Below are 57470 nucleotides of genomic sequence, written 5' to 3'. Positions count from 1 at the left end.
GTTATCCAGGTCGGCGTCGCTTTGCGGCGTATAGGTATCAAAATGTGCCACGATCAGGATTTGCTGCGGATTGCTGCCATTTTTAGCGGCGATCACTGAACTGGCGGTGACGTTATTCCAGTTCTTTTTCCCGTCCTTGCTGGTGTAGATATAGCGGGTATTGAAACTGCGGATATCGCTCTGATAGCCCATTTTGCTGAACTGTTGTTTCAGATAGTCTGCGGTGAGCAATTCCGCCGGGCTGCCCGCCATTCGACCGGGAAAATAGGTGGCAATGTGACGGATCTGGTCAGCGGCAAATTTGCCTATCGGGGCTTCCTTCGCAGACTGAGCTACAGCCGAAACGCTGAAAACACCGCCGAGCACCGCTACCAGCAGGCCGGTTTTCAGATTAAAACGGGAAAACATACCGAAAAATCCTTCTTTGATATCGGCGAGACCGATTATTTTTTGCGGTGTCCAGTATGAGACGCTACGCGAGATTAAACAATTTCTCCCGCTCTTAAATTTGGGGCGAATGTGCAAACTTCCAACAGGGTTATCACCGCTTAAGCCCTACGCTGCGGCCTATATTCCATAAAGGAACTAGTCATTCCTTTTCGTCATTTCAGAGGCTAAATCTCAGCCCGTATAGTCACACTATCTTTCTGCATATATGAAAAGGCTGTTGTGGACTATCTACCTATATTTGCCGACCTGAAACAGCGCCCTGTGTTGGTCGTTGGCGGCGGTGAAGTGGCTGCGCGCAAAGTTGATCTTCTCCTGCGCGCCGGGGCTGAAATACGGATAGTTGCGCAGTCACTCTCGCCAATACTCGAACAATTGCGTCAGCAAGGGCATATCCACTGGCTGGGGCAGGCTTTTGCCGCACAGCAACTGGATGAGGTTTTTCTGGTGATCGCTGCGACTGACGACAGCGTGCTGAATGCGGAGGTATTTGCCGAAGCGGATAAACGCCGGGTGCTGGCAAACGTGGTGGACGATCAGCCGCGTTGCTCGTTTATTTTCCCGTCGATTATTGACCGTTCGCCGCTGGTGGTAGCCGTCTCTTCCAGCGGTCAGGCACCCGTACTGGCGCGTATGTTGCGTGAAAAGCTTGAAGCTTTGTTGCCCGCTAGCTTGGGGCAGATGGCTGACGTGGCTGGGCGCTGGCGCGGCCAAGTGAAACAAAGGCTGAATGCGATCGGCGAACGCCGTCGTTTTTGGGAGAAAACCTTCAACGGCCGATTCTCAACGTTGGTGGCCAATGGTCAAACCGTAGAGGCTGAGCGGCAGTTGGAGCAGGACTTGCAGCAGTTTGCGCAGAGCAACGAAGGTTCCCAGGGCGAAATTGCGTTGGTGGGGGCAGGTCCAGGCGATGTGGGGTTACTCACCCTGCGTGGATTACAGGTGATGCAGCAAGCTGACGTGGTGCTGTATGACCATTTGGTCAGCGATGAGATTCTGGACTTGATTCGGCGTGACGCGGAGCGCATCTGTGTGGGCAAACGTGCTGGCGCGCATTCTGTAATTCAGGAAGAAACCAACCGTCTGCTGGTGGAACTGGCGCAGCAGGGCAAGCGTGTAGTACGGCTGAAGGGGGGCGATCCCTTTATCTTCGGCCGCGGTGGTGAAGAATTACAGGTGGCTGCGGCAGCGGGTATCCCGTTCCAGGTGGTGCCGGGCGTGACGGCGGCTGCCGGTGCAACGGCTTATGCCGGTATCCCACTGACGCACCGCGATCATGCACAGAGCGTCACTTTTATTACCGGCCACTGCCGTCCCGACGGCGATGGTATGGATTGGGCCGATTTGGCGCGTGCGCGCCAGACTCTGGCTATCTACATGGGCACCATGAAGGCGGCGGATATCAGCCAACGCCTCATCGCCCACGGCCGCGCAGCGACGACGCCAGTGGCGGTGATCAGCCGCGGTACGCGCGCGGATCAACGGGTGCAAACCGGCACGCTGCAACAGCTTGAAGAATTAGCTCAACAGGCACCGTTACCGGCGCTGCTGGTGATCGGCGAAGTGGTGGAGTTGCATCACCAAATCGCCTGGTTTGGGCATCAACCGAAGACGGAAGGGGTATCACGCCCAGCCGTCGTGAATTTGGCTTAAGGATCTGTTATGGACGAAAAACGACTCACTCATTTGCGGCAATTGGAGGCGGAGAGTATCCATATCATCCGTGAAGTCGCCGCTGAATTCGGCAACCCGGTGATGCTCTATTCCATCGGCAAAGACTCTTCCGTGATGCTGCACTTGGCGCGTAAAGCCTTTTACCCAGGCACGCTGCCGTTCCCGCTGCTGCATGTGGATACCGGTTGGAAATTCAGCGAAATGTACCAATTTCGCGACCGCACGGCCAAAGAATACGGTTTCGAGCTGTTGATCCACAAAAACCCGGAAGGCGTGGCGATGGGCATTAACCCGTTCGTTCACGGCAGTGCCAAGCACACCGATATCATGAAGACCGAAGGCCTGAAGCAGGCGCTGAACAAATACGGTTTTGATGCCGCTTTTGGCGGGGCTCGCCGCGATGAAGAGAAGTCACGTGCCAAAGAGCGTATCTATTCTTTCCGTGACCGTTTCCACCGTTGGGACCCGAAGAACCAGCGTCCGGAGCTGTGGCACAATTATAACGGTCAGATCAACAAGGGGGAGAGCATCCGTGTGTTCCCGTTGTCGAATTGGACCGAGCTAGATATCTGGCAATATATCTTCCTGGAAAAGATCGACATTATCCCTTTGTATCTGGCGAAACCACGTCCGGTGGTAGAGCGTGATGGCATGCTGCTGATGGTGGACGACGATCGCATCGATCTGCAGCCAGGTGAAGTGATCAGTCAGCGTATGGTGCGTTTCCGCACGCTGGGTTGCTGGCCACTGACCGGTGCGGTGGAGTCGGAGGCGGAAACGTTGCCGGAAATCATCGAAGAGATGCTGGTATCCACCACCAGTGAACGTCAGGGACGGATGATCGACCGCGATCAATCCGGCTCGATGGAGCTGAAAAAGCGTCAAGGGTATTTCTAAGGAGCCGCCGGATGAACAACGCAATTGCACAACAAATCGCTGAACAGGGCGGTGTCGAATCCTACCTGCACGCGCAGCAACATAAAAGTCTGTTACGGTTCCTGACCTGCGGCAGCGTCGACGACGGCAAAAGTACACTGATCGGTCGTCTGCTGCACGATACTCGCCAGATCTACGAAGATCAGCTGTCAACGTTGCACAGTGACAGTAAGCGTATCGGTACTCAGGGTGAAAAACTCGATTTGGCACTGCTGGTCGATGGCTTGCAGGCTGAACGCGAGCAAGGCATCACCATTGATGTGGCTTATCGCTATTTCTCGACCGAAAAGCGTAAGTTTATTATCGCGGATACGCCAGGACACGAGCAGTACACCCGTAATATGGCTACAGGGGCTTCTACCTGCGATCTGGCGATCCTGTTGATCGACGCCCGTAAAGGGGTGCTGGATCAAACTCGCCGGCACAGTTTTATCGCGACGTTGTTGGGTATCCGCCATCTGGTGGTTGCGGTTAACAAGATGGACCTGGTGGATTACCAAGAATCGGTATTCGAGCAATTTAAACAGGATTATCTGAGCTTCGCTGAACAGTTGCCGAACGATCTGGACATCAAGTTTGTCCCGCTGTCGGCACTGGACGGCGATAACGTGGCCAGTGAAAGCACCCATATGCCTTGGTACAGTGGTCCAACACTGTTACAGGTGCTGGAAAGCGTGGATGTGATCAGTGAACGTGAGGCGCAACCTCTGCGCTTCCCGGTGCAATATGTTAACCGACCGAATCTGGATTTCCGTGGCTACGCGGGGACGTTATCGGCCGGTGTCGTGCGTGTAGGCCAACGTGTGAAGGTGCTGCCTTCTGGCGTTGAATCCACCGTTGCGCGTATTGTCACCTTTGACGGTGACTTGCAGGAGGCAGTGCCGGGTGAGGCGATTACTCTGGTGCTGAAGGATGAAGTGGACATCAGCCGTGGCGATTTACTGGTGGATGCCGGGGAAACACTGCAAGCAGTGCAAAGTGCATTGGTGGACGTAGTGTGGATGGCTGAGAAACCGCTGTTGCCAGGACAAAGCTACGACATCAAAGTAGCCGGTAAGAAGACTCGCGCACGCGTGGAAGGTATTCGCCACCAGGTAGAAATCAACTCGCTGGCACAGCATCAGGCAGACACATTGCCGCTGAATGGCATTGGCCTGGTGGAACTGATCTTTGATGAACCGCTGGTGCTGGACAGTTATCAACGTAACCATGTGACTGGCGGACTGATCTTTATCGATCGCCTGAGCAATGTCACGGTCGGTGCCGGGTTGATCCGCGAAGCCTTGCAGGATGTTCAGGCGTCAGCCGGAGACTTCAGCGCATTTGAGCTGGAACTGAATGCGCTGGTGCGTAAGCATTTCCCGCATTGGGGCGCACGCGACCTGATCGGGGGCAAGTAACGTGACCGACGTAGAGCAACGGCCAACCGGGCCGGATGATGACAATCTGGTCTGGCATCCGCATGCGGTAGCGCGTGCGGATCGCGAAGCCCGTAACGGCCATAAAGGCGTGGTGTTATGGTTTACCGGGTTATCCGGTTCGGGTAAATCGACTGTCGCTGGCGCATTGGAACAGGCGCTGCATACCCTTGGCATCAACACCTATCTCCTGGATGGGGACAATGTGCGTCACGGCCTGTGCCGCGATCTGGGCTTCTCCGACGATGACCGGCGTGAGAATATTCGCCGCGTGGGCGAAGTGTCCAAGTTGATGGTAGATGCAGGTCTGGTGGTACTCACCGCCTTTATTTCACCACACCGTACCGAAAGACAGATGGTACGTGAACTGCTTGATGAAAATCGCTTTATCGAGGTGTTTGTTGACACGCCGCTGGCGGTTTGTGAGGCACGCGATCCAAAAGGATTGTACAAAAAAGCCCGTGCCGGTGAACTGCGAAATTTCACCGGAATTGACGCGGTTTATGAGGCGCCGGAACGGCCGGATATTCATCTTGATGGCCAACAATTGGTAACAAATTTGATTGCGCAATTGTTAGACGTACTGCGTGGTCGGGCTATTATCAAACCCTGAATTCAGAAAAGCGTGTGGCGTTTTTGCGTCATACGCTTTTTACGCTAAGCCCGCCGAAGAGCGTGCCGAATAACCAGGGATCACTATGCAAAATGTCTCGCCAATATTGATTGATTCAAACCAGGAGAAAGAGGAACCCTCTTATTCTTTCCTGGGCGGCGTCTGCGGCTTTGTTTTCTACTGGCTGGCGTTCGCTGTGCCGTTTTTGGTCTACGGCTCCAACACACTCTTCTTCCTGCTCTACACCTGGCCGTTCTTCCTGGCTTTGATGCCGGTTTCGGTACTGATCGGTATTACATTGAGTATGCTGTTGCGTGGTCGCTTGATCCTGACGCTGCTGCTGACAGGGACTATTGTGCTTTGTCTGTTCTGGCTGGTATTCAGTTTTCTGACTGGCTGGTGACATGGCGGGCGCAGTTGCCTGCGCCCGACGCATTGCAAAGCCGTGCTGAAGGTTACAAAACTTTGCTTAGAAAAGCCTGAGTTCGCGGATTGGTCGGATTGCTGAAAATCTGCTGTGGTGTCCCTTCTTCCTGAATGATCCCCTGATCAATAAACAACACCCGATCGGCCACTTCACGGGCGAAGCCCATTTCATGAGTGACCACCACCATGGTCATACCTTCATGCGCCAATGATTTCATTACCGCCAGCACTTCGCCAACCAGCTCGGGATCGAGTGCTGATGTGGGCTCGTCGAACAGCATGATTTTCGGCTCCATCGCCAGCGCACGAGCAATGGCCACACGTTGTTGCTGACCACCTGACAGGCTATTGGGATAGGCGTCAATTTTGTCCAGCAGGCCGACCTTGCGGAGCAATGCTTCTGCACGCAAAGTGGCGTCGCTGCGCGAGAGCTTTTTCACCCCCATCGGCGCCATAATGATGTTTTCCAACACCGTCATATGCGGGAACAGATTAAAACGCTGAAACACCATGCCCACGCTCTCGCGCATTTTGTTGAGATCGGTTTTCTGGCTGTGTATAGCAAAACCATTGACCAGAATCTCGCCGCCGGACAGGGTCTCCAGTGCATTGATGCAGCGCAGGAAAGTGCTTTTACCCGATCCGGACGGGCCGATGACGCAGATCACTTCATTTGCCGCGATCTCGCAGGAGATTCCTCGCAGCACATGGCTGTCGCCAAATTGTTTTTGCAGGTTATGTACGCGAATCACTTTTCCCAAACCTCTTTTCCATGTGTTGCACCATCAGCGAAAGCAGGAAGGTGAGGACCCAATAGACCAATGAAATGGTCAGGTAGGGTTCCCAGTAGGTGGCATAAGCCCCTGAAACGGTACGGGCCGCATAGGCCAGGTCTGCAAGGCCGATGGCGGAGGCCAATGAGGAATCCTTGACGATGGCAATGGCGTTATTGCCCAGCGGTGGCAACATGCGGCGGAATGCTTGTGGCAAGATCACCTTACGCATGGTTTTGCCGTAGCTCATGCCCAGCGAGCGCGACGCTTCCATCTGACCACGATCGATTGACTGAATGCCTGCGCGGAAGATTTCCGAGACGTAAGCGCCAGCGTTGAGCGTAATCGCCACGACGCAGGACAGAAACGCGCCGTAGTCTGAGCGGAGTGCGCGGGCGAAGTCGCTGCTCATCAGACCGTTGGTGACCAGCAGGCCGTCACGCGGGTTGATAAATAGCGGCACCAACGCGAAGTGCACAACCATAATCTGCACAAACAGTGGCGTACCGCGAAAGGCGCTGATGTAAATGCGCACCGGCCATTGTACGCCGTAATGCAGTATCGGTTTCCAGATGCCGTGCGGCGCTTGTGCCAGACGACCTAGCCCGAGGAGCAAACCCCAGGTGGTGCCCAGTATCACGCAGATAATGGTGCATTTGATGGTCATCCAGGCGCCTTCCATAAACAATGGGGCGTACTCCTGGATGATCTCCCAACGAAAATTCAAGGTCGGATCCTTTTTAAAAAATGTTCAGGCTACAGCGTGTCGATTATTCAGCTGGCAGCGTCGGCACGTTGCTGTCAAACCAGGTCTGGTAGATTTTGGCATAGGTCCCGTCAGCAACGATCTTCTTCAGACCGGCGTTGATCTTACCGCGCAGCTCGTCGTTGCCTTTGGCGACGGCGATGCCGAAATATTGGCGCTCGAACTTGGCGTCGGATACCAATTTGAATTCTTTATCCGGGTGGGTCTTGATGTAGAACTTGGCTACCCCGACGTCGCCAACTGCGGCGCCAATACCGTCTTCATACAACTCCTGCAACATTAGCGGCGTATTGTCGAAGCGCTTGATGGCGGTGCTGTTCTTGCCCAGAGTATCGGACACCACAATGTCGCCGGTGCTGGAGTTTACGACGCCGACCTTCAATGCTTTAAGTGCAGCGATAGAATCCACGGTGGAATCTTTGGGTACGACGATAGCCTGCTCGGCCGGGAAGTAAGGTGCGGAGAAGTCGACCATTTGCTTACGTTTGTCGGTAATGGTGATACCCGAAATAATGATGTCACGATCGCCGGAGTTTAGTGTGGCAAAGATACCTTCCCATGGCGTATTAACCAGCTTGACCTGAAAGCCCTCAGCGTTGGCTACGGCTTTGATAATATCAATATCAAAACCTTCCAGCTGTTTACTGCTGTTTTCAAACTCGAATGGACGATAGGTGCCGCCGGAGCCGACGACATAAGTTGGTTCAGCCGCCAAGACTGACGCCGACAGGGTGGCGGCCAGGCAGGCGCCAATCAGAACTAGGTGTTTTAACATCGTTATCCCCGGTAATTAAATGTCGTGTGTTGAGTTTATTTATGCACTATTGATGCATAAAAATAATCTTTAATGAATAAAAACACAACTCATACATGATGATGAATTTTTTAATAGTGTTAAATATGCAATTTTTGTATGTACTTGGAGTAAGTGTTGGTCAAATGCGAAGGCAGCCAGTTTTTCTTACTGCATAACAGAGAAATTGCTGAATGAGAGCATGCTGCTTTATCTGGCAGGTTTCTGAACGGGCGAAAGTGGTTTTTTTTGCCGCTTTCAGCTCGAATTTAGGTTATAAACTGAGGAAATTCTCATCCTACTCTGAATTTGGCGGTGAAATGCCGTTCTCAGTGTGGAGTCCAACGAAAAGTTGTGGGATGATTAGGCGGTTTTTCAGGGGGCGGAGATGGGAAAACTTACGCTGTTATTGCTGGCATTGCTCGGTTGGTTACAGTATTCACTGTGGCTGGGCAAAAATGGTGTTCACGATTATGTGCGGGTCAATGATGACGTTGCGCTCCAACAGGGCAGCAATGCAAAATTGAAAGCGCGTAACGATCAGCTGTTCGCCGAAATCGACGATTTGAACGGCGGTCAGGAAGCGATCGAAGAGCGTGCGCGCAATGAACTGAGCATGATTAAGCCCGGTGAGACTTTCTATCGTCTGGTTCCTGATCAATCCAGACGCAACGCGGCGTCATCCTCGCAAAATAACCTACAAAAGTAACGCATGAATCACTCCGCAGGAACCTTTCCATCGGTGATTGCCGTCCTGCCCGCTGCTGGTATCGGCAGCCGTATGCAGGCGGATTGCCCGAAGCAGTATTTAACCATCGGCCACCAAACTATTCTCGAACACGCGATCCATGCGTTGCTGCGTCATCCGCGTATTCCGCAGGTGATTGTGGCAATCGGTCCTGATGACCAGCAGTTCCACCAGTTACCCATAGCAAAAGATCCTCGTGTGCGTGTGACCGTCGGCGGTCAGCAACGCGCTGATTCGGTGATGGCTGGGCTACAACTGGCCGGTGAGGCCAAATGGGTGCTGGTGCACGACGCGGCACGGCCGTGTCTGCATGCCGACGATCTCGAACGTCTGCTGGCGATTACCGAACACAGCGAGGTGGGGGGCATTTTGGCCGCGCCGGTGCGTGATACCATGAAACGTGCCGAACCGGGTCGCAACGCGATCTCACATACTGTTGAACGCCAGGATCTGTGGCATGCATTGACACCACAGCTATTTCCATTGGCGTTGCTTAAGCTCTGTTTGCAGCGTGCGCTGGATGACGGTGCGACAGTCACTGATGAAGCCTCTGCCCTGGAGCATTGCGGCTATCATCCGTTGTTGGTTACCGGACGTTCGGACAATATTAAGGTCACGCGACCAGAAGATTTGGCGCTGGCAGCATTCTATTTAACTCAGTTGGACAATTAAGGAGCGCATCATGCGTATCGGTCACGGTTTTGACGTACATAAATTTGGTGGCGAAGGGCCGCTGGTGATCGGTGGTGTTCGTATCCCTTATGAGAAAGGTTTGCTGGCCCATTCCGACGGTGATGTAGCGCTGCATGCAGCGACGGATGCCTTGTTGGGTGCGGCAGCGCTGGGGGATATCGGCAAACTGTTCCCGGATACCGATCCCGCTTTCAAAGGCGCCGACAGCCGTGAACTGCTGCGCGAAGCCTGGAAACGTATCCGTGCGAAAGGCTATCGTCTGGGGAATTTGGATATCACCATTATCGCCCAGGCACCTAAAATGGCGCCACATATCCCGCAAATGCGTATTTTCCTGGCGGAAGACCTGCAATGCCATATGGACGACGTCAACGTTAAAGCCACCACCACCGAACAGCTCGGTTTTACCGGCCGTGGTGAGGGCATTGCCTGCGAAGCGGTTGCCTTGTTGATCAAGGAATAACGGCATGGACATGGCTAACTTGACCTGGTTGCATGGCCAGCCACAAAGCACTGGCGTGTTGAAAGCCAACCCGGAAGATTTCGTGGTGGTGGAAGATCTGGGTTTTGAGCCGGACGGCGAGGGTGAACATGTGTTGGTGAACATCCGCAAAAACGGCTGTAACACTCAGTTTGTCGCCGATTATTTGGCACGCTTTGCCGGTATTCATGCCCGCTCCGTGAGCTATGCCGGCCTGAAAGATCGCCATGCGGTGACCGAACAGTGGTTCTGTTTGCATCTGCCAGGCAAAGAAACCCCCGATTTTACTCAATTCTCACTGGAAGGTTGTGAAGTACTGGCCAGCGCCCGTCATCTACGCAAAATGCGCATCGGTACGCTAAAAGGCAATGCCTTCACGTTGGTATTGCGTCATATCTCTGATCGTCAGGATGTTGAGTCGCGCCTGCAGGCGATTACAACCGGTGGCGTACCCAATTACTTTGGTAGCCAGCGTTTTGGCCGCGGTGGCAATAACCTGGTGATGGCACGGCGTTGGGCGAATGATGAGATCCGGGTTAAAGAGCGGAGTAAGCGCAGTTTTTATCTTTCCGCCAGCCGTAGTGCCTTGTTTAACCTGATCACGAGTCGACGTTTGGCCAATCAGCAGCAACAGACTGTGCTTGAAGGTGATGCCTTGCAGCTCAGTGGCCGTGGTAGCTGGTTTGTTGCTAAAGCGGACGAACTGGATACGTTGCAACAACGACTTGATGCCGGTGAATTGCTGATTACGGCTCCTTTGCCGGGTGACGGTGAACCAGGTACAGCAGGGGAAGCACTGAGTTTTGAACAACAGTGCTTGCTGGAACACCCTGAGCTGATGGCGCTTTTAACGCGCGAGCGCGTTGATCCAGCACGTCGAGCACTGTTGCTACAGCCAAAAAATATGCAGTGGGACTGGTGGGATGATGCCACCGTCGAACTGCGTTTTTGGTTGCCCGCCGGCAGTTTTGCCACCAGTGTGGTGCGTGAAATTATGCGGCAGGACAACAGTGATGCGGATATTAGTGAGTAATAAAAAACCTGCGTAAGCAGGTTTTTTATCTGATGTCTTAGCGTTGATTGGCAAATTTCTTTTCGGCCTTTAATTTTATCTCATTCACACTAGCAGGCGTTTGATCGGAGAAACGATTTTTTAACCATTCATAACAGGGCTTCTCAAAGAAGCGATGAGTGAGTTGTGATAGGAACAACGTCAAAGCAACAAAGACCACGAGTTTTATTCCGAATGGTAAGCTTAGTGGAGCGAGCGCCGCCCCCATAATCAAAATAATGGGGGTATGTATAAGGTAAACAGAGTAGCTGATATCACCGAGCCAGGCGGGAATCCGGCTGCTGATAATCTGATGGAACCATGAACTTAGTGTTGCCAAACTTAAAATGAGTAATGCGATAAGTGGGATTGGCAAGAAGCTGAATTTTCCAATCGGATTTTTTTGATAAACCAAGTATACAACAATTGCGAAAAGAGTGACGTCAAGGCAACCTATGCCAAATTTCTGTATGTGGTTAAGCTCTACCTGCTTCATTCCTTGCGCCATTCGACAAACTGCGATCCCCAGAGTGACTCCAGCGATGCATCTAACAAAGCCTGAGGTGACAATACCGTACATCATTTCATGAGCGACCATCAGTGAACCGTATGATGTGTATAAAACGGTGTAACACATTAAAGAGATCAATAGCAGCATATTGGTTTTTACGCGACGGATACACCAGGGAACCAAAAAAACGGAAACCCAAAACTCGACCGAGATTGACCAACTGGGATCATTCCAGTTCCAGTTGTTGACAAACCCCATATTCTGCAGAAGAAAGATATTAGCAATGCCAGAAATAAATGGTTCGTCAAAGGGAAAACCGCGTTGCGTCAGCAGATAAATAACACCCACGACGACCATAGTGACAATGTGCAATGGGTACATACGTGCGAAGCGATAAAAGATAAATTTTCTATCATTCATCAGGCCTGACGTCATGGCTTGACCATAAACGTGCGATAACACAAAACCCGAGAGGATAAAAAAGAAATCAACGGAGATATATGAATTTTGGAATGGATAGTCACGCCAGCCATATTGGCTACCAAAAAAATGGCTTAGTGCGACAGTTAACGCAAATATACCGCGTAAGCCATCCAAGTATTTCAGTCTTATTATAGGCATTGAGGGAGTGAACCTTGAAATCATTGATTTTCGATTTTACTAAAGTGCGACTGTATTGTCAGATTTTCGTAAGGAATGCGTGATGAACTTCAGCTTCATCTGGGAGATAGGGTTACAGCTTTGGTTGCCTTTTCCCTTGGTGACTGGACATGTCGGGGGGAGTAAACATAATATCTGCTGGCTAAGCGCCTCCTTTTGGGCACTTTCTACTGAGTATTTATAAGCTGGGCCGCGTTGAAAGGGGGTCTGGTTGAGAGATAAAAAGAAGATAACCTCTTATGCGGATATTACTGAGTAATGACGACGGCGTGACCGCCCCGGGCATTCAGGTGTTGGCGGCGGCACTGCGTGAGTTCGCCGAAGTACAAGTTGTAGCACCCGATCGTAACCGCAGCGGTTCTTCCAATGCGCTGACGCTGGAATCTCCATTGCGCACCCTGACGATGCCCAATGGGGATATTGCCGTACAGCAAGGGACGCCGACCGATTGCGTGTATCTGGGTGTGAACGCTCTGATGCAACCTGCACCGGATATTGTGGTTTCCGGTATCAATGCCGGCCCTAATCTGGGTGATGATGTTATCTACTCCGGCACTGTCGCGGCCGCCATGGAAGGCCGCCATTTGGGTTTGCCGGCGTTGGCGGTGTCGCTGAACGGCCACCAGCATTATGCTACTGCCGCAGTGATTACCTGCCGGATACTGCGTGCGTTACAGCGTGAGCCGTTACGTACCGGTAAAATTCTGAATATCAACGTGCCTGATTTACCCTTGGAACAGATTAAGGGGATTCGCGTGACACGTTGTGGCAGCCGACATCCAGCCGACAAAGTGTTCTGTCAGCAGGATCCGCGCGGGCAAAACCTCTATTGGATCGGGCCACCGGGTGATAAGTTTGATGCCGGGCCGGACACGGATTTCGCTGCAGTTGAGCAGGGTTACGTGGCAATCACGCCATTGCAGGTGGATTTAACCGCCTATGCGGCCCAAGACGTGGTAAAAACGTGGTTAACCAAAGCAGGGGTTGGCGGGGAATGGTGAACAAGCGTATGCAAACATTGCTGACGCAGCTGCGTCAACAAGGGATCCGGGACGAACGGTTGCTGCAGGCGATCGAGGCGGTGCCGCGTGAACGCTTTGTTGATGAGGCACTTGAACACAAAGCTTATGAAAATACAGCGCTGCCCATCGGTTCCGGCCAAACGATCTCCCAACCTTATATGGTCGCACGGATGACCGAACTACTGAACCTGACGCCCACATCAAGGGTGTTGGAGATCGGTACCGGCTCTGGCTATCAAACCGCTATCTTGGCGCATCTGGTGCAACATGTTTGCTCCGTTGAACGCATCAAAGGATTGCAATGGCAGGCCAAGCGCCGCCTGAAGCAACTCGATCTTCACAATGTTTCCACTCGTCACGGTGATGGCTGGCAGGGCTGGGCATCGCGTGGCCCGTTTGATGCCATTATTGTCACTGCTGCGCCGCCGGAAATCCCCCCAGCGCTTATGGAGCAGTTGGATGATGGCGGTATTTTGGTATTGCCGGTGGGTGAGCAGGCCCAAATCCTTAAACGCATTCAGCGGCAGGGGGGCGAATTTGTCATCGATACTGTTGAGGCGGTGCGCTTTGTACCCTTGGTGAAGGGTGAATTGGCCTAGCGATTGTCTGAATTTTCGACAGGAAACGAAATCTGTTGCACTTTCATCACCTCCGGTTAAGGTTTTACCGTTTCAATAAAACTAATTTTCAATACAATTGCCTTTCTGCGTAGTTGTCTTATGGTGCAGCAGCGCTAATGTGGTTAGCATTGGCGCGCTGTTTTGAGGCTCAGGCATGAAATTTCCTGACGTTCAGGGATCGGCCGTGGGCACCTTTCGTGGTAGAAACTGAGAGAATGGTAAAAGCTCAGCTACGATGTAAAGGGTATTTTGGATATATCGCTGATATTGCTGTCATGGGGGAAGCATGAGCACGGGAAGCCCAATGATTACATTACGCCGGGTTGCGGTGTGTACGATGGTAAGTTTGTGGTTGGCGGGTTGTACAAACAACGCGTCGACATCGGCCCCTATCAGTAGTGTGGACGGTGGCGGATCTGCCGCATCCAACAATGCCGGCATGCCGGCGAACTCTGAAGGCCATATTGTTTATAACCGCAGTTACACGTCGATCCCCAAAGGGAGCTACAGCGGTAATACCTATACGGTTAAGCGCGGAGACACGCTGTTTTACATCGCCTGGATCACCGGTAACGACTATCGTGACCTGGCTCAGCGCAACAATATTCCTGAACCATACAGCCTGAATGTGGGTCAAAACATTCAGCTTGGTAATGGTTCTGCCAACGGAAACGGTGGCATGCTGGCGGCAACAGACGCGACCAGCGGCGGTGTTCCGAAGCCACCATCAAGCTCTCAGATACAAACTGCAACGGTTGATTCTCAATCAACTAACGCGTATTCTGATAATTCGGGTAAACAGAATGTAGGTAAGATGTTACCTGCAGCAGGCGCAGTGGCGGCAACTACCGCAACAGCCCCTGTTACCGCACCGGTTGTTGCTCCACCAGTGAGCAGCACCGTCAGCAATAGCGCCCCAGTAAGTACCTGGAGATGGCCTACTGACGGTAAGATTATTGATAACTTTTCCTCATCAGAAGGTGGGAATAAAGGTGTCGATATCGCCGGGTCCCGTGGGCAGCCGATTCTCGCTACCGCCGATGGTCGTGTAGTGTATGCAGGCAACGCTTTACGGGGTTACGGTAATCTAATCATCATCAAACACAATGATGATTACCTGAGCGCCTACGCTCACAACGACACAATGCTGGTCCGGGAACAACAAGAAGTGAAGGCGGGTCAAAAAATAGCCACCATGGGTAGCACCGGAACCAGTTCAGTACGTTTGCATTTTGAAATTCGTTACAAGGGGAAATCCGTAAACCCGCTGCGTTATCTTCCGCAGCGATAGATTGGGCAGAATACGCTGTATTCTGCTCGCGGTATCACGGGTAGGAGCAGCATATGAGCCAAAATACGCTGAAAGTTAACGAGTTACATGATGATGCGGATTTCGACGAGAACGCAACGGAAGCGGAATCATTCGACGAAAAAGCACTGGTTGAAGAAGAGGCCAGTGAGAGTGATCTAGCGGAAGAAGAGTTGTTGTCACAAGGCGTGACCCAACGCGTATTGGATGCGACGCAGCTCTATCTTGGCGAAATCGGCTATTCTCCACTGCTGACCGCAGAGGAAGAAGTTTATTTTGCGCGGCGTGCACTGCGCGGTGACGTGCCGTCCCGCCGCCGAATGATTGAAAGTAACCTGCGGTTGGTGGTGAAAATCGCCCGCCGCTACAGCAATCGCGGCCTGGCGCTGCTGGATCTGATTGAAGAGGGTAACCTCGGTCTGATCCGTGCAGTGGAAAAGTTTGACCCAGAACGTGGTTTCCGTTTCTCGACTTACGCAACCTGGTGGATCCGGCAGACGATTGAACGGGCGATCATGAACCAAACCCGTACCATCCGCTTGCCTATCCACATTGTCAAAGAACTGAATGTCTATTTGCGCACCGCGCGCGAACTTTCTCATAAATTGGATCATGAACCGAGCGCAGAAGAGATTGCAGAGCAACTCGACAAGCCGGTCGATGATGTCAGCCGAATGCTGCGTCTGAACGAACGTATCACTTCTGTTGATACGCCGTTGGGCGGGGATTCAGAGAAAGCGTTGCTGGACATTTTGGCGGACGAAAAAGACAACGGACCGGAAGACACCACACAAGACGATGACATGAAGCAGAGCATCGTTAAGTGGCTGTTCGAACTGAACGCTAAGCAGCGCGAAGTGCTGGCACGTCGTTTTGGTCTGTTGGGTTACGAAGCGGCAACGCTCGAAGATGTGGGCCGTGAGATTGGCCTGACTCGTGAGCGTGTACGCCAAATCCAGGTTGAAGGTTTGCGTCGTCTGCGTGAAATTCTGCAGATGCAGGGCCTGAGTATTGAGGCACTGTTCCGCGAGTAACGCTGATAGTTGAATCGCATCCAAATAAAAACGGTGAGCATCATGCTCACCGTTTTTTTATGCCTGTAATGGGACGACTAGACCATACTTTTCAGGCGGTAAATCCACTCCAACGCCTGACGCGGGGACAGTGAATCTGGATCCAGTGCTTCAAGTGCTTCAACCGCCGGTGAGGTTTCCTCATTCAGCAGCGTCATCTGGGTGGCATCAACGGTGCCGGTGGCCGTATGGCTGGAGATCGCCTCCAGTTCACGCAGTTTTTGGCGCGCACGCTTGATCACTTCACGTGGTACCCCGGCCAGTGCAGCCACTGCCAGGCCATAACTCTTGCTGGCTGCGCCGTCCTGCACGCTGTGCATAAAGGCGATGGTGTCCCCATGTTCTAGGGCATCCAGGTGTACGTTAACCACGCCTTCCATTTTCTCCGGCAGGGTCGTCAGCTCAAAGTAATGGGTGGCAAACAGCGTCATGGCTTTGATTCGGCTGGCCAGGTTTTCGGCGCAGGCCCAGGCCAGGGATAAACCGTCGTAGGTGGACGTGCCGCGACCAATTTCATCCATCAGTACTAAGCTATGCTCGGTGGCGTTATGCAGAATATTGGCCGTTTCGGTCATCTCCACCATAAAGGTAGAGCGGCCGGAAGCCAGGTCATCCGCCGCACCAACACGCGTAAAGATGCGGTCTACTGGGCCGATCACGGCCTTACTCGCCGGCACGTAGCTGCCGATATGTGCCATCAACACGATCAGTGCTGTTTGACGCATATAGGTACTTTTACCACCCATGTTTGGGCCAGTAATGATCAACATACGACGCTGAGGCGACAGTGAGAGTGGGTTGGAAATAAACGGCTCACTCAGCACCTGTTCGACCACCGGATGACGGCCTTCGGTGATGCGTACACCCGGCTGTTCGCTCATGGTCGGGCAGGCGTAATTCAGTGTTTCTGCACGCTCAGCCAGGTTAGCTAACACGTCCAGTTCAGCCAATGCCCCGGCGCTTTGCTGCAATTCACCCAAGTGCGGTAGCAGCAAGTCGAACAACTCTTCGTACAAACCTTTTTCGATCGCCAGCGCTTTCCCTTTAGAAGTGAGTACCTTGTCTTCATACTCTTTCAGTTCGGGAATAATGTAGCGTTCGGCGTTTTTCAACGTCTGGCGGCGCACGTAGTGGATAGGCACCAGGTGGCTTTGCCCGCGGCTGACCTGAATGTAATAGCCATGTACGCCATTGAAGCCAACCTTCAACGTATCCAGCCCCAGCTTTTCGCGTTCGCGGATTTCAAGGCGGTCGAGGTAGTCGCTGGCGCCATCGGCCAGTGCTCGCCACTCATCCAGCTCGCTGTTGTAGCCGGGCGCGATAACGCCGCCGTCACGCACCAGCACTGGCGGGGCTTCAACTACTGCACGTTCCAGCAAATCCTGCAGCTCATCAAACTGACCGACCTGCGATAGCAAGTGTTGTACATGTGGGGTATCCACTCCCTTCAGCAGTGCGTGGATATCCGGCAACTGTTGGAAAGCGTGGCGCATCCGCGCCAGATCGCGTGGACGCGCGCTGCGCAATGCCAGGCGAGCCAATATACGTTCCAGATCGCCTACTTGTCGTAGAGAAGGCTGGAGATCGGCGTAGATATCTTGCAAGGAACCAATCGCCTGCTGGCGATTATTCAGTACATTGATGTCGCGGGTTGGCATGTGCAACCAACGCTTGAGCATGCGGCTGCCCATCGCCGTCACACTGCGGTCCAGGATGGCCGCCAGTGTATTTTCAGTACCGCCGGACAAACTTTGGGTCAGCTCAAGGTTACGCCGTGTGGCGGCGTCCATGATAATGCCGTCTTGCTGGCGCTCCATGGTAATACCTCGGATGTGCGGTAATGAAGTACGTTGGGTATCTTTAACGTACTGCAACAGACAGCCCGCAGCACGTAACGCCTGATGGGCTTGTTCAACGCCGAAACCGGTGAGATCACGGGTGCCGAATTGCAGGTTAAGCTGTTGGCGTGCGGTTTCGGGTTCAAATTCCCACAGTGGGCGGCGGCGTAGACCGTGGCGCTGTTCAATCAGCGACATCTGTTCAAAGGTTTCAGGGTAAAGCAGCTCGGCAGGATTAGTACGCTGTAATTCTGCGGCCATAGTTTCTATATCGGCCGGTTCAGCGACCCGGAAACGACCGGAGCTGATATCTAACGTGGCGTAGCCGAAGCCGCGTGCGTCCTGCCAGATAGCTGCCAGCAGGTTATCCTGGCGCTCTTGCAACAGGGCTTCGTCGGTGATGGTCCCCGGAGTGACGATGCGAACAACTTTGCGCTCAACGGGGCCTTTGCTCGTGGCCGGATCACCGATTTGCTCACACAGGGCGACAGATTCACCGAGTTGTACCAATTTGGCCAGGTAGTTCTCAACCGCATGATGTGGTACGCCAGCCATTGGGATAGGTTCACCTGCTGAGGCTCCGCGTTTGGTCAGCGAGATATCCAGCAGTTGGGAAGCGCGTTTGGCGTCATCGTAGAACAGCTCGTAAAAATCACCCATGCGGTAGAACAACAGGATTTCAGGGTGTTCGGCCTTGAGACGCAGGTATTGCTGCATCATTGGCGTGTGTGAATCGAGCTTATTGGTGCTATTCATAAGATTACTGTTTCCAATCCATTGAATTTAAAGTTGGTTGTGATGTTGAGTGTCATCATTAGGTATCACGCCGTTTTACAGAAACTCACCCTATATGGCAGAGGCTGGTGGCGCTAAGGATCAATAAGCCCTTTATACTGTCGCTATACTAGCCCAGCGGGCAATCCGCTGTCACAGGTAAAAATGGGAAGCTTTACGCAAAGTCGGTTTTTAAAGCGGGGTAGCGTTGAATCGATAGAACGTATTTTTCGTTGTTATGTCATCAGAATATGGGGGAATAGGGAGACTGCCTACAGGCGGGCTTGAAGAACATATTATTTATCAAGCCCGGGGTAGTTGGAGTTTTAGTTAGTGGTAGATGCAGATAAAGGCAACTGAAGTTGGTAAATGCGAAAGCTGTCGGGCACTTCGGTTTCACGCCCAGGCAGCAGACGGTGGCGAATGCGAGCTTCGCTGATAAAGGCGCAACCCTGTGGTGTGATGTCCAGATTGACCGGCGACTCCATTCCCTCACGAATAACTTCAATAGAATGCATACCGGCAGCACCGGGGTCGGTAATTCGCAGGATCCTGCCCTGGCCGCTTTTAATGCCATTTTCGAGCACGATCAGCGAACCGTCTGGTGCCAATCCCATCCCATCCGGGTTTTCGATAGTGCGAGGCAGCAGGATTTCAGCCAGTTGCGGCGTCGCCTCCCCATAGCTCAAGGTATAGAGCTTCCCGCTGCCAAAATTGGCAACCGCCATCACGTTGTCATTTATCAGGACAATACCTGCGGCGCCGATGCCGTTGGGGCCAGCCAGGCGTTTGTCACGGAAGATTATCTGAAAACTGGCCTCCCCCGGACGAAGCCTCATGATGCTTCCTGCCTTGGTTTCTGTCAGATAAACAGTGCCATCTTTGGCGAGAACCATGTCATTACCCATTCCTCCTTCCGGTAAGGTTAAGCTGCGATTAATCGTGGCATTTGAGACATTCAAAGCAAAAACACGATGGGCACGAGTTTGTCCTGTAGGAAGGAAGTCTGGAGAGTTTCCCCATAACAGCCCCCGTTGCTCATCCAATCTCAGCGTGGTTGAGGCAAAAACTGTGTCGGCGCCAGCAAAAAAGGTCTCCCAATTCTCGTTCGGCCGTTTGCGCAAGATGCGGCCGCTAGTCACCAAGCCAACATACAGGGTTCCATCGGAAGCGCGGGCGATGCCATTAGGGTATAGCGCTCCTGACGGCAAAGTCATGCTGGCCGGTGTGCAGGTGGTGTCTGATATTGCTGCTGCGGAAGCCGCAGGCGTCGCCATGGCTAATATTAGGGCTGTTAGCGCTACCCACGTCGTGCGATATTTTATTACGTATAACATGTGGCCTCTCCTGAGTTGAATAAGGGGACTACCAGCGTTGGGGGCGAGCTCGTTCTTTCATGGGGGCCTCAAGTGCTGTGATTTCCTCATGAGACAGTGTGAGTGAGAGCGCTTTGAGTGCATCTTGAAGATGGTGTGACTTGGACATGCCTACAATGGGCGCGGCAACTGCCGTTTTAGCCAGTATCCATGCCAGAGAGATCTGGGCAGCTGGTATGCCTCGGGCAGTCGCGATGGCTTCAACAGCCTTAATAGTTTGTTCCACTTCATCTCTGCCGCCGTACCAGCGCGGCGTTTGTTCGTCAGTTTCGGCGCGCACTGTCCCGGATTTTCTTGCTCCGGCCAGTAAGCCTCTTGCCAACGGCGACCAAGGGGTTAGGCCGATACCTTCTTCCAGACAAAGCGGGATTAAATCCTCCTCATCCTCGCGAGTGATCAGGTTGTATTGGCTTTGCATGGAAATAAAGGTGGCCAACTTGTTATCACGTTGAAACGCCAACATTTTCATAAAACGCCAGGCCTGCATTGAGGATGCGCCGAGATAGCGGATCTTGCCGGCCCGTACCAGGGTATCGAGCGTTTCAGCCGTTTCCTCAATTGGGGTTTCCTCATCGAAACGATGTATGACGAACAGATCGATATAATCTGTCCCCAGGCGTTGCAGCGAGGCGTCAACGCTTTGAATGATATGTTTGCGTGATAGCCCGTGGTTGTTGGGTTGTTCGCTCATCGGGAAGAACGCCTTGGTAGCGATCACTATATCGTCTCGGCGTGCAAAGTCCTTCAACGCGCGCCCGAGAATGAGTTCGCTCTCGCCAGAAGAATAGATATTTGCAGTGTCGAAAAAGTTAATGCCTGATTCCAGAGCCGCCCGGATGAAAGGACGGGCTTGATCCTCCTGCAATACCCAAGGGCGCCAGCTAGGTTCCCCAAAAGTCATACACCCCAGACAAAGTTTGGAGACTTTCAAACCGCTATTACCAAGGCGAACATAGTTCATCATCTTCCCTCCTGGGGGCGTCGGGTTGGGTAAATACAGGGTTATCTCTCAACGAATTCCGGCGATGGTATAACCGCCGTCCACCAAAATACTTTGCCCGGTGACAAAGCGGGCATCATCCGTTGAAAGCCAGACGGCGACATCACCGATGTCTTCAGACTGGCCCAATCGTTGGGCAGGCGTATGTGCGATGAACGGTGTGAATGCGGATGGATCAGATATGCTGCTATGGGCCATTGGTGTGTCGATGATGCCGGGATTGATGTTGTTGATCCGGATAGCTTGATTGCCATATTCGAGTGCAACCGCGCGGATCAGCGCATCGAGCGCGCCCTTGCTGGCAGAATAACTTGATGAGCCGGCAAGCGCGCCTTTGGCAAGCCAGGACGAAGTATTGACGATCACACCGCCTGAATTTTGCGCCAGAAAAGTCTCGACCTCGTATTTAATCGATAACCAGACACCTCGGAGATTGGTGGCAATCACCGTATCGAAATCTGCGCTGGTTTGCTGATGGATAGGGGCAAAGTTGCCGAGAATGCCGGCGTTGTTGAAGGCAATATCAAGTCGTCCGTAGTGAGAGGTCACTGTGGCGAGCAGGCGGCGGACATCCTCTTCCTGCGAGACGTCCGCAACGACGGCCAGCGCATCTCCGCCAGCGAGAGAAACCTCATGGGCGGTGGCCTCTAGCTCAGCGGAACGACGCCCAGCCAAAGCCACTTTTGCCCCTTCCCGGGCATAGGCCAGTACTGCGGCGCGCCCGATACCTGTCCCCCCGCCGGTGACCAGTACGACTTTGCCTTCCAAACGTTTGTGCGGGGTGGTATGTACAGAATCAGCGTATTGAGTCATGGCATTAATACTCAGTTATTGAACACCTCGCCATGCTATGTTGTTGCAAAAAAGATAACTATCCGTTAAAAATTCACTTCACTATTAGATTATTTATATCAATCCAATGAAAAAAACCGACTTGTCAGGGCTGGCGGCCTTTGTGACCATCGCCAAAGAGCGCAGTTTCAGGCGAGCTGCCGCCAGGCTTGGCGTTACACCGCCGACACTCAGTCATACCATGCGTGATTTGGAGGCGCAGGTTGGCATCCGTTTGTTGAATCGGACTACACGCAACGTATCAACAACAGAGGCGGGCGAGCATTTGTTGTCGAAGTTGGCTCCGGTATTTGCCGATATCGATACGGCGCTGGAGAGCCTGAATACCTTTCGCGATCGGCCACAGGGGTTGGTGCGGATCAATGCGCCACGAACGGCAATAGAACTTGCGCTGGTGCCGCATTTAGGGCGACTGGCCCGAGATTACCCAGGAATTACGCTGGAAATTGTGGCGCAAGAGGGCTTTGCCAATATCGTTGAACAAGGCTTTGATGCCGGTATCAGGCTTGGCGAGGATCTACACAACGACATGCGAGCTGTGCGCGTTACTCCTGATTTACGAATGGCTATTGTGGCAACACCTGAATATTTCCAACAGAATGGAAAGCCAAATCATCCCGAAGACCTGTTGAATCATCGCTGTATAGGATGGCGAAAAATTGCTTCGGGAGAACTCTACAAATGGAAGTTTCAAAAAGGTGCTCAAGTGCTTTCTGTTTCAGTGAATAGCTTGCTGATACTCGATGATGCGAGATTGATGTTGCAGGCCGCGTTAGATCACGCAGGCATTGCTTTCGCCATTGAGGAAGAAGTGAGTGAACATCTGGCAGCAGGGCGGCTGGAGCAAGTGATGGCCGATTGGTGCGCACCATTCCCAGGTTTTTATCTTTACTATCCGAACCGCAGAAACCATCCCGTAGCATTGACGACGGTGATCAACGTAGTGCGTTATCCCAACCAGGTGATCCGTCCCGAAGAGTAATGTGCTCTGCCTGAGCCCGAGCAGTCAAATTCCTTTCCCCAAAACACCAATCATTTACCACCGCTATAGCATCGCTTGTATCGTCATATCTTGATGATGCGCGCTAATCAAGGTCGAACTATTTTTTGTTCATCAATCACTCGATGGATGACCCTGCGCATAGAATTATCCATAAACATTCTGCATGTTTATAACTTATTGTTTATAATTGTTATTTGTTTGTTTTAGATGAATTCATTCAACAATTAAAGGTTATTTGGGAGATGGATCACACTATTTTTTTATGTGAAATGTGAAGAGGGTCAATCGACAAGGTCAAGCAGAGACGGTTCTTTATACTGATGGCTTACCGGTCCACTTCGATGCCTCCGTATACTGTCTGTAACCAGGGCAACGTAACGGAAGTTTTCATAAGGAATGTGCGTGAGGCGATAGCTATTGCATCTGGCAAACAAATGACATGGGGCTTTTTTGATTATCTTGAGGGACTTGGTATGGAAAAGAAAAAAATCTATCTGTTTTGTTCTGCCGGTATGTCGACTTCCCTGCTGGTTTCGAAAATGAAAGCGCAAGCCGAGAAGTACGAAGTGCCGGTGATCATTGCCGCTTATCCTGAGGCACTGGCGGCAGAAAAGGGCGCTGAAGCAGATTTGATCCTTCTGGGGCCGCAGATTGCCTACACGCTTGCCGAAGTACAAAAACAATTGCCGAATAAGCCCGTTGAAGTGATTGATTCTGCTTTATACGGCAAGCTCGATGGCCTTGGCGTGTTGAAGGCTGCGGTCGCCACCATAAAAAAAGCTAACCAATAAAGGGGACTGCCGTGAATACGTTAATTGCCTCGTTGGAAAAGGTCATACTGCCTTTTGCTGTGAAAATTGGTAAACAGCCCCATGTTAATGCCATCAAAAACGGGTTCATTCGTTTAATGCCACTGACGTTGACCGGGGCGATGTTCGTTCTGATCAATAACGTGTTTCTCAGTTTCGGTGAAGGGTCATTCTTTTTTTCATTGGGCGTGCGGCTGGATCCGTCCACCATTGAAACGCTGAATGGCTTGAAGGCCATCGGAGGCAGCGTTTATAACGGCACCCTGGGCATTATGTCCCTGATGACGCCATTCTTTATCAGTATGGCTTTGGCTGAAGAGAGAAAGGTCGACCCATTAGCGGCAGCACTGCTGGCGGTGGCTGCCTTTATGACCGTAACCCCGTTCAGCGTCGGTGAAGCCTATGCCGTTGGCGCTAACTGGCTGGGTGGTGCCAACATCATCTCCGGTATGGTGATCGGCCTGGTCGTGGCTGAAATGTTTGCCTTTGTGGTTCGCCGCAACTGGGTGATCAGCCTGCCAGACAGCGTACCTTCTTCAGTGTCGCGCTCGTTCTCTGCGCTGATCCCGGGCTTTATTATTTTGTCCATTATGGGTGTGCTGGCTTACTGCCTCACGCTGTGGGGAACCAACTTCCACCAAATCATCATGGACAGCATCTCCGCACCGTTGGCGAAAATGGGCAGCGTGGTGGGATGGGTATATGTGATGTTCTCCTCGCTGCTGTGGTTCTTCGGTGTGCATGGTTCGATGGCACTGGCGGCATTGGACAGCGGTATCATGACCCCATTCGCACTGGAGAACGTTGAACTCTACAACAAGTATGGTTCTGTCGAAGCTGCGGTGGCTGCGGGTAAAGAGTTCCACATGTGGGCGAAGCCGTTCGTCGACTCCTACATCTATCTGGGCGGGACAGGTTCAACGCTGGGGCTGATTATCGCTATCTTCATCGCTTCACGCCGTGAGGATTATCGTCAGGTCGCCAAGCTGGCAACGCCATCAGGTATCTTCCAGATTAACGAACCTATCTTGTTCGGCCTGCCGGTGATTATGAACCCAGTGATGTTTATTCCGTTCATCTTGGTTCAGCCAGTATTGACGATTATCACAACGGTGGCTTATTACACCGGGTTGATTCCGCCAATCACCAACATTGCACCATGGACCATGCCGGTTGGTTTGGGAGCATTCTTCAACACCAACGGCAGTATCGTTGCCATGTTGTTGAGTTTCTTCAACCTGGGCGTAGCGACCATGATTTATCTGCCGTTTGTCATGATCTCCAACAAAGCGCAGAGCCAGATCGATCAAGCGACGGAAAGCGAAGAAGACATCGCCAAGGCGTTGAAATTCTAACTGTAGTCTGGGGCAGCAGTCCGCTGCCCCTGTTTTAGAGGGGCTTCGGATGAAATATCAATTTGCTGACGATTTCTGGTGGGGCAGTGCCACCTCTGCACCACAGTCGGAAGGCGCAGCCGCACGGGATGGCAAAAGCCAAAACATCTTCGATTACTGGTATGAGATTGCACCTGAACATTTTCATCATCAGGTTGGTCCGTCCGAAACCTCCACGTTTTATGACAATTTCCAGCAAGACATCCTGCTGTTAAAGACCCTCGGGCATAATACCTTCCGAACCTCCATCTCCTGGTCTCGATTGATCCCGCAGGGGGATGGCGAAGTGAACCCAAAAGCAGTGGCTTTCTATAATGCGATGATTGACAGTCTGCTGGCCCAGGGCATTACGCCATTTATCAATCTTTACCACTTTGATATGCCAATGTGTATGCAGCAACAAGGGGGTTGGGAAAGCCGGAAAGTCGTTGAGGCCTATGCGCGTTATGCCAGAACCTGCTTCAGCTTGTTTGGCGATAGAGTCACCCATTGGTTCACATTTAATGAGCCGATTGTGCCGGTAGAAGCGGGGTATCTGAACGACCTGCATTATCCTTGTGTGGTCGATTTCAAAAGAGCGATCACGGTGGCTTATCACAGCGTTTTGGCCCATGCCAAAGCAGTGAGTGAGTTCAGGGCGTTGGATAATGCAGGCACGATAGGCATTATTTTGAACCTGAGCCCAACTTATCCTCGCTCGGACAGTGAGGAAGATCGCGTGGCGGCGCACTATGCGGATCTGCTACTGAATAAGAGTTTCCTCGACCCGGTAACCAAAGGGCGCTATCCGGACGATTTGGTGAATTTACTGCGTGTTCATGATCTGTTGCCGCAGACAGCGCCGGAAGACGCGCAGCTGATTGCCGATGGGGTGGTGGATATTCTGGGTGTTAATTACTACCAACCGCGCAGGGTCAAAGCGAAAGAAGGCTACCGGGCGACAGATCCAGTGACTATGCCGGAAGATGTGTTCAGCTATTACGAGATGCCGGGGCGCAAGATTAACCCGCACCGTGGCTGGGAGATCTATGAAAAAGGCCTGTATGACATCCTGATGGATCTGAAGGAAAACTACGGCAATATTCCCTGCTATATTTCAGAAAATGGCATGGGCGTTGAGGGGGAAGAGGCTTTTATCGGCGCCAACGGGCGGGTGGAGGATGATTATCGGATCGATTTCATTCGCGACCATTTGAAATGGCTGCATCAGGCATTGTCAGAAGGTTCAAACTGTAAAGGTTACCATTTATGGACCTTTATTGACTGCTGGTCCTGGCTTAATGCCTATAAGAATCGCTACGGGTTAGTGCGGCTGGAGCGGGAAAGCCAACAACGCACGCTTAAGAAAAGTGGCTATTGGTTTGCCGAAACAGCCAGGCAAAATGGCTTTGACTAATGAGGGCGCACGCGGTGTCTGAGAACCTGGTTTCGCTAAATGCGAACGACGTTAAGCTGATTCGGGAGCAGGATTTCTTTAACTGCAAAGACTTCCATTTGTTTATCTATAACAAGGTGGAAAGCGCTACCGGGCTGCATCAGCATGACTACTACGAGTTCACTATCGTCCTGAGCGGTAAATGCTACCAGGAGATTAACGGCAAACGGGTGTTGCTGGAACGAGGGGACTTTGTCTTTATTCCTATTGGTTCGCATCATCAAAGTTTTTATGAGTTTGGCGCTGCAAAAATCTTCAACGTGGCAATCGGCAAGGTTTTCTTTGAAGAGAACTACCTACAACAGTTGCCGCGCTGCTTTGTCGCTTCTCAGGCCTATAGCTTAAAAAATGAATTCCTTGCGTATATTGAGTCGGTGGTGGGTTCACCGCAGTTTCGTGAGGATGACTTTGCTGAGTTCTTGGAAACACTGACCTTTTATATCATCAGCCGCATTCGCCACTATAAGGAAGACAGCGGTGAAGGGGATGACATCCCGCAGTGGCTGAAGAATACGTTGGCGGGTATGCATGATAAAGCGATGTTTGGTGAAAAAGCGTTGCTCAATATGGTTGAGTTATCGGGAAAAACTCAGGAATACCTGACCCGTGCAATGCGGCGTTATTACCATAAAACGCCAATGCAGGTGATCAATGAAATCCGCATCAACTTCGCCAAAACGCAGCTTGAGGTCACCAACTATTCGGTTTCGGATATTGCCTTTGATTCGGGTTATGGTGATGTGAGCTTATTTATTAAAAACTTTAAAAGACTCACGGAAGTGACGCCGGGTAATTACCGAAAAAAGTTCTACGGCCCTATTTAGGGCCGCTTCCGATAAGTATTAACGCTGATATTCCGAATACTTTCAGGCCGACGATAGCCTGACAAAATAAATTACTTTGCTTAAGCGAAGGGGAATTGCCGTACCTGACGGACGGTATTCCCTTGCCAAAAATTTGTTAAATGGATGCCAAAATGGAAAAGTTACTGATAGTGAATGCCGACGATTTTGGTCTGAGCAAGGGCCAAAATTATGGCGTTATTGAGGCGTTTCACTATGGCGTTGTCTCTTCAACTACCGCGATGGTAAATAGCGCGCATATCCAGCATGCCGCCAACCTCAGCCAGCGTTATCCGGGGTTACAGATTGGCCTGCACTTTGTGTTGACCCATGGGTATCCATTGACGGCCATGCCGTCGTTGGTTAACGAACGTGGGGAGTTGGGCAAGTGGTTATGGGAAAAGGCCGAGTCTGCACAACTTGATCTGAATGAAATCCACGATGAATTGATTAGCCAATATGACAAATTTATTGCCGTATTTGGTAAAGCGCCAACGCATATAGATAGCCACCATCATGTGCATATGCTGCCGCAAATTTACTCGCTGGTGGAGGCGTTTGCCCAATCTAAATCCATCCCACTGCGCATAGGGCGCCAGGACGTAGAGCGACAAGATATTCCATTGCGTTACGACCACAGCACCGAGTGGTTTGATGCCGGCTTTTACGGTGAAGAGATATCCGAGGCGTTGTTTTTACAGGTGCTTGAACGCACGGATCAACGCGGTGCCAAATCGGTAGAGATGATGTGCCACCCGGCGTTTCTGGATAAAACTATTTTAGCGAGCAAGTATTGCTACCCACGGCTTGCCGAAGTGGAGGTTTTGACATCGCCGGGCATTAAAAACGCGATAGCGGAGCGTGGCTATCGTTTGGGATCCTTCCTGGATCTGTAACAGCTTACAGCATCGAATGCGCTTTTTTCAGCCCGGTATCTTCATCGGGATCGGCCCCCTGCGGGATAGGCGTTTCAGGTTCTTCTTCCTCTGATGCGTCTGTGTCCTGTTGTTCTATCGGATCAGGGGCCGCTTCCGGTGGCGGCATAGTGTCATGGATGATCTGCTCATCAAACGTTGGGTTCAGTGCCGGGGAAAGAGGGGAACTGGTCAGGCTGTCCGGCAGGGGAATATGAGGTAATGGCGCATCCTGCACAAACTGCGATTCGTCCTGTTTTACCGTCCGGCTGAAGGCCACCAGCAACACACCGCAAAGTGCGAAGAAGGCATATAGAATATTGCCGCCTAACGGTTCAATCAGTGAACCGACCGCCAATGGGCCGATACTGGCACCGACGCCAAAGGCCATCAGCAAACAGGCGGCGAGGGATACGCGCCGTTCCGGTTCGATCAAATCGTTAGCCAGAGCAACCACCAATGGATACAGCGTGAACTGCAACATACTGACGATAAAGCCCACCACCAGCAATACCGGGAAGTCAATGTGTGGCACCAGCGCCAACGGCAGTGAAGCCACGATCAATAAAATAGCGTTGATACGCATCAACAATGTGCGGTTGTAACGGTCTGACAGCCAACTGAGCGGGAACTGCGCCACCAGCCCGGCGAAGATAGCTATCGCCATAAACAAGCCCGTCTGCTGGGTGGTTAGCGTTTGCATACTCGCATACACCGGTGCCAGTCCATAGAAAGAACCGACTACCATGCCGATCACCAACGTGGTCGCCAGTACTTTGGGAATAGCGCCAATAAAATAGCGCAACTCCATCGGCGCCGGTGACATGTGTCGGGCATTGGTACGGGTTGTGAGGGCGATAGGGACAAGGCAGAGTGCAAAGCACAGGGCGATAACCAATAGGGTGGTGATGCCAAGATTAGTCTGCAGCATTAAGACCACCTGGCCCAATGACATGCCCAGATAGGTGGCCGCCATATAGAAGCCGAAAACCATGCCGCGTTGGTTGGATTCCGCCTGATCGTTCAGCCAGCTTTCCAGCACCATAAATTGACACATCATGCACAAGCCGATAATCAGCCGCAGCACGACCCACACGGGGATGTATTCCGTCAGCCCGTGTCCCAGCACTGCTGCGGTAATAATACCGGCGCAGGATACGTAGGCGCGGATATGCCCGACACGAGCAATCAGAAAATGACCGACTTTGCCGCCGATCACCAGCCCGATATAGTTGGCGGCGATAATGGCACCGATCAACGCACCGGTCACGTGGATAGAGGTTAAACGCAAGGAGATGTACGTCGTGAGCAACCCTGAACCCAGTAGCATTAGTAGGGTGGTGGTATACAACGGAAAGAAAACACCTAACGTTTTTTTCACTCTATCATCCTAATCTTTTATTCTGATTTGCCCTGGCGCTGACTATGCTGACGGCAAAGACAACCCGGTGATATCCCTCGTGCAAAACACTGCCCGTTAACCAGAGCGTTACATTCGATACTAGCAGTTTGGTCTGCGGCTTAACACCGTATCCCTTGCGAAGCATCGCGCATTTCTGTCACCACAGCGTCAGGCAAGGTTGATAAATGCTACTATCGGGCGCATATACCTTGATTCGCTAAGGAGAGGTTATGAGTGAAAACCAACTGCGTAAACTCAGTATTGCGGTAGGGGAAAAACTGAAGGCTAATGGTCAGTGGATCACCTGTGCGGAATCTTGTACTGGCGGTGGTATCGCCAAAGCGATCACTGACATTGCCGGCAGTTCTGCCTATTTTGATCGTGGCTTTGTCACCTACAGTAATGCCGCGAAACATGACTTGCTGGGCGTGGCTGAAGGTACATTGGTGGCGCACGGTGCCGTGAGCGAAGAAGTGGTGCGTGAAATGGCTCAGGGAGCATTACATGCAGCACAGGCCAATTTGGCACTGTCGGTCAGTGGTATTGCCGGGCCGGATGGTGGTAGTGCGGAAAAACCGGTGGGTACGGTCTGGTTTGGTTTTGCTGAACGCACCGGGCGAGTATTGGCGCGTAAGATGCAATTTGCTGGCGATCGCGATGCAGTGCGGCTTCAAGCGACGATTTTCGCGCTGCAAACCGCCCTTGATGAATTTTTGTAAAATTAGGCTTGATACTGTATGACCATACAGTATAATTAGTGACATTTCCTGCACAACATACATTCAGTGGCAGTGTGGGGTAACACCGACATTGCGTAACGAAGGAGCAAAAATGGCTATTGATGAGAACAAGCAAAAGGCGCTAGCTGCGGCACTGGGCCAGATTGAGAAACAGTTCGGCAAAGGCTCCATCATGCGTCTGGGTGAAGACCGTTCTATGGACGTAGAAACGATCTCTACCGGCTCACTGTCACTTGATATCGCATTGGGTGCGGGCGGCCTGCCAATGGGCCGTATCGTTGAAATTTACGGTCCAGAGTCTTCAGGTAAAACGACCCTGACCCTGCAGGTTATCGCTGCAGCGCAGCGCGAAGGTAAAACCTGTGCGTTCATTGATGCTGAACATGCGCTGGATCCGGTATATGCGAAAAAGCTGGGCGTTGATATCGACAACCTGCTGTGTTCTCAGCCAGATACGGGTGAGCAAGCATTGGAAATCTGTGACGCCTTAACCCGCTCTGGCGCGGTTGATGTGATCATCGTTGACTCCGTAGCAGCGTTGACGCCAAAAGCAGAAATCGAAGGCGAAATCGGTGACTCACACATGGGCCTGGCGGCACGTATGATGAGCCAGGCAATGCGTAAACTGGCCGGTAACCTGAAAAACGCCAACACGCTGCTGATCTTTATCAACCAGATCCGTATGAAAATTGGTGTGATGTTCGGTAACCCGGAAACGACCACCGGTGGTAACGCATTGAAGTTCTATGCTTCTGTCCGTCTGGATATCCGCCGTATCGGCGCGGTGAAAGAAGGCGACGAAGTGATCGGCAGCGAAACCCGCGTTAAAGTGGTAAAAAATAAAATCGCTGCTCCGTTCAAACAGGCCGAGTTCCAAATCTTGTACGGTGAAGGTATCAACAGCCGCGGTGAATTGGTCGATCTGGGCGTTAAGCACAAGATGATCGAGAAAGCGGGTGCCTGGTACAGCTACAACGGCGATAAAATTGGTCAAGGTAAGGCAAACGCCTGTAATTTCTTGAAAGAAAACCCTGCGGTTGCCGCTGAGTTGGATAAAAAACTGCGTGATCTGCTGCTGCACAGCAGCGGTGAACTGGTTGCTGCAACCAATGAAGGCTTCGACGATGAAGCTGAAACCAGCGAAGAGTTTTAATCGCTGCTGATGTTCGTGAGTGCCGTTGTTTAAGGCACCACGAACATCAATTAAATCAGGCTTGAATAATGAATGACTTGCTAAGCCGCGCCATGCGCCTGCTGTCGCAACGCGATCATAGTGAAGCTGAACTGCGCCGCAAACTTGCGGCGCAGCCATTTATGGCGAAAGCCCGATTTGGTGCAAAATCTCCCTCATCCGCTGTTCTACCTCCTGAAGAACCTGTTGATCCTGCCGTTATTGAACAGGTCATCGCTTATTGCTATCAGCATAATTGGCTGGACGATCAACGCTTTGCCATAAGCTACATTGGTAGCCGCAGTCGTAAAGGCTATGGTGCGCAACGGATCCGTTCTGAACTGATGCAAAAAGGGATGGATAAAGAGCTAACACAGGCCGCGTTGGCGGACTGCGATATTGACTGGTGTGAGCAGGCCAAACAGGTGGCGCAACGTAAATTTGGTGACGAGTTACCAACGGACTGGAAAGAGAAAGCCAAAGTACAGCGTTATCTACTCTATCGTGGCTTCTTCCAGGAAGAAATTCAGTCAATTTACCGTGATTTTGCGCAATGAACGCACACGGGGTTTTACTTCCCCTTGAAGAAAATTTATCTTATCCCCACTTTTTGTTCGTGAGCTAGATGTCATCGTCAGGATGTCACGTATCTTGCTCACGTGTCGTTATTCTAGCCTTTCCGGGAAAATTATGAGCAAGAGCACCGCTGAGATCCGTCAAGCGTTTCTCGATTTCTTTCATAGTAAGGGGCATCAGGTTGTAGCAAGCAGCTCCCTGGTACCTGACAATGATCCGACATTGCTGTTTACCAATGCCGGCATGAACCAATTTAAAGATGTTTTCCTGGGGCTGGACAAGCGCGCCTATTCCCGAGCAACCACCTCACAGCGTTGCGTGCGTGCGGGCGGTAAGCATAACGATCTGGAGAACGTCGGTTATACCGCACGTCACCATACCTTCTTTGAAATGTTGGGTAACTTCAGCTTCGGCGACTATTTCAAACACGATGCTATTAGCTATGCATGGGAACTGCTGACCGGTGAAAACTGGTTTAATCTGCCGAAAGAAAGGCTGTGGGTAACCGTCTACGAAACCGATGACGAAGCTTTCGATATCTGGCAGAAACAGATTGGTGTGCCGGCAGAACGTATTATCCGCATTGGCGATAATAAAGGCGGGGCTTTTGCCTCTGATAACTTCTGGCAGATGGGTGATACCGGCCCATGCGGCCCATGTACCGAGATTTTCTATGATCACGGTGATCACATCTGGGGTGGCCCACCAGGTAGCCCGGAAGAAGATGGCGATCGCTACATTGAGATCTGGAACCTAGTGTTCATGCAGTTCAACCGTCAATCAGACGGTACCATGTTACCGTTGCCAAAACCTTCGGTAGATACAGGTATGGGTCTGGAGCGTATTGCCGCAGTATTGCAGCATGTTAACTCCAACTATGAAATTGACCTGTTCAGCAAATTGATTGCCGCAGTAGCCAAGGTGACGGGTGCCACAGATTTGAATAACAAATCTCTGCGCGTCATTGCCGACCATATCCGTTCTTGTGCCTTCCTGGTTTCCGATGGCGTGACGCCGTCGAACGAAGGCCGTGGTTATGTGTTGCGCCGCATCATTCGTCGTGCTGTTCGCCATGGCAACATGCTGGGCGCGAAAGACAGCTTCTTCTACAAGCTGGTTGCGCCATTGATCGACGTAATGGGGCCGGCAGCCGACGAGTTGAAGCGTCAGCAGTCACTGGTTGAGCAAGTCCTGAAAACTGAAGAAGATCAGTTTGCGCGCACTCTGGAGCGTGGTTTGATCCTGCTGGACGAGGCACTGGCCAAGCTGGAAGGCGATACTCTGGACGGTGAAACCGCATTCCGTCTGTACGATACCTACGGTTTCCCGATCGATCTGACTGCAGATGTGTGCCGTGAACGTGGCCTGAAAGTGGATGAAGCTGGTTTCGAACAAGCAATGGAAGCACAACGTCGCCGTGCGCGTGAATCCAGCGGCTTCGGTGCTGACTACAACAGCATGATCCGTGTTGATGGTGCCAGCCAATTCAACGGCTATGACCACGAGCAGCAGCAATCTACTGTGACTGCATTGTTCCGTGACGGCCAGCCAGTGGATGAAATCCACGCCGGTGAAGAAGCTGTAGTGGTGCTGGACGAGACCCCGTTCTACGGTGAGTCAGGTGGTCAGGTGGGCGATAAAGGCGTGCTGAAAGCCGCGGGTGCTGATTTTGAGGTAAGCGATACCCAGAAATACGGCCAGGCTATCGGCCATCAGGGCAAGCTGTCTCATGGTTCTCTGAAAGTGAAAGATCGCGTTGATGCGCAAATTGACACGGTTCGCCGCAATCGCATTCGCCTGAATCACTCCGCGACACACTTGTTGCATGCTGCACTGCGTCAGACGCTGGGTGAGCACGTAGCGCAGAAAGGCTCGTTGGTTAACGATAAATACCTGCGTTTCGACTTCTCACATTTTGAAGCGATGAAGCCAGAGCAAATTCGCGCAGTAGAAGATTTGGTTAACCAGCAAGTGCGCCGTAACCTGCCGGTGCAAACCGAAGTGATGGCGTTGGAAGATGCCAAAGAGAAGGGCGCAATGGCGCTGTTCGGTGAGAAGTACGACGACAGCGTGCGTGTACTGACCATGGGTGACTTCTCGACTGAGCTGTGTGGCGGTACTCACGCCAGCCGTACTGGCGATATCGGTTTGTTCCGGATTCTAAGTGAGTCAGGGACTGCCGCAGGTATCCGTCGTATTGAAGCGGTAACCGGTGAAGGTGCGATTGCTACCCTGCATCAGCAAAGCGATCTGTTACAGGACGTTGCACACCTTGTTAAAGGCGACAGTAACACTCTGACGGACAAAGTGCGTGCAGTTCTCGATCGTACCCGCGCACTGGAGAAAGAACTGCAGCAGTTGAAGGACCAGCAGGCGGCTCAGGAAAGTGCTTCATTGTCTAGCCAGGCGAAAATGGTTAACGGCGTACGCTTGTTGGTCAGTCAGCTTGATAACGTTGAGGCCAAAATGCTGCGCACCATGGTTGATGATCTGAAAAATCAATTGGGTTCCGCGATTATCGTGCTGGCCACCACGGCTGATGATAAGGTGAGTTTGATTGCTGGCGTGACCAAAGATCTGACCGACCGAGTAAAAGCCGGCGAGTTGATCGGTACCGTAGCACAACAGGTTGGCGGTAAAGGGGGCGGACGCCCTGATATGGCGCAGGCCGGGGGGACAGATGTCAGTGCCCTGCCAGCGGCATTAGACAGCGTAGAAGCCTGGGTGGCCTCGAAACTGTGAATATAAATAAATAGCACTTACAAACGCCATAACTCATTACTGATTATGGCGTTTTTAACCTGTGCTAACACAATTTGGTTACAATTCCGGGAACAAAGTTTTTCAGGTCGGCTAAACTTATCATTATCTGAGGTGAGACCAAGTCTGCTTACATTTATTGTGGGTAACATGGCTTACGTTTTCACAGCATATGATGGATAATGACGGGGAAACTGAGAGACCCGACTCTTTTAATCTTTCAAGGAGCAAAGAATGTTAATTCTGACTCGTCGAGTTGGTGAAACCCTCATGATTGGCGATGAGGTCACTGTCACAGTGTTAGGGGTCAAGGGCAACCAGGTTCGTATTGGTGTGAATGCCCCTAAAGAGGTGTCAGTTCACCGCGAAGAAATCTATCAGCGCATTCAGGCAGAGAAGTCTCAACAGACGACTTACTGATTTCGAAGCAGCGTCTCGTTGCTCAGCGAGACGCTACTGCGCTTTTTTATGCCCGCCACAAACTATTCCCTGACTTCTTCTGCAAAATCTTCCAGCTCTCTTCTTCACTTTGTTTGCTATTTCACAGTAGCGGCTTGTTGATAAAACACTCTTTTTGCCGTGAAATCGCCCATGTTGAGCGTGAATTGTGCAAACGCACGTGAGTTGGGAAAAATTGTTTGACTTAAAAGTCGGAGAAAGTAATATGTGCGCCACGCAGTGCCGATGAGCTTCTCTAAAGCAAGTTAGGCACAATTCGAAAGAAGCGTATGGTGAGGTGGCCGAGAGGCTGAAGGCGCTCCCCTGCTAAGGGAGTATGCGGTCAAAAGCTGCATCCGGGGTTCGAATCCCCGCCTCACCGCCATTTGCATCCATAGCTCAGCTGGATAGAGTACTCGGCTACGAACCGAGCGGTCGGAGGTTCGAATCCTCCTGGATGCACCATATTTTGCAGTATGGTGGGGTAGTAACAACGTACCATACGGTATCAAAAAAGAATTCCTGTGCATCCATAGCTCAGCTGGATAGAGTACTCGGCTACGAACCGAGCGGTCGGAGGTTCGAATCCTCCTGGATGCACCATTCTTTCTGTCAACTTGTTTCTTCAAGCAGACAAATCAAAAATTAGTAATGCATCCATAGCTCAGCTGGATAGAGTACTCGGCTACGAACCGAGCGGTCGGAGGTTCGAATCCTCCTGGATGCACCATCTAAGAAAAACCCGCTTCGGCGGGTTTTTCGCTTTTCCGACCGCGAGCAGAGCGGTTGGAGGTTCGAGCCGGGCGCAGCGAGACAACGTTGCTTCAGCAACGGCCCGAAGGGAGAGGCGTAGCCGAATCATCCTCCGGGATGCACCATCTAAGAAAACCCGCTTCGGCGGATTTTTCGTTTTCTGGCATTCAGCAACACACTGCTGTTATCCCGCCATCCTTAGGCATCTGCACAGCACATTCCGCTATTACGCGATCAGCGACAACCTTCCGGCTTTACGCTAAAGTAGTTTTCTTTCCTCAACGATCATGGAGTAACGATGTACGACCGCTATCAGGGTCTTATTTTCGATATGGACGGCACCATTCTCGATACTGAGCCAACGCACCGCAAAGCGTGGCACGAGGTGTTGTCCCGTTACGGTATGACGTTTGATGAGGTGGCAATGGTGGCGTTGAGCGGCTCCCCGACCTGGAGTATTGCCCAGGCGATTATTGCCAGCCACCAGGCCGATCTCGATCCCCATCAGTTGGCTGCGGAGAAAACCCGTGCGGTAGAAGCGATGCTGTTGGACAGCGTTCGTCCCTTGCCGTTGATCGAGGTGGTGAAGGCCTACCATGGTCGTCGTCCTATGGCCGTGGGCACGGGCAGCGAGCACCGCATGGCAGAAACCTTGTTACGCCATCTGGGTCTGTTCCACTGCTTTGATGCGATCGTGGGCGCCGATGACGTGCAACGTCATAAGCCGGAGCCAGACACCTTCCTGCGTTGTGCCGAATTGATTGGTGTGCCGCCAGAGAAATGCGTGGTGTTTGAAGACGCAGACTTCGGTATTCAGGCCGCTAAAAGCGCCAATATGGCTGTGGTAGACGTTCGTACGCTGTGAGTAGTACGCTGGTCGTTATGTCGTTGTTTGGCAGCAGCTTCCTCAGTGCGACGTTGCTGCCGGGAAATTCAGAAATTGTTTTGGTCGCCTTGCTGACCAACAGCCGTGTCTCACCGGAAATACTGGTGCTGGCCGCGACGTTGGGTAATACGCTCGGTGGGTTGACCAATGTCATTATCGGGCGCCTGTTACCGGCGTTGAAACCACAGCGAGGACTGGATACAGCGCTCGGGTGGATGCAACGCTTCGGCCCGGCTGCGCTATTGCTCAGTTGGGTACCGGTAGTGGGCGATTTATTGTGCGTGTTGGCAGGTTGGCTGCGCATGCCCTGGGGCCCTGTCGCGCTGTTTCTGTGTATCGGAAAGGCGGTGCGTTACATCATTCTGACGATGATAACGTTACAGGGAATGGCCTGGTGGCATTAACGACGTGAATATAACTCAATATTCTCTCGGGTGCGGATTCAGTATGCTTACGAGTTCTTGTTTTTAGAAGCGGGAGGTCAATTTGATCCCGGACGTATCTCAGGCGCTTTCTTGGTTGGAAGCCCATCCCCATGCATTAAAAGGCATCCGTCGCGGCATTGAGCGTGAAACGCTGCGTGTTACCGCGGACGGTAAGCTTGCAACAACCGGGCATCCGGAGAAATTGGGGGCGGCATTAACGCACCACTGGATAACCACAGACTTTGCTGAGGCATTGTTAGAGTTCATTACGCCAGTTGACGACAACCTCGATCACTTGCTGACGTTCTTACGTGATATTCATCGTCACGTCGCGCGTAACCTGGGTGACGAGCGTATGTGGCCGCTTAGCATGCCGTGCTTTATTGAAGCCGAGCAGGACATTGAGCTGGCGCAGTTTGGCTCGTCGAACATTGGTCGCATGAAAACGCTGTATCGTGAAGGGTTGAAGAACCGATATGGCGCGTTGATGCAAACCATTTCCGGTGTGCACTACAATTTCTCACTGCCGCTGGAGTTCTGGCAGGCATGGGCTGGTGTTAAAGATGCTGAAAGTGGTAAGGAGCAGATCTCAGCGGGATATTTCCGCCTGATCCGTAACTATTACCGTTTTGGTTGGGTCATTCCGTACTTGTTTGGTGCATCGCCGGCGATCTGTTCTTCATTCCTGAAAGGGCGTGAAACCACGTTGCCATTTGAACGTACTGAACAAGGGATGTGTTATCTGCCGTATGCCACCTCGTTGCGTCTGAGCGATCTCGGTTATACCAACAAATCGCAGAGCAACCTGGGCATTACTTTCAACGATCTGCAAAGTTATGTTGAAGGCCTGAAGCGGGCAATTGCCACGCCATCAGAAGAGTTTGCCAAGTTGGGCGTAAAGGACGGCGATCGTTATCTGCAGTTGAACAGCAATGTGCTGCAGATCGAAAACGAACTCTATGCGCCAATTCGACCTAAGCGTGTGACCAACAGCGGAGAGACACCGTCAGATGCGCTGCTGCGCGGCGGTATCGAATACATTGAAGTTCGCTCGCTGGACATCAACCCATTCTCACCAATCGGTGTAGATGCGGTACAGGCACGTTTCCTGGACCTGTTCCTGGTGTGGTGTGTGCTGGCCGATGCGCCGGAGATGAGCAGCGATGAGTTGCTGTGCACGCGTAAAAACTGGAATCGTGTGATCCTCGAAGGCCGTAAACCGGGTCAAACGATTGGTATGGGCTGTGATGACAGCCGTGAGCCGCTGGCAAAAGTAGGTAAAGCACTGTTTGACGATCTGCGCCGCGTGGCGGAAGTGCTGGATAGCGAAGCCGGCGATAGTCAGTACCAGCAAGTGTGCGATGAACTGGTCGCGGCGTTTGACGATCCGGATTTGACATTCTCTGCCCGCATCCTGAAAGCGATGAAGGAAGAGGGGACGGGGCGTGTGGGCCTGGAACTGGCTGAACAATACCGTCAGATGTTGATAGAAGAGCCGCTGGAAATCCTGACTGAAGCCGATCTGGCAAATGAACAGGAAGCTTCGTGGGAGCGTCAACGTAACGTAGAAGCCAGTGATACGCTAAGCTTTGAAGAGTTCCTGAAGCAACATGGCGGGAGCTGAAAAAGAAAAAGGCCACATCAATGTGGCCAAATATGCATCTCTGATGACAGGGATGATGATAACAAATGCGCGTCTTTCACATATTCAGACTCGCTGAGTTAGAAAAGGTTTCCTGGTTAGATAAAAAAGTTTCGAAATAAATACTCTTTTACGAGGAGGTAACGAAATGCCATTGCTGGATAGCTTCACCGTAGACCATACTCGCATGGCAGCTCCGGCTGTCCGCGTAGCGAAAACCATGAAAACTCCTCATGGCGATACCATCACAGTGTTCGATCTGCGTTTCTGCCGTCCGAACCTGGAAGTGATGCCTGAGCGCGGTATTCATACGCTGGAACACCTGTTTGCCGGTTTTATGCGTGACCACCTGAATGGTCAGGGTGTTGAGATTATCGATATCTCCCCGATGGGATGCCGTACCGGCTTCTATATGAGCCTGATTGGTGTACCGGAAGAACAGCGAGTTGCCGATGCGTGGAAAGCCGCAATGGGCGATGTGCTGAAAGTGACCGATCAGCGTAAAATTCCTGAGCTGAATGAGTTCCAGTGTGGGACTTACCACATGCACTCATTGGAAGAAGCGCAGGAAATCGCTAAGCATATTCTTGATCACGACGTGGTAGTGAACCACAACGAAGAGTTGGCGCTGCCGAAAGAGAAGTTGCAAGAACTGCACATCTAGTTCGGTCCCGGTTTCAACGATAAAAAAAGACGCGATATTCGCGTCTTTTTTCTTTCCAGGGTCAGTGTTGCTGAACACTGGATTGCAGTGATTTTATCGGCGTGACCCGCACCTGTTTGATCATATTGTCCTGTACGTCGAGGATATCGATATCATAGTGGCCTACGCGGGCTCGAGTGCCGATTTCAGGGATTTCTTCCAGTTCTTCCAACAGCATACCGTTAACCGTACGCGCATCAGTGGCCGGCAGGGTCCAATTGAACGCCTTGTTTAACTCGCGCACGTTGGCAGTACCGTCTATCAAGACTGAACCATCGCTCTGCGGATTGACCTCTTCCGCCAACGTTGGTGACATGGAGGTTGTGAAATCACCGACGATCTCTTCCAGGATATCTTCAACCGTCACCAACCCCTGAATATCACCGTATTCGTCTACGACGATGCCAACCTTTTCTTTGTTACGTTGGAATTTCACCAGTTGGACATTCAGTGGAGTCCCTTCAGGTACGTAGTAAATCTCATCGGCGGCGCGCAGCAGGTTCTCTTTATTGAACTCTTTCTTCTCGGTCATGAGACGGTAGGCTTCACGTACCCGCAGCATTCCGATAGCGTCATCCAGCGAGCTGCGGTACAGCACAATACGGCCGTGCGGCGAGTGTGTGAGTTGACGCATGATTGATTTCCAGTCGTCGTTGACATCGATACCGACGATTTCATTACGCGGCACCATGATGTCGTTCACGGTCACTTTTTCAAGGTCCAACACTGAAATCAGCATGTCCTGATTGCGACGAGATATCTGCGAGTGGGATTCGTTAACGATAGTACGCAGCTCATCTTTGCTGACGGCGTCGCTGACGCGCACGTTGGTATGGATACCGAATAGGCGCAGAACTAACGTGGTGATGCCATTGAGCAGCCATACCAGCGGAAACATGACCTTTTGCAGCGGCGCCAGTAAAAAGCTGCTGGGGAAGGCGATGCGTTCCGGATACAGTGCAGCGAAGGTTTTCGGCAGTACTTCGGCGAACAACAGTACGGCAAACGTCAATACACCGGTGGCGATAGCGACACCAAAATCGCCATATAGACGCATACCGACAATAGTCGCCAACGCGGAGGCGAGAATATTCACCAGATTATTGCCGATCAGGACGAGGCCAATCAGACGGTCCGGTTTTTTCAGTAGCTTTTCGACCCGGCGGGCAGAGCGGTTACCCTGCTTGGAGAGATGACGGAGACGATAGCGGTTTAGCGTCATCATGCCGGTTTCGGATGCTGAGAAGTAAGCGGAAACCACAATCATAACCACCAGGATAATGATCAGGGTTCCTGTCGAAACATGCTCCAACGCGGTATTCCTTATATATGGAGAAAGAGAGTCTGAGACGTTAACGAACCATCACTTGTTGGATCAGACGGCTGCCGAAGTAGGCTAATGTTAGCAAGAAGGCGCCGGCAAAACTGAACCAAACGACACGGCGGCCACGCCAGCCTTCATGGTAATGACCCCACAACAAAACGATATAGACAAACCATGCCATGATGGACAGCACAGCTTTGTGCACATTCTCTTTGCTGAACAAGTTATCCATATAAAGCAAGCCTGTGCACAACGTGAGAGTCAGTAGCACGACACCGATTTGGGTGATATGGAACATTTTACGCTCGATGCTCATCAGTGGCGGCATATCGGCGCTGAAGGACAGCTTTTTATTTTTCAGCAGATAGTCCAGCCAGGCGAGCTGCAACGCATAAAGTGCGGCGATGATCAGCGTGGCGTAGGAAAACAGTGCCAGGCCGATGTGCACCATCAGTTCAGGGCTGGCTTCCAGATGCGTAATAAACTCACCAGGCATAAAACTGGCAAAGGCGAGATTGATCATCGCGAAGCTATAAACGATGGGCAGCAAGAACCAGCCGCGATCGCGTGAAGCGACAAACGTCATGACCGAGCAGATGATCAGGCTGACTATCGAGCCGATATTGAGCAAGCTGAGGTTTTGCCCGGCACTGACATCAAAAATACGCTGTTGTAGTGCGATGGCGTGGCAAACCAACGCTACCACCGCCGAGACGAGAGCAAGCCGACGGTATGCGCTGTTCTTCCGCAACAAACTGGGAATAATCAGTCCAAGGCTGAGCAGGTAGGCGATCAAAGCCACAATGGAGAAAACTGGCATAGCGTTTAATTTTGCTTCGGCGTGGTGAATTGGATTGTCAGTATAGCGTCCAGCGCGTCCCACTCCAACCGATCTCCAACGCTGAGGCAGAGATCCTCTACGCTTCGTGTTATAATCGCCGCAATTATGTCGCCAGAGCGGCCTGTTATTACACGTTGAGCAAGAGACGATGTTTGAAAATTTAACCGATCGTTTGTCGCGCACCCTGCGCAATATCAGCGGCCGTGGGCGGCTGACCGAAGAAAATATCAAAGAAACCCTGCGTGAAGTGCGTATGGCATTGCTGGAAGCGGACGTTGCGCTACCGGTAGTGCGGGACTTTATCAATCGCGTAAAAGAAAGCGCGGTCGGTCATGAAGTCAACAAAAGCCTGACGCCGGGGCAAGAGTTCGTCAAAATCGTCAAGAGCGAGCTGATTGCCGCGATGGGCGAAGTGAACACCGAACTGAACCTGGCGGCGCAACCGCCGGCAGTGGTGTTGATGGCGGGCTTGCAAGGGGCAGGTAAAACGACCAGCGTTGCCAAACTTGGCAAATTCCTGAAAGAAAAACAGAAGAAGAAAGTGTTGGTGGTTTCCGCCGACGTTTATCGCCCTGCGGCGATCAAACAGTTGGAAACACTGGCGGAAAGTGTCGGCATCGACTTTTTCCCTTCGGATGTTAAAGAAAAACCGATCGATATCGTTAACCGTGCGCTGCAACAAGCCAAGCTGAAATTCTACGATGTATTGATCGTCGATACCGCGGGCCGTTTGCACGTTGACGAAGCGATGATGGACGAAATCAAACAGGTGCACGCGGCGATAAAGCCAGTAGAAACCCTGTTTGTGGTCGACGCCATGACCGGTCAGGATGCGGCCAATACAGCCAAGGCCTTTAACGAAGCCTTGCCGTTGACTGGTGTGGTGCTGACCAAGGTCGACGGTGACGCGCGTGGCGGTGCTGCATTGTCCATCCGTCACATTACCGGCAAACCGATCAAGTTCCTCGGCGTGGGCGAGAAAACAGAAGCGCTGGAACCATTCCATCCGGACCGTGTGGCTTCACGCATTCTCGGCATGGGCGATGTGCTGTCGTTGATCGAAGATATCGAAAGCAAAGTTGACCGTGAACAAGCGGAAAAACTGGCTAACAAGCTGAAGAAGGGTGACGGTTTCGATCTGACCGACTTCCTGGAGCAGCTTAAGCAGATGCGTAACATGGGCGGTATGGCCAGCATGCTGAGCAAACTGCCTGGTGCCGGCCAATTGCCGGACAATGTGAAATCGCAAATGGACGATAAAGTTCTGGTGCGTATGGAAGCGATCATCAATTCGATGACGCTGAAAGAACGCGCTAAACCGGAAATCATCAAAGGCTCGCGCAAGCGTCGCATTGCGGTGGGCTCCGGCATGCAGGTGCAGGACGTTAACCGTTTGTTAAAACAGTTTGACGACATGCAACGCATGATGAAAAAGATGAAAAAAGGCGGAATGGCGAAGATGATGCGCGGCATGAAAGGTATGATGCCGCCGGGCTTCCCTGGCCGCTGACAGGTGCTTGCCCTCTGGGGTGAGCGCGTTTAAGCATTTGCCGTTCGCGGTGAAAACCGCCCGAAATATGACTGGCGATAAAAAGTAGTTGACGACGATCTACGCTTTCGATTGCTTTTTGCGCCAAAATGAGTAAAATTTTCGGGCTTTTTATATTGCAACCGGGCCCCGTTCCCTCAATGGGGCCCGGCTGTTTTATTAACTAAAGAGGATGTTATGGTAACAATTCGTTTGGCACGTGGCGGCGCTAAAAAGCGTCCGTTCTATCAAGTAGTAGTGACCGACAGCCGCAATGCTCGTGATGGTCGTTTCATCGAGCGCGTAGGCTTCTTCAACCCGATCGCATCTGGTCAGGCTGAAGCACTGCGTCTGGACCTGGACCGCATCGAACATTGGGTCGGCCTGGGTGCAACTGTTTCTGATCGCGTTCACGCGCTGATCAAAGACGCTAAGAAAGCAGCTTAATCTGTCGCGGTGGTGGCAATGAGCAAGCAACTCAAACCGGTAGCACCGATCGCGCCGATTGTACTCGGTAAAATGGGGTCTACTTACGGCATCCGTGGTTGGCTCAGAGTATTTTCATCCACCGAGAACGCCGAAAGCATTTTTGACTATCAGCCCTGGTTTATCCAGCAGGCGGGTCAATGGCAGCTTGTCGAGTTGGAAGACTGGAAGCGCCACAGTCAGGATCTGATCATCAAAGTCAAAGGCGTTGATGATCGGGATGCTGCGAATCTACTGACCAATCGCGAGATCCTGGTAGATTCAAAACAACTTCCTCCGCTGGAGGGTGATGATTATTACTGGAAAGACCTTATGGGCTGCCAGGTCGTCACCACCACCGGCTACGAACTGGGTAAAGTCATCGATATGATGGAAACCGGTTCGAACGATGTGATGGTTGTGAAAGCTAACCTGAAAGATGCATTCGGCATGAAGGAACGGTTGGTCCCGTTTCTTCATGGGCAGGTTATCAAGAAAGTCGATCTCACTGCTCGCGTGATTGAAGCAGATTGGGATCCTGGTTTTTGACCTCCGAATTAAACGGTCGAAACAAGTGGAATGACAGTATGGGGATTGGCTTGTGTTCATTGGTATTGTAAGCCTGTTTCCTGAGATGTTCCGCGCAATCACCGATTACGGGGTGACTGGCCGGGCAGTAAAAAATGGCCTGCTGAGCGTGCAGTGTTGGAGTCCTCGTGACTTCACCTACGACCGGCATCGTACCGTGGACGATCGCCCTTATGGCGGCGGCCCGGGAATGCTGATGATGGTGCAACCCTTGCGGGAAGCCATTCATGCAGCAAAAGCAGCGGCAGGCGAGGGAGCAAAGGTGATTTATCTGTCACCTCAGGGACGCAAGCTGGATCAAACCGGTGTGTGCGAACTGGCGACCAACCAGAAGATGATTCTGGTGTGCGGTCGTTATGAAGGGGTAGATGAGCGCGTAATCCAAACCGAAATTGATGAAGAATGGTCAATCGGCGATTACGTACTCAGCGGTGGGGAACTGCCGGCAATGACCCTGATCGATTCAGTTGCCCGCTTTATACCGGGCGTACTGGGCCATCAGGCTTCAGCAGAAGAAGATTCTTTTGCCGACGGATTGCTGGATTGCCCGCATTATACCCGTCCTGAGGTGTTGGAAGGGATGGAGGTTCCGCCAGTTTTACTGTCGGGCAACCATGCCGAGATACGTCGCTGGCGCTTAAAGCAGTCGCTGGGCCGTACCTGGCTTAGAAGACCTGAACTTCTAGAAAGCCTAGCTCTGACTGACGAGCAAGCGGTGTTGCTGGCTGAGTTCCAACGGGAACATCAGTCCAAGCAGCAGGACTATGAAGGGAACGTCTGAGCAACTGGCTCGACGGGACCGATATATCAGTTTACCTAGGGTAAGAGACATATTATGAGCAACATTATTAAGCAAATTGAACAAGAGCAGATGAAGCAAGACGTACCTGCATTCCGTCCGGGTGATTCCGTGGAAGTTAAGGTATGGGTCGTTGAAGGTAGCAAAAAACGTCTGCAGGCATTCGAGGGCGTGGTTATCGCTATCCGTAACCGCGGTCTGCACTCTGCATTCACTGTTCGTAAGATTTCCAACGGCGAAGGTGTTGAGCGTGTATTCCAGACTCACTCACCAGTAATTGACAGCATTGCTGTTAAACGTCGTGGTGCCGTTCGTAAAGCCAAACTGTACTATCTGCGTGAGCGTACTGGTAAGTCTGCTCGTATCAAAGAGCGTCTGAACCGCGTCGGCTAACGCTGCATCCAAAAGTTAATATCTATGAAGGGGTTGGCATATGCCAACCCCTTTTTTTATGCGTATAAATTTAGATATAAAAAAGTTTGCTGTCATAGGCAGACTTTTTGCGCTATAGCGCGGCGGCACGCGGCTTGGTTTTTTCCGGGTGCGGCTGAGCCGGAATAATATCGCCAGGCTTTACGATCACTCGTGCGACGGACTCATGCGTGGCAAAGGTGCAGCTACAGTTAATATTCTGGCATTGGTGATAGCGTTCTTTGGTCGCTTCGCTGAGGTAACGGCTAGAGCGGGTATGGGCCACGCTACCGCAGAGTGGACAGTGCATCATAAAACCCCCTTGCAATGTATTAAGTGAGAACGGATCGGGCATGGGCCAAAATCAAAAAGTTTAGAGACTGCCCTGTCTATTGAACGGGAAGTGGTATCAGCGCTCCTAAGCGTGATGCTCGCAGTATCTACTGTGATAATTGATAGTGTTCATGCTCTGTACCCGTTCAATAATTACTGTGTATATATACAGTATTAAGCTATTTGCTAAAGTCGTCAATAGCTCACGTGATGTTTTTAGCAAAATGTTTAACCTCGAACTTTGGACATAAAAAAAGCCCATCAATGATGGGCTTAGAGAAGATTAGGTATAGAGGCGGGAAATTACAGACCGTATACCAGGCTGATGGACGTTGTGGTATCAGTGTTCTTCGGTGCGGACGCTGGCGGCTTGCTGTTGTAAGTCACGTTGTAAGCCAGACGCAGTGCGAACCTTTCGTTAATCGCGACGCTTAGCGCGGTTTCCGAGTTCAAGGTGGTTTCTTCGTTAGCCAGTGCGGACACACCTTCGGAGAACTTGGTGTTGTCGGTTAACTGGTACGAATAGTTAGCTGCACCGTAGGCCAGCGCTTTGGTTGAACGACCACCACCATGATATTCATCGTGACGAACGCCTGGACCAAATTCAACACGCAGATCGCTGAGAGGCCCGTTTAAGATTTGGCGACCATAACCGCCGGTCAGCGTGGAACGGGAGTCATATCCGTTGAAGCGGTCACTCAGCCAACTTGCTTGGCCGAACAAATAGTTTCGATCGGTCAGGTTATAACGGGTACGGCCACCGGCCTGATACTTTTCTGACGAACGCACATTAGAGGAGGTGGTGTTGTTGGCAGCTCCCCAGAGGCTGTAGGCAGCATCGCTGTTGAACCAGGTCATGCTGGTGTTGGCCAACAGGGTTGAGCTTTGCGAATTGCCTGACTGAGAGTTGTAACCCGCCTGGACGTTACCTTCAAACGGCTTTTTCGCGGTGGCCGGATCGTCCATCGCGGTAAAAAGCGTATTGTCGGCAAGGGCTGAAACACTGGTGAAAGTCGTTAAGCAGCTAATGAACAGCGGAATAGCGCGGCGAGCGCGTAAAGAGAGCATTTTGGATCCAGTTGTTAAGAGTGATTATAAGTGATTTCGGTCACATTATATCGGTTCGTCATGGCGACCAAAATAGCTACGATTAGCTTAAGTTTTTAATTTCTCATCATCACTTATTCACTTTTCTTCTACTTAATTAACTCCTTCCTGTGGCATATCATGCTGAGTATCCTTAGCGTTTGGCTGGATTTTAGCTAAGGTTGTCGTCTTGTGGCAACGGTGGGTGGCAGCAGTGCTTGATAATCCGGATGAGGCCGAGAGGCGTATCGTGGCCTGATGTATTGTTGTGGAAAATGTTGTGTATATTATTATTTACACTTTGTGGCGATAACTCCGATTCTTAAAGGTTAAAAAGGATAAACGACAACCTTGATTTGTTTTGTTTATTTTTTCTTGTAAATCATGTAATTGATTTCTTTTTTATCTCTCTTTTAATATGGCATTTCAAGCTGGTTTATCAGTGGTAATTTTTTATTTACGGATATCGGATTGAAAACTTTACATACCATGGTATGGTAAGGACCTGAAACGCTCAAGGTTGTATTAACGCTTACGCATAACGGCAAACGACAGGAATAGCATCATGCAAAAAGACGCGCTCAATAACGTTCATATCAGTGCAGAACAAATTCTGATCACTCCGGAAGAACTGAAGAACCAGTTCCCGCTCAGCGCCAGCGATGAAAATGAAATCGCGACCGCGCGCAAAACCATCGCTGATATTTTGCAGGGGCGCGATCATCGCCTGCTAGTGGTATGCGGACCTTGTTCTATCCACGACCCGGATGCTGCACTGGATTACGCCCGTCATTTGAAAACCCTGTCGGCTGAATTGAGCGATCAGCTGTATATCGTTATGCGCGTCTATTTTGAAAAACCACGAACCACGGTCGGCTGGAAAGGCCTGATTAACGATCCGTACATGGATGGTTCGTTTGATGTTGAAGCCGGTTTGCACATCGCGCGTCGCCTGTTGCTGGATTTGGTGGGTATGGGCCTGCCGTTGGCGACAGAAGCGTTGGATCCGAACAGCCCGCAATACCTGGGCGACTTATTCAGCTGGTCAGCGATTGGTGCGCGCACCACAGAATCGCAGACGCACCGCGAGATGGCTTCAGGTTTGTCGATGCCGGTGGGTTTCAAAAACGGTACCGATGGCAGCCTGGGTACGGCAATCAATGCCATGCGTGCTGCGGCGATGCCACACCGTTTTGTCGGCATTAACCAGGCAGGACAAGTATGCCTGTTACAAACGCAGGGTAACCCGGATGGCCATGTGATCCTGCGTGGCGGCAAAACACCAAACTACAGTGCCGAAGATGTTGCAGCCTGTGAAAAACAGATGCAGGACGCGGGACTCCACCCGTCCTTGATGATAGATTGCAGCCATGGTAACTCGAATAAAGACTATCGCCGTCAACCGGCGGTTGCTGAGTCCGTGGTAGAGCAGATCAAAGCGGGTAACCGTTCGATCACCGGCATTATGCTGGAAAGCCACCTGCACGAAGGTAGCCAGTCTTCTGAACAACCGCGTGCAGATATGCGCTACGGTGTTTCTGTAACTGACGCTTGCATTAACTGGGAAAGTACAGAGACGCTGCTGCGCCATATGCACCAGGAACTCGGCGCCGCGCTGACGGCTCGCACTGGAGAGTAGTAAGTTATGGTGGCTGAACTGACCGCGCTACGCGATCAAATTGATGAAGTGGATAAAGCGCTGCTGGAGCTGTTGGCAAAACGTTTACAACTGGTAGCGGAAGTGGGTGAGGTGAAAAGCCACCACGGCTTACCCGTCTATGTTCCTGAACGTGAGGCCGCAATGTTGGCCTCACGGCGTAAGGAAGCAGACAATCTTGGTGTACCGCCTGACTTGATCGAGGACGTATTACGTCGGGTTATGCGTGAATCTTACGTCAGTGAGAATGACAAAGGCTTTAAAACCCTGAACCCACAGCTGCGTCCGATTGTCATTATCGGCGGTAATGGCCAAATGGGACGGCTATTTAATCGTCTGCTGACGCTGTCAGGCTACCAAGTCAAAGTATTGGATCAGCAAGATTGGCCGCAGGCCGATGCTTTGCTGGCAGACGCCGGAATGGTGATTGTCAGCGTACCTATTCACGTGACCGAAAGCGTCATTGAACGGTTACCGCAGCTGCCGGCAGACTGTATTCTGGTTGATCTGGCGTCGGTAAAAAATCGTCCGTTGAATGCTATGTTGGCTGCTCATGCCGGTCCTGTGGTAGGTCTGCATCCGATGTTTGGTCCAGACGTTGGCAGTGTAGCCAAACAAGTTGTGGTGTATTGCGATGGTCGCGAGCCGCAAGCCTATCAATGGTTGCTGGCGCAGCTGCAGGTATGGGGCGCGCGTTTGCACCGTATTAGCGCGGTTGAGCACGATCAGAACATGGCCTTCATTCAGGCACTGCGCCATTTTGCGACCTTTGCTTATGGCTTGCACCTGGCAGAAGAAAACGTTCAGTTGGAACAGTTACTGGCACTCTCTTCACCGATTTATCGGTTAGAGCTGGCGATGGTCGGGCGGCTGTTTGCTCAGGATCCGCAACTGTATGCGGATATCATCATGTCGTCGGAAGAGAACATTGCATTGATCAAGCGGTACTACCAACGGTTTGGTGAGGCGATAAAGCTGCTGGAACAGGGCGATAAACAGGCCTTTATTCAAAGTTTCCAGAAAGTAGAGCATTGGTTTGGTGACTATGCGCAGCGTTTCTTGGTGGAAAGTCGCTCGTTGTTACGTCAGGCGAACGACAGCCGGCAGTAATAGCGTATTGGGGTTCGGCACTGCCGAACCCTTTTTTATCGCATTTAGGACGGATTGACCGGGACCACGTTGTCACTGGGGTAGCAACCCAGCACCTTCAGCGAACGCGTGATTGGCGTCAGATCCCTCAGCGCTTTCTGCATCGCTTCAGAACGCAGGTTAGCCTGCACATCGATATAAAACATTTCTTCCCACGGATTACCGTTAATTGGGCGAGACTCCAGTTTGGTCATGATGATGCCGTTATCGCGCAGTACCAACAATGCTTCTACCAACGCGCCTGACTGTTGACCGGTAGCCATAATCAACGTCGTTTTAGCCGGGACTTGTTCTGAGACGTCAATAGCTTTACGCGCCAGCACAATGAAGCGGGTAATGTTCTGCTGTTGATTGGCCAGATTATGTTCCAACACCTGTAGACCATAGAGTGCACCGCCAGCTTCGCTGCCCAATGCGGCAGCTTTTGGTGAGTTCAATTTGGCAACTTTTTCCATCGCTGCTGCGGTGCTTTCACAATACTCAATTTTCCAGTGCGGGTAGCGGTTAATGAATTGGCTGCACTGTTGGAATGGCTGAGGGTGGCTATACACGGTTTCGATCTGTGCAAGGTCAGTATCATTGGCAACCAGGACGCAGTGATCGATAGGGTTGGTCAGTTCGCCGACGATCGACAGGCTGGTGTGCTGCAGCAGATCGTAGACGTCGTTAATCGAACCTGAACTGGTATTCTCGATTGGCAGAATGGCGTAATCCGCCTGACCAGTTTCGACCTGGGTAAAGATATCTTGGAATTTCTGGCAACCGCATTCGATCAACTGATCGAAATGACGAGCGGCGTATTGACGCGCAGCCAAGTGTGAATAAGACCCCTTAGGGCCAAGGAATGCGATACGGGCGGAATGCTGGCTGATTTGATTGAGTTGGCTCTGTAATAGCGCCTGCTGAGTCAACACAGAATCTTCGATAATCAGTTGGAACAAGCGAGTGACGTAAAATCCGTCCAGGTCATACGGCTTGGCTGCAGCGATCAGGGCATCCAGCAAGTCGCGCTCACGCTCTTTATCGCGGATTGGCCGATGGGAGTGGAGTTTGGTTTTGCCTACTTCTACCGCCAGCTCACGGCGCTCTGCCAGCAAGGACAGCAATTTCAGATCCAATGCGCTGATGCGTTTGCGCAGCACGAGTAACGGGTTGTCAGTCATAATCAGCTTCTGCCTTGTATTTTTATACGTTGTAAAATAGCCATAAAAAAAGCCCCCTGTTTTAAGGAGGCTTTGCTGTTCGTCTTCGCATTCTTTATCACACGACGAAACGCCTCCCAATCAGGGGAAGGTAAAAAAGAATGCGAAGAAAAACGGTTTACGGACCATGTGTTATCCAGAGTGTGTGATACAGGTTTTAAAGTAACCGCAGGCTTTTATCTCGTCAATAAAAAAACCAGACAAAAAACGCGCCCTCAGGCGCGTTTGATGTGAAACAGCCGCTAAACGGTTATTCCTGTTCCGGCTCTACTTCCGGAATAATGTCCTTCACGCTGGTCGCGGCACGGCGTGCTTCGCCTTTATGCTGCACCTTATTCAACTGGCGCTCCAACTTGGCGATCAAATCGTTAACGGCGGTGTACATGTCATCATGTTTTGCGCTGGCAACCAGCGGGCCGTTAGGTGTGGTAATGGTGGCGTCGGCAACAAACCCTTGTGGTTCTTTGGATAGAACGATATGCGGGTTAATCAGTTGGGCCTGCCATTTTTCCAGTTTGGTGAGACGGTCTTCGACGTGACTGCGGATTGCGGGAGTGATATCCATTTGTTTGCTGGTAATGTTCAATGTCATATAACTTACCTCTCTGTCTTTCCGTCTTGGATGGATCCAGCATACCTCGCTTTTTGTTTAAATGCGTGATGTAAATCACGTTTTTTTGTCACTTTTTGCAAAGTTAGTTCAATCTGTGATTCAGCATTTGTATTGGCTATCTAACGCTTGAGTCTTGTGAGCGGAACGCGCATTATTGAGGGGATGCGCGGTGGGGCATTCTTGCTAACACTGTGTTTTTGCTTGTGTATTTATCCTGTTTTGGCTAAGTATTCGGCAAATGAAAACGGCAGCCTCGGCTGCCGTTTTGTTTTTCTGCTGTTGCCAATCAGGTTATGCTGGGTTGGCAGCAATCACTTTGCCCACTTTGTCGGCCTGGCCGTTCAGTTGCAGCTGCTTATACGCATTTTCCATCAGCGGCAACGCATCGCGCGTCGCTTTGGTATCTGGGTATTCACGCAGCATCTGCTCGGCGCGATTAACGACCGCGACGTAGGCACCGCGTTTAGTGTAGTATTCCACCACCGAAAGCTCATACTTGGCCAGGCGGTCTTTCAGATACACCAGACGCTTGTTTGCATCGGTCACGTACTGGCTGTTCGGGTACTGCTGAATCAGCTGGCTGAAATCGCGAAACGCCGCGCGTGCATGCTGAGGATCTCGGTCTGAACGATCGACCCCGAAGAAGCCTTGCAATGCACTGTCATCCAACGCCATATCGGTCAGACCACGCATGTACATCACGTAGTCGATGTTCGGGTGCGTTGGGTTCAGACGCATGAAACGATCGATAGACGCCTGAGCCAGCGGTAAATCGGCAGATTTGTAGTAGGCATAAATCAGATCCAACTGGACCTGCTGAGAGTACGGCCCGAAAGGATAGCGGTTATCTAACGCTTCGAGTTGCGTAATCGCGCCCTTAAAGTTACCGTCCTGCAGTTTTTGCTGGGCAGTAGCATAGATTTCCGAAGGTGGGTTGTCGGGAACCGCATCCTTGGATGTGGAGCAACCTGCCAGCGCCAGGCTCAACGTGGCTGCCGCCACCAGATATTTCATACGCGTCATGACGTTTTGATTATCCTCAGGGTGTTATTCCGGGAGACTGTCCGTTAAGCTCCCGACAAAGACCAGGTACAATAGCACATTATATTAAACGGCATCGCCGTGAAAACCCAACGTTAACGAAGAAGCTGCATATGGCACAACAAGTACAACTCACCGCAACGGTGGCCGAATCTCAACTCGGACAACGTTTAGATCAGGCTTTGGCCGAATTGTTCCCTGATTATTCACGATCTCGCATAAAAGATTGGATCCTGGACAATCGGGTGCAGGTCAATGGCAAAACGATAAACAAACCGAAAGAGAAGGTGCTGGGGGGAGAGACGGTCGCCATTGATGCACAGATAGAAGAAGAGGCACGCTGGGAACCGCAGGATATCGCCCTGAATATCGTTTACGAAGACAGTGATATTTTGGTGATCAACAAACCACGCGATCTGGTTGTGCACCCTGGCGCCGGTAATCCGGACGGCACTGTGCTCAATGCATTGCTGCACTATTATCCTGAAATTGCCGATGTGCCACGTGCTGGTATCGTGCACCGTTTGGATAAAGACACCACCGGTCTGATGGTGGTGGCGAAAACCGTTCCAGCACAAACTCGACTGGTCGAAGCACTGCAGGCGCGTGAAATTACGCGTGAATATGAAGCGGTTGCTATCGGTACCATGACTGCAGGCGGTACCGTTGAGGAGCCAATTTCGCGCCACTCAACCAAACGTACCCATATGGCAGTACACCCAATGGGCAAACCGGCGGTGACGCATTACCGTATTATGGAGCACTTCCGCGCACATACTCGTTTGCGTTTGCGTCTGGAAACCGGTCGTACTCACCAGATCCGTGTGCACATGTCGCACATTAACCATCCGCTGGTGGGTGATCAGCTATACGGTGGCCGTCCACGTCCGCCAAAGGGTGCGTCAGACGCATTTATTGCCACACTGCGCGGTTTCGATCGCCAGGCGCTGCACGCCACCATGCTGCGTTTATATCATCCGATCAGCGGTATCCAAATGGAGTGGCATGCGCCGCTGCCACAGGATATGGTCGATCTGATTAACGCACTGAAAGCTGACACCGAAGAATTCAAAGATCAGATGAACTGGTAATGGATTCGCTCATCTTGCCGGATTGGCCGCTGCCTGCAGGCGTAAAAGCCTGCAGCACAACCCGTAGTGGTGGCGTTAGTGTGCCACCCTATGATTCGCTCAACCTCGGAACCCACGTGGGTGATGAGGCTCGGGCAGTCGCGGATAACCGCCAACGGCTGGTGGTGGGGGCAGCTCTACCGCAGATGCCGCTTTGGTTGGAACAGATACATGGTACGCGTGTCGTGCGGTTAGATGGGCGAACGCCGACCGATCTGCGTGCGGACGCGGTTTACAGTAATGTGCCGGGGCAGGTGTGTGCAGTGATGACGGCAGATTGCTTGCCGGTGCTGTTTTGCTCGCAGGCCGGTGATGAAGTGGCCGCAGCCCATGCCGGTTGGCGCGGGTTGTGTAATGGCGTGCTGGAACACACGGTGGCAGAGTTTGCCACTGAGCCAGCAAACATTACCGCCTGGCTCGGTCCGGCGATTGGTCCAGAGCAGTTTGAAGTCGGGCCAGAGGTGCGTACTGCGTTTATAAATGTAGATGCCGACGCTGCCGCTGCTTTTACCCCACAGGGTGATAAATTCCTGGCTAACATCTATCTACTGGCACGCCAGCGCTTACAGCGCGCAGGTATCCACGCTATCTACGGTGGTGATCGCTGTACGGTGAGCGAAATCAGTCATTTTTTCTCCTATCGCCGCGATGGAATAACCGGACGTCTGGCAAGTTTAATCTGGGTGATATAACCTATTGAATTAGGACGGTCCAAAGACGCATGATGTAGTACCGAAAATATACAGTCGAAATAACCTTGAAAATTTGAGGGATGACCTCATTTAATCTCCAGTAGCAATTTCGACCAATCTTGGAGGTGTTATGCGTCTGGATCGTCTTACCAACAAATTCCAGCTTGCCCTCGCCGATGCCCAATCTCTTGCACTTGGGCGCGACAACCAGTTTATTGAGCCGTTACATCTGATGAGCGCCCTGCTTAATCAGGAAGGGGGCACGGTTCGTCCACTCTTAACTTCTGCCGGTATTGATGCAGGGCGCGTGCGCACTGAAATCGAACAGGCACTGTCTCGTCAGCCTCAAGTCGAAGGTACCGGTGGTGACGTTCAACCGTCTCATGAACTGGTGCGTGTCCTTAACCTGTGTGACAAGCTGGCGCAAAAGCGGGCGGACAAATTCATTTCTTCCGAACTCTTTGTACTGGCGGTGCTTGAGGATCGCGGGACATTGACCGATCTGTTGAAAGCGGCCGGTGCGACAACCGATAAAATCAGCAAGGCTATTGAGCAAATGCGAGGTGGAGACAGCGTGGAAGACCAAGGTGCTGAAGACCAACGTCAGGCATTGAAGAAATACACTATTGATCTGACCGAGCGTGCCGAGCAGGGCAAACTTGACCCGGTTATCGGCCGTGACGAAGAGATCCGTCGCACCATTCAGGTGCTGCAACGTCGTACCAAAAACAACCCGGTGTTGATCGGCGAGCCAGGCGTGGGTAAAACCGCCATCGTCGAAGGTTTGGCGCAACGCATTATTAATGGTGAAGTCCCGGAAGGCCTAAAACATAAACGTGTGCTGTCCCTCGATATGGGGGCGCTGATCGCCGGGGCCAAATACCGCGGTGAGTTTGAAGAACGTCTGAAAGCGGTGCTGAGCGATCTGTCCAAACAGGAAGGCAGTGTCATTCTGTTTATTGACGAACTGCACACAATGGTCGGCGCGGGTAAAGCCGATGGCGCGATGGATGCCGGTAATATGTTGAAACCGGCGCTGGCGCGTGGGGAACTGCACTGCGTCGGTGCCACCACGCTGGACGAATATCGCCAGTATATAGAGAAGGACGCGGCGCTTGAACGTCGTTTCCAGAAAGTCTATGTGGCAGAGCCTAGCGTTGAAGACACCATCGCTATCTTGCGTGGCCTGAAAGAACGTTATGAACTGCATCATCATGTGCAGATCACGGACCCGGCGATTGTTGCGGCGGCGACATTGTCGCACCGATACATTTCTGATCGCCAGTTGCCGGATAAGGCCATTGACCTGATCGATGAGGCCGCGTCCAGCATCCGTATGCAGATGGACTCAAAACCAGAATCACTTGATCGTCTGGAGCGCCGCATCATCCAGCTTAAACTGGAGCAGCAGGCACTGAGTAAAGAGTCAGATGACGCCAGTAAGAAACGCCTGGAAATGCTTAGCGGTGAGCTGGAACAGAAAGAGCGTGAATATTCAGAGCTGGAAGAAGAGTGGAAGGCGGAAAAAGCTTCACTCTCCGGTACGCAGAATATCAAAGCGGAACTTGAGCAGGCCAAGATCACCCTGGAGCAGGCGCGTCGCGTCGGCGATCTGGGGCGTATGTCGGAACTGCAGTACGGTAAGATTCCAGAGTTGGAGAAACAGCTTGCCGCTGCCACATTGGCTGAAGGCAAAACCATGAAGCTGTTGCGTAACCGGGTGACTGACGCAGAAATTGCCGAAGTGCTGGCACGTGCCACCGGTATTCCGGTCGCCAGAATGCTGGAAGGTGAACGTGACAAGCTATTACGGCTGGAGCATGAACTGCATACACGGGTTATTGGTCAGGATGAGGCAGTGAGTGCCGTATCCAATGCCATTCGTCGTAGTCGCGCTGGGCTTTCAGATCCGAATCGGCCTATCGGTTCGTTCCTGTTCCTCGGCCCGACCGGGGTAGGTAAAACCGAACTCTGTAAGGCGTTAGCTTCGTTCCTGTTCGACAGTGACGATGCGATGGTGCGTATCGACATGTCCGAGTTTATGGAAAAACACTCGGTATCACGGCTGGTGGGGGCACCTCCAGGCTATGTCGGTTATGAAGAAGGGGGTTACCTGACTGAAGCTGTGCGTCGTAGACCTTATTCGGTGATTCTGCTCGATGAAGTGGAGAAGGCGCATCCAGATGTCTTCAACATCCTGTTGCAGGTATTGGATGATGGGCGCCTGACCGATGGCCAGGGGCGTACTGTTGATTTCCGCAATACTGTGGTGATCATGACATCTAACCTGGGGTCCGATCTTATCCAAGAGCACTTCGGTCAGATGAACTACGCACAAATGAAGGAATCCGTCATGGAAATGGTGAGCCACCATTTCCGTCCGGAATTCATTAACCGTATAGATGAGGTGGTAGTGTTCCATCCGCTCGGTCAGAAACACATCGCCGAGATTGCCAAGATCCAGTTGGCGCGTCTGTACAAACGTTTGGAAGAGCGTGGTTACGAAGTGACGATGACCGAACCTGCGTTGGCGTTGCTGGGCAAAACGGGGTTCGACCCTGTATATGGGGCGCGTCCGCTGAAACGTGCTATCCAGCAGGAGATCGAAAACCCGCTGGCGCAGCAAATCCTTTCTGGCAAGCTGATTCCAGGCAAACTGGTTACGCTGGATGTGGAAAACGAGCACATCGTTGCCAAACAGTAACGGCAATAGCGTGTTATGACGATAAAAGGGAGCGGGAAACCGCTCCCTTTTCTTTATCTGTTTTCCTTGGGCTTCTGGTTCTTTACGGGGTAACAGCCTTAAAACACCACTTTTCTGACTAATAAACATCCTAAAATGGCTTTTTTGATGATTATTTGAA

Annotated in this window: 56 protein-coding genes, 4 tRNA genes, 1 other RNA gene and 1 other annotated feature (1 of these 62 running past the window's edge); of the genes, 43 read left to right on the top strand and 18 right to left on the bottom strand. The window is 51.8% G+C overall.

Annotation, left to right across the window (positions count from 1 at the left end; genetic code table 11):
• A protein-coding gene (locus tag SGR01S_RS09695) for an aminopeptidase (protein ID WP_061807329.1) crosses the window boundary here: on the bottom strand, positions 1-408 show its beginning. The gene continues 666 nt to the left of window position 1, outside the view; 408 of the gene's 1074 nt are visible here — the first part of the coding sequence; its start codon is at positions 406-408; the stop codon falls past the left edge of the window.
• A gap of 261 nt (positions 409-669) precedes the next feature.
• Here SGR01S_RS09695 and cysG point away from each other — a divergent pair, with 261 nt between their 5' ends.
• The 5 genes from cysG (at position 670) to SGR01S_RS09670 (ending at position 5491) form a co-directional block, all read left to right on the top strand.
• Entirely contained in the window at positions 670-2100 is a 1431-nt protein-coding gene (cysG, locus tag SGR01S_RS09690) for a siroheme synthase CysG (protein WP_061807328.1), read from the top strand.
• A gap of 9 nt (positions 2101-2109) precedes the next feature.
• Positions 2110-3018, top strand: coding sequence for a sulfate adenylyltransferase subunit CysD (cysD, locus tag SGR01S_RS09685; RefSeq protein WP_037424720.1), 909 nt, complete (start codon positions 2110-2112; stop codon positions 3016-3018).
• An 11-nt stretch (positions 3019-3029) separates the two neighbouring features.
• A complete protein-coding gene (gene cysN, locus SGR01S_RS09680) occupies positions 3030-4457 on the top strand; it encodes a sulfate adenylyltransferase subunit CysN (RefSeq protein WP_061807327.1) in 1428 nt (475 codons plus the stop codon).
• Between the two features lies 1 nt (position 4458).
• Entirely contained in the window at positions 4459-5088 is a 630-nt protein-coding gene (cysC, locus tag SGR01S_RS09675) for an adenylyl-sulfate kinase (protein WP_061807326.1), read from the top strand.
• Between the two features lie 85 nt (positions 5089-5173).
• Positions 5174-5491: a DUF3561 family protein gene (locus SGR01S_RS09670; protein ID WP_037424725.1), complete on the top strand. Its 318-nt coding sequence runs from the start codon at positions 5174-5176 to the stop codon at positions 5489-5491.
• A gap of 52 nt (positions 5492-5543) precedes the next feature.
• Here SGR01S_RS09670 and SGR01S_RS09665 read toward each other — a convergent pair whose 3' ends face one another.
• From SGR01S_RS09665 to SGR01S_RS09655, 3 genes are all read right to left on the bottom strand, one after another.
• A complete protein-coding gene (locus tag SGR01S_RS09665) occupies positions 5544-6266 on the bottom strand; it encodes an amino acid ABC transporter ATP-binding protein (protein ID WP_037424787.1) in 723 nt (240 codons plus the stop codon).
• Complete coding sequence (locus SGR01S_RS09660) at positions 6250-6969, bottom strand: amino acid ABC transporter permease (RefSeq protein ID WP_051922616.1); 720 nt, start codon at positions 6967-6969, stop codon at positions 6250-6252. The genes SGR01S_RS09665 and SGR01S_RS09660 overlap by 17 nt, the downstream gene beginning before the upstream one ends.
• 88 nt (positions 6970-7057) lie before the next feature.
• Positions 7058-7828 (bottom strand): basic amino acid ABC transporter substrate-binding protein, encoded by a 771-nt coding sequence (locus SGR01S_RS09655; RefSeq protein WP_061807325.1) that lies wholly within the window; start codon positions 7826-7828, stop codon positions 7058-7060.
• A 406-nt stretch (positions 7829-8234) separates the two neighbouring features.
• Between SGR01S_RS09655 and ftsB the strand changes: the two genes are divergently transcribed.
• Genes ftsB through truD form a run of 4 tightly spaced genes read left to right on the top strand, consistent with a single transcriptional unit; the run spans position 8235 to position 10801 of the window.
• The gene (gene ftsB, locus SGR01S_RS09650; protein WP_037424733.1) at positions 8235-8555 is read left to right on the top strand and encodes a cell division protein FtsB; all 321 of its coding nucleotides are present in this window, start codon (positions 8235-8237) and stop codon (positions 8553-8555) included.
• 3 nt (positions 8556-8558) lie between these two features.
• On the top strand, positions 8559-9266 hold the full coding sequence (ispD, locus tag SGR01S_RS09645; RefSeq protein WP_037424737.1) for a 2-C-methyl-D-erythritol 4-phosphate cytidylyltransferase: 708 nt from the start codon (positions 8559-8561) through the stop codon (positions 9264-9266).
• Between the two features lie 10 nt (positions 9267-9276).
• Positions 9277-9750 (top strand): 2-C-methyl-D-erythritol 2,4-cyclodiphosphate synthase, encoded by a 474-nt coding sequence (gene ispF / locus SGR01S_RS09640; protein ID WP_004950274.1) that lies wholly within the window; start codon positions 9277-9279, stop codon positions 9748-9750.
• 4 nt (positions 9751-9754) lie between these two features.
• Positions 9755-10801 carry a tRNA pseudouridine(13) synthase TruD gene (gene truD, locus SGR01S_RS09635; RefSeq protein ID WP_061807324.1) on the top strand — a complete coding sequence of 349 codons (1047 nt, stop codon included), beginning with the start codon at positions 9755-9757 and terminating at the stop codon, positions 10799-10801.
• Between the two features lie 37 nt (positions 10802-10838).
• Here truD and SGR01S_RS09630 read toward each other — a convergent pair whose 3' ends face one another.
• Positions 10839-11927 carry an acyltransferase family protein gene (locus tag SGR01S_RS09630; protein WP_167348753.1) on the bottom strand — a complete coding sequence of 363 codons (1089 nt, stop codon included), beginning with the start codon at positions 11925-11927 and terminating at the stop codon, positions 10839-10841.
• Positions 11928-12229: 302 nt separating this feature from the next.
• Here SGR01S_RS09630 and surE point away from each other — a divergent pair, with 302 nt between their 5' ends.
• The 4 genes from surE (at position 12230) to rpoS (ending at position 15975) form a co-directional block, all read left to right on the top strand.
• Positions 12230-12991: a 5'/3'-nucleotidase SurE gene (gene surE / locus SGR01S_RS09625; protein ID WP_037424743.1), complete on the top strand. Its 762-nt coding sequence runs from the start codon at positions 12230-12232 to the stop codon at positions 12989-12991.
• Positions 12985-13611: a protein-L-isoaspartate(D-aspartate) O-methyltransferase gene (locus SGR01S_RS09620; RefSeq protein ID WP_061807322.1), complete on the top strand. Its 627-nt coding sequence runs from the start codon at positions 12985-12987 to the stop codon at positions 13609-13611. The genes surE and SGR01S_RS09620 overlap by 7 nt, the downstream gene beginning before the upstream one ends.
• Positions 13612-13936: 325 nt before the next feature.
• Positions 13937-14923 carry a murein hydrolase activator NlpD gene (gene nlpD, locus SGR01S_RS09615; protein WP_037424748.1) on the top strand — a complete coding sequence of 329 codons (987 nt, stop codon included), beginning with the start codon at positions 13937-13939 and terminating at the stop codon, positions 14921-14923.
• A gap of 53 nt (positions 14924-14976) precedes the next feature.
• Positions 14977-15975: an RNA polymerase sigma factor RpoS gene (gene rpoS, locus SGR01S_RS09610; protein ID WP_012005280.1), complete on the top strand. Its 999-nt coding sequence runs from the start codon at positions 14977-14979 to the stop codon at positions 15973-15975.
• A gap of 77 nt (positions 15976-16052) precedes the next feature.
• On the opposite strand, the gene mutS is transcribed toward rpoS, so the two are convergent.
• The 4 genes from mutS to SGR01S_RS09590 form a co-directional block, all read right to left on the bottom strand.
• Positions 16053-18608 carry a DNA mismatch repair protein MutS gene (mutS, locus tag SGR01S_RS09605; RefSeq protein ID WP_061807321.1) on the bottom strand — a complete coding sequence of 852 codons (2556 nt, stop codon included), beginning with the start codon at positions 18606-18608 and terminating at the stop codon, positions 16053-16055.
• A 344-nt stretch (positions 18609-18952) separates the two neighbouring features.
• Positions 18953-19963, bottom strand: coding sequence for an NHL repeat-containing protein (locus SGR01S_RS09600; protein ID WP_061807320.1), 1011 nt, complete (start codon positions 19961-19963; stop codon positions 18953-18955).
• A gap of 28 nt (positions 19964-19991) precedes the next feature.
• On the bottom strand, positions 19992-20966 hold the full coding sequence (locus SGR01S_RS09595; RefSeq protein WP_255212221.1) for an aldo/keto reductase: 975 nt from the start codon (positions 20964-20966) through the stop codon (positions 19992-19994).
• A 45-nt stretch (positions 20967-21011) separates the two neighbouring features.
• Positions 21012-21815 carry an SDR family NAD(P)-dependent oxidoreductase gene (locus SGR01S_RS09590; RefSeq protein WP_061807319.1) on the bottom strand — a complete coding sequence of 268 codons (804 nt, stop codon included), beginning with the start codon at positions 21813-21815 and terminating at the stop codon, positions 21012-21014.
• Positions 21816-21921: 106 nt separating this feature from the next.
• Between SGR01S_RS09590 and SGR01S_RS09585 the strand changes: the two genes are divergently transcribed.
• From SGR01S_RS09585 to chbG, 6 genes are all read left to right on the top strand, one after another.
• A complete protein-coding gene (locus SGR01S_RS09585; protein WP_061807318.1) occupies positions 21922-22836 on the top strand; it encodes a LysR family transcriptional regulator in 915 nt (304 codons plus the stop codon).
• 494 nt (positions 22837-23330) lie between these two features.
• The gene (locus tag SGR01S_RS09580; RefSeq protein ID WP_020825274.1) at positions 23331-23648 is read left to right on the top strand and encodes a PTS sugar transporter subunit IIB; all 318 of its coding nucleotides are present in this window, start codon (positions 23331-23333) and stop codon (positions 23646-23648) included.
• Between the two features lie 11 nt (positions 23649-23659).
• Positions 23660-25021: a PTS N,N'-diacetylchitobiose transporter subunit IIC gene (gene chbC, locus SGR01S_RS09575; protein ID WP_037424763.1), complete on the top strand. Its 1362-nt coding sequence runs from the start codon at positions 23660-23662 to the stop codon at positions 25019-25021.
• A gap of 49 nt (positions 25022-25070) precedes the next feature.
• On the top strand, positions 25071-26456 hold the full coding sequence (gmuD, locus tag SGR01S_RS09570) for a 6-phospho-beta-glucosidase GmuD (RefSeq protein WP_061807317.1): 1386 nt from the start codon (positions 25071-25073) through the stop codon (positions 26454-26456).
• Positions 26456-27319 carry a transcriptional regulator ChbR gene (gene chbR, locus SGR01S_RS09565; protein WP_037424765.1) on the top strand — a complete coding sequence of 288 codons (864 nt, stop codon included), beginning with the start codon at positions 26456-26458 and terminating at the stop codon, positions 27317-27319. Before gmuD ends, chbR begins: the two co-directional genes overlap by 1 nt.
• A gap of 152 nt (positions 27320-27471) precedes the next feature.
• On the top strand, positions 27472-28233 hold the full coding sequence (chbG, locus tag SGR01S_RS09560; RefSeq protein WP_061807316.1) for a chitin disaccharide deacetylase: 762 nt from the start codon (positions 27472-27474) through the stop codon (positions 28231-28233).
• Between the two features lie 4 nt (positions 28234-28237).
• Here chbG and SGR01S_RS09555 read toward each other — a convergent pair whose 3' ends face one another.
• Positions 28238-29632, bottom strand: a complete 1395-nt coding sequence (locus SGR01S_RS09555; RefSeq protein WP_061807315.1) for an MFS transporter — start codon at positions 29630-29632, stop codon at positions 28238-28240.
• Between the two features lie 251 nt (positions 29633-29883).
• On the opposite strand from SGR01S_RS09555, the gene pncC reads away from it, so the two are divergent.
• From pncC to luxS, 14 genes are all read left to right on the top strand, one after another.
• Positions 29884-30372, top strand: coding sequence for a nicotinamide-nucleotide amidase (gene pncC / locus SGR01S_RS09550; protein WP_061807314.1), 489 nt, complete (start codon positions 29884-29886; stop codon positions 30370-30372).
• 112 nt (positions 30373-30484) lie between these two features.
• Entirely contained in the window at positions 30485-31546 is a 1062-nt protein-coding gene (gene recA, locus SGR01S_RS09545) for a recombinase RecA (RefSeq protein WP_037424778.1), read from the top strand.
• Positions 31547-31614: 68 nt separating this feature from the next.
• Positions 31615-32121, top strand: coding sequence for a recombination regulator RecX (gene recX / locus SGR01S_RS09540; RefSeq protein ID WP_061807313.1), 507 nt, complete (start codon positions 31615-31617; stop codon positions 32119-32121).
• A gap of 133 nt (positions 32122-32254) precedes the next feature.
• Positions 32255-34882: an alanine--tRNA ligase gene (gene alaS / locus SGR01S_RS09535; protein ID WP_061807312.1), complete on the top strand. Its 2628-nt coding sequence runs from the start codon at positions 32255-32257 to the stop codon at positions 34880-34882.
• Positions 34883-35134: 252 nt separating this feature from the next.
• Complete coding sequence (csrA, locus tag SGR01S_RS09530) at positions 35135-35320, top strand: carbon storage regulator CsrA (RefSeq protein WP_004091602.1); 186 nt, start codon at positions 35135-35137, stop codon at positions 35318-35320.
• A 310-nt stretch (positions 35321-35630) separates the two neighbouring features.
• A tRNA-Ser gene (locus SGR01S_RS09525) sits at positions 35631-35723 on the top strand.
• 3 nt (positions 35724-35726) lie between these two features.
• Positions 35727-35803, top strand: a tRNA-Arg gene (locus tag SGR01S_RS09520).
• A gap of 61 nt (positions 35804-35864) precedes the next feature.
• Positions 35865-35941 (top strand) — tRNA-Arg (locus SGR01S_RS09515).
• A 50-nt stretch (positions 35942-35991) separates the two neighbouring features.
• A tRNA-Arg gene (locus SGR01S_RS09510) sits at positions 35992-36068 on the top strand.
• Positions 36069-36095: 27 nt separating this feature from the next.
• A non-coding RNA gene (locus SGR01S_RS09505) (RtT sRNA) lies at positions 36096-36216 on the top strand.
• Between the two features lie 173 nt (positions 36217-36389).
• Positions 36390-36956 (top strand): fructose-1-phosphate/6-phosphogluconate phosphatase, encoded by a 567-nt coding sequence (gene yqaB / locus SGR01S_RS09500; protein ID WP_061807311.1) that lies wholly within the window; start codon positions 36390-36392, stop codon positions 36954-36956.
• Complete coding sequence (locus SGR01S_RS09495) at positions 36953-37381, top strand: YqaA family protein (RefSeq protein ID WP_061807310.1); 429 nt, start codon at positions 36953-36955, stop codon at positions 37379-37381. The genes yqaB and SGR01S_RS09495 overlap by 4 nt, the downstream gene beginning before the upstream one ends.
• An 82-nt stretch (positions 37382-37463) precedes the next feature.
• Complete coding sequence (gshA, locus tag SGR01S_RS09490; RefSeq protein WP_061807309.1) at positions 37464-39026, top strand: glutamate--cysteine ligase; 1563 nt, start codon at positions 37464-37466, stop codon at positions 39024-39026.
• A 166-nt stretch (positions 39027-39192) separates the two neighbouring features.
• Positions 39193-39708, top strand: a complete 516-nt coding sequence (luxS, locus tag SGR01S_RS09485; protein ID WP_037424812.1) for an S-ribosylhomocysteine lyase — start codon at positions 39193-39195, stop codon at positions 39706-39708.
• Between the two features lie 61 nt (positions 39709-39769).
• Here luxS and SGR01S_RS09480 read toward each other — a convergent pair whose 3' ends face one another.
• Positions 39770-41059 carry an HlyC/CorC family transporter gene (locus SGR01S_RS09480; RefSeq protein ID WP_037424814.1) on the bottom strand — a complete coding sequence of 430 codons (1290 nt, stop codon included), beginning with the start codon at positions 41057-41059 and terminating at the stop codon, positions 39770-39772.
• A 40-nt stretch (positions 41060-41099) separates the two neighbouring features.
• A complete protein-coding gene (locus SGR01S_RS09475) occupies positions 41100-41891 on the bottom strand; it encodes a cytochrome C assembly family protein (protein WP_017891659.1) in 792 nt (263 codons plus the stop codon).
• 169 nt (positions 41892-42060) lie between these two features.
• Here SGR01S_RS09475 and ffh point away from each other — a divergent pair, with 169 nt between their 5' ends.
• The 5 genes from ffh to rplS all read left to right on the top strand — a co-directional run bounded on the left by ffh (position 42061) and on the right by rplS (position 45685).
• Positions 42061-43422, top strand: a complete 1362-nt coding sequence (gene ffh, locus SGR01S_RS09470) for a signal recognition particle protein (protein ID WP_037424818.1) — start codon at positions 42061-42063, stop codon at positions 43420-43422.
• Positions 43423-43638: 216 nt separating this feature from the next.
• Positions 43639-43887, top strand: a complete 249-nt coding sequence (rpsP, locus tag SGR01S_RS09465; RefSeq protein ID WP_004932501.1) for a 30S ribosomal protein S16 — start codon at positions 43639-43641, stop codon at positions 43885-43887.
• Positions 43888-43905: 18 nt separating this feature from the next.
• Positions 43906-44454, top strand: a complete 549-nt coding sequence (gene rimM / locus SGR01S_RS09460; protein ID WP_037424830.1) for a ribosome maturation factor RimM — start codon at positions 43906-43908, stop codon at positions 44452-44454.
• A 52-nt stretch (positions 44455-44506) separates the two neighbouring features.
• Entirely contained in the window at positions 44507-45274 is a 768-nt protein-coding gene (gene trmD / locus SGR01S_RS09455) for a tRNA (guanosine(37)-N1)-methyltransferase TrmD (RefSeq protein ID WP_037424833.1), read from the top strand.
• Positions 45275-45328: 54 nt separating this feature from the next.
• Positions 45329-45685, top strand: a complete 357-nt coding sequence (gene rplS, locus SGR01S_RS09450; RefSeq protein WP_012005300.1) for a 50S ribosomal protein L19 — start codon at positions 45329-45331, stop codon at positions 45683-45685.
• 112 nt (positions 45686-45797) lie between these two features.
• On the opposite strand, the gene SGR01S_RS09445 is transcribed toward rplS, so the two are convergent.
• Both SGR01S_RS09445 and SGR01S_RS09440 read right to left on the bottom strand, forming a co-directional pair.
• A complete protein-coding gene (locus tag SGR01S_RS09445) occupies positions 45798-46016 on the bottom strand; it encodes an ogr/Delta-like zinc finger family protein (RefSeq protein WP_061807308.1) in 219 nt (72 codons plus the stop codon).
• A gap of 323 nt (positions 46017-46339) precedes the next feature.
• The gene (locus SGR01S_RS09440; protein WP_037424880.1) at positions 46340-47104 is read right to left on the bottom strand and encodes a DUF481 domain-containing protein; all 765 of its coding nucleotides are present in this window, start codon (positions 47102-47104) and stop codon (positions 46340-46342) included.
• A gap of 583 nt (positions 47105-47687) precedes the next feature.
• Here SGR01S_RS09440 and SGR01S_RS09435 point away from each other — a divergent pair.
• Positions 47688-48761 (top strand): 3-deoxy-7-phosphoheptulonate synthase, encoded by a 1074-nt coding sequence (locus SGR01S_RS09435; RefSeq protein ID WP_037424883.1) that lies wholly within the window; start codon positions 47688-47690, stop codon positions 48759-48761.
• A gap of 6 nt (positions 48762-48767) precedes the next feature.
• Positions 48768-49889 (top strand): bifunctional chorismate mutase/prephenate dehydrogenase, encoded by a 1122-nt coding sequence (gene tyrA, locus SGR01S_RS09430; protein WP_061807307.1) that lies wholly within the window; start codon positions 48768-48770, stop codon positions 49887-49889.
• Positions 49890-49933: 44 nt separating this feature from the next.
• On the opposite strand, the gene pheA is transcribed toward tyrA, so the two are convergent.
• The 4 genes from pheA to bamD form a co-directional block, all read right to left on the bottom strand.
• Positions 49934-51091 carry a bifunctional chorismate mutase/prephenate dehydratase gene (gene pheA, locus SGR01S_RS09425; RefSeq protein ID WP_037424889.1) on the bottom strand — a complete coding sequence of 386 codons (1158 nt, stop codon included), beginning with the start codon at positions 51089-51091 and terminating at the stop codon, positions 49934-49936.
• A 42-nt stretch (positions 51092-51133) separates the two neighbouring features.
• Positions 51134-51260 (bottom strand) — a sequence feature (Phe leader region).
• Positions 51212-51259, bottom strand: coding sequence for a pheA operon leader peptide PheL (pheL, locus tag SGR01S_RS24455; RefSeq protein ID WP_187962929.1), 48 nt, complete (start codon positions 51257-51259; stop codon positions 51212-51214). Its footprint overlaps the feature before it by 48 nt.
• A gap of 120 nt (positions 51261-51380) precedes the next feature.
• Complete coding sequence (raiA, locus tag SGR01S_RS09420; RefSeq protein ID WP_037424892.1) at positions 51381-51722, bottom strand: ribosome-associated translation inhibitor RaiA; 342 nt, start codon at positions 51720-51722, stop codon at positions 51381-51383.
• 312 nt (positions 51723-52034) lie between these two features.
• Positions 52035-52766, bottom strand: a complete 732-nt coding sequence (bamD, locus tag SGR01S_RS09415; protein WP_037424894.1) for an outer membrane protein assembly factor BamD — start codon at positions 52764-52766, stop codon at positions 52035-52037.
• A 131-nt stretch (positions 52767-52897) separates the two neighbouring features.
• On the opposite strand from bamD, the gene rluD reads away from it, so the two are divergent.
• The 3 genes from rluD (at position 52898) to clpB (ending at position 57310) form a co-directional block, all read left to right on the top strand.
• Positions 52898-53875 carry a 23S rRNA pseudouridine(1911/1915/1917) synthase RluD gene (gene rluD, locus SGR01S_RS09410; RefSeq protein WP_037424897.1) on the top strand — a complete coding sequence of 326 codons (978 nt, stop codon included), beginning with the start codon at positions 52898-52900 and terminating at the stop codon, positions 53873-53875.
• Entirely contained in the window at positions 53875-54606 is a 732-nt protein-coding gene (yfiH, locus tag SGR01S_RS09405) for a purine nucleoside phosphorylase YfiH (protein ID WP_061807306.1), read from the top strand. Before rluD ends, yfiH begins: the two co-directional genes overlap by 1 nt.
• Before the next feature lie 130 nt (positions 54607-54736).
• Positions 54737-57310 carry an ATP-dependent chaperone ClpB gene (gene clpB / locus SGR01S_RS09400; RefSeq protein WP_037424903.1) on the top strand — a complete coding sequence of 858 codons (2574 nt, stop codon included), beginning with the start codon at positions 54737-54739 and terminating at the stop codon, positions 57308-57310.
• Positions 57311-57470: the final 160 nt, after the last annotated feature.

The organism is Serratia grimesii NBRC 13537 (assembly GCF_001590905.1).
Taxonomy (GTDB): domain Bacteria; phylum Pseudomonadota; class Gammaproteobacteria; order Enterobacterales; family Enterobacteriaceae; genus Serratia; species Serratia grimesii.
The sequence above is the reverse complement of the archived record's forward strand: the minus strand, read 5'-3'. Positions and strand labels throughout refer to the sequence as shown.

Excerpts from the sequence above, each read along its gene's own strand:
- cysD (WP_037424720.1), top strand. The coding sequence starts at position 2,110 with ATGGACGAAAAACGACTCACTCATTTGCGGCAATTGGAGGCGGAGAGT.
- cysN (WP_061807327.1), top strand. The coding sequence starts at position 3,030 with ATGAACAACGCAATTGCACAACAAATCGCTGAACAGGGCGGTGTCGAA.
- SGR01S_RS09670 (WP_037424725.1), top strand. The coding sequence starts at position 5,174 with ATGCAAAATGTCTCGCCAATATTGATTGATTCAAACCAGGAGAAAGAG.
- SGR01S_RS09660 (WP_051922616.1), bottom strand. The coding sequence starts at position 6,969 with ATGGAAGGCGCCTGGATGACCATCAAATGCACCATTATCTGCGTGATA.
- SGR01S_RS09655 (WP_061807325.1), bottom strand. The coding sequence starts at position 7,828 with ATGTTAAAACACCTAGTTCTGATTGGCGCCTGCCTGGCCGCCACCCTG.
- ftsB (WP_037424733.1), top strand. The coding sequence starts at position 8,235 with ATGGGAAAACTTACGCTGTTATTGCTGGCATTGCTCGGTTGGTTACAG.
- ispD (WP_037424737.1), top strand. The coding sequence starts at position 8,559 with ATGAATCACTCCGCAGGAACCTTTCCATCGGTGATTGCCGTCCTGCCC.
- ispF (WP_004950274.1), top strand. The coding sequence starts at position 9,277 with ATGCGTATCGGTCACGGTTTTGACGTACATAAATTTGGTGGCGAAGGG.
- truD (WP_061807324.1), top strand. The coding sequence starts at position 9,755 with ATGGACATGGCTAACTTGACCTGGTTGCATGGCCAGCCACAAAGCACT.
- surE (WP_037424743.1), top strand. The coding sequence starts at position 12,230 with ATGCGGATATTACTGAGTAATGACGACGGCGTGACCGCCCCGGGCATT.
- SGR01S_RS09620 (WP_061807322.1), top strand. The coding sequence starts at position 12,985 with ATGGTGAACAAGCGTATGCAAACATTGCTGACGCAGCTGCGTCAACAA.
- nlpD (WP_037424748.1), top strand. The coding sequence starts at position 13,937 with ATGATTACATTACGCCGGGTTGCGGTGTGTACGATGGTAAGTTTGTGG.
- rpoS (WP_012005280.1), top strand. The coding sequence starts at position 14,977 with ATGAGCCAAAATACGCTGAAAGTTAACGAGTTACATGATGATGCGGAT.
- mutS (WP_061807321.1), bottom strand. The coding sequence starts at position 18,608 with ATGAATAGCACCAATAAGCTCGATTCACACACGCCAATGATGCAGCAA.
- SGR01S_RS09600 (WP_061807320.1), bottom strand. The coding sequence starts at position 19,963 with ATGTTATACGTAATAAAATATCGCACGACGTGGGTAGCGCTAACAGCC.
- SGR01S_RS09595 (WP_255212221.1), bottom strand. The coding sequence starts at position 20,966 with ATGATGAACTATGTTCGCCTTGGTAATAGCGGTTTGAAAGTCTCCAAA.
- SGR01S_RS09590 (WP_061807319.1), bottom strand. The coding sequence starts at position 21,815 with ATGACTCAATACGCTGATTCTGTACATACCACCCCGCACAAACGTTTG.
- SGR01S_RS09585 (WP_061807318.1), top strand. The coding sequence starts at position 21,922 with ATGAAAAAAACCGACTTGTCAGGGCTGGCGGCCTTTGTGACCATCGCC.
- SGR01S_RS09580 (WP_020825274.1), top strand. The coding sequence starts at position 23,331 with ATGGAAAAGAAAAAAATCTATCTGTTTTGTTCTGCCGGTATGTCGACT.
- gmuD (WP_061807317.1), top strand. The coding sequence starts at position 25,071 with ATGAAATATCAATTTGCTGACGATTTCTGGTGGGGCAGTGCCACCTCT.
- chbR (WP_037424765.1), top strand. The coding sequence starts at position 26,456 with ATGAGGGCGCACGCGGTGTCTGAGAACCTGGTTTCGCTAAATGCGAAC.
- chbG (WP_061807316.1), top strand. The coding sequence starts at position 27,472 with ATGGAAAAGTTACTGATAGTGAATGCCGACGATTTTGGTCTGAGCAAG.
- pncC (WP_061807314.1), top strand. The coding sequence starts at position 29,884 with ATGAGTGAAAACCAACTGCGTAAACTCAGTATTGCGGTAGGGGAAAAA.
- recA (WP_037424778.1), top strand. The coding sequence starts at position 30,485 with ATGGCTATTGATGAGAACAAGCAAAAGGCGCTAGCTGCGGCACTGGGC.
- recX (WP_061807313.1), top strand. The coding sequence starts at position 31,615 with ATGAATGACTTGCTAAGCCGCGCCATGCGCCTGCTGTCGCAACGCGAT.
- alaS (WP_061807312.1), top strand. The coding sequence starts at position 32,255 with ATGAGCAAGAGCACCGCTGAGATCCGTCAAGCGTTTCTCGATTTCTTT.
- csrA (WP_004091602.1), top strand. The coding sequence starts at position 35,135 with ATGTTAATTCTGACTCGTCGAGTTGGTGAAACCCTCATGATTGGCGAT.
- yqaB (WP_061807311.1), top strand. The coding sequence starts at position 36,390 with ATGTACGACCGCTATCAGGGTCTTATTTTCGATATGGACGGCACCATT.
- luxS (WP_037424812.1), top strand. The coding sequence starts at position 39,193 with ATGCCATTGCTGGATAGCTTCACCGTAGACCATACTCGCATGGCAGCT.
- SGR01S_RS09475 (WP_017891659.1), bottom strand. The coding sequence starts at position 41,891 with ATGCCAGTTTTCTCCATTGTGGCTTTGATCGCCTACCTGCTCAGCCTT.
- ffh (WP_037424818.1), top strand. The coding sequence starts at position 42,061 with ATGTTTGAAAATTTAACCGATCGTTTGTCGCGCACCCTGCGCAATATC.
- rpsP (WP_004932501.1), top strand. The coding sequence starts at position 43,639 with ATGGTAACAATTCGTTTGGCACGTGGCGGCGCTAAAAAGCGTCCGTTC.
- rimM (WP_037424830.1), top strand. The coding sequence starts at position 43,906 with ATGAGCAAGCAACTCAAACCGGTAGCACCGATCGCGCCGATTGTACTC.
- rplS (WP_012005300.1), top strand. The coding sequence starts at position 45,329 with ATGAGCAACATTATTAAGCAAATTGAACAAGAGCAGATGAAGCAAGAC.
- SGR01S_RS09445 (WP_061807308.1), bottom strand. The coding sequence starts at position 46,016 with ATGATGCACTGTCCACTCTGCGGTAGCGTGGCCCATACCCGCTCTAGC.
- SGR01S_RS09440 (WP_037424880.1), bottom strand. The coding sequence starts at position 47,104 with ATGCTCTCTTTACGCGCTCGCCGCGCTATTCCGCTGTTCATTAGCTGC.
- SGR01S_RS09435 (WP_037424883.1), top strand. The coding sequence starts at position 47,688 with ATGCAAAAAGACGCGCTCAATAACGTTCATATCAGTGCAGAACAAATT.
- tyrA (WP_061807307.1), top strand. The coding sequence starts at position 48,768 with ATGGTGGCTGAACTGACCGCGCTACGCGATCAAATTGATGAAGTGGAT.
- pheA (WP_037424889.1), bottom strand. The coding sequence starts at position 51,091 with ATGACTGACAACCCGTTACTCGTGCTGCGCAAACGCATCAGCGCATTG.
- raiA (WP_037424892.1), bottom strand. The coding sequence starts at position 51,722 with ATGACATTGAACATTACCAGCAAACAAATGGATATCACTCCCGCAATC.
- bamD (WP_037424894.1), bottom strand. The coding sequence starts at position 52,766 with ATGACGCGTATGAAATATCTGGTGGCGGCAGCCACGTTGAGCCTGGCG.
- rluD (WP_037424897.1), top strand. The coding sequence starts at position 52,898 with ATGGCACAACAAGTACAACTCACCGCAACGGTGGCCGAATCTCAACTC.
- yfiH (WP_061807306.1), top strand. The coding sequence starts at position 53,875 with ATGGATTCGCTCATCTTGCCGGATTGGCCGCTGCCTGCAGGCGTAAAA.
- clpB (WP_037424903.1), top strand. The coding sequence starts at position 54,737 with ATGCGTCTGGATCGTCTTACCAACAAATTCCAGCTTGCCCTCGCCGAT.